The organism is Budvicia aquatica DSM 5075 = ATCC 35567, from assembly GCF_000427805.1.
Taxonomy (GTDB): Bacteria; Pseudomonadota; Gammaproteobacteria; order Enterobacterales; family Enterobacteriaceae; genus Budvicia; species Budvicia aquatica.
Genome location: NZ_ATYS01000042.1, coordinates 1 through 47334, shown reverse-complemented (window position 1 = coordinate 47334; position 47334 = coordinate 1). Strand labels below are relative to the sequence as shown.

43 protein-coding genes, 2 pseudogenes and 1 other annotated feature are annotated in these 47334 nt (G+C 45.5%); of the genes and pseudogenes, 14 read left to right on the top strand and 31 right to left on the bottom strand.

Annotated elements, in window-relative coordinates:
• Positions 1 to 287, top strand: a 287-nt coding sequence (locus tag YWE_RS31475) for a transposase (protein ID WP_029095393.1), incomplete at its 5' end; no start/stop codon positions are given.
• 91 nt (positions 288 to 378) lie between these two features.
• Here YWE_RS31475 and pdxY read toward each other — a convergent pair.
• From pdxY to YWE_RS29705, 8 genes are all read right to left on the bottom strand, one after another.
• Complete coding sequence (gene pdxY / locus YWE_RS0115650; RefSeq protein WP_029095392.1) at positions 379 to 1239, bottom strand: pyridoxal kinase PdxY; 861 nt, start codon at positions 1237 to 1239, stop codon at positions 379 to 381.
• A gap of 119 nt (positions 1240 to 1358) precedes the next feature.
• Positions 1359 to 2630, bottom strand: a complete 1272-nt coding sequence (gene tyrS, locus YWE_RS0115645; protein ID WP_029095391.1) for a tyrosine--tRNA ligase — start codon at positions 2628 to 2630, stop codon at positions 1359 to 1361.
• A gap of 119 nt (positions 2631 to 2749) precedes the next feature.
• Positions 2750 to 3403 carry a pyridoxamine 5'-phosphate oxidase gene (pdxH, locus tag YWE_RS0115640; protein WP_029095390.1) on the bottom strand — a complete coding sequence of 218 codons (654 nt, stop codon included), beginning with the start codon at positions 3401 to 3403 and terminating at the stop codon, positions 2750 to 2752.
• 99 nt (positions 3404 to 3502) lie between these two features.
• Entirely contained in the window at positions 3503 to 3814 is a 312-nt protein-coding gene (locus YWE_RS0115635) for an MliC family protein (RefSeq protein WP_029095389.1), read from the bottom strand.
• Between the two features lie 67 nt (positions 3815 to 3881).
• Entirely contained in the window at positions 3882 to 4985 is a 1104-nt protein-coding gene (anmK, locus tag YWE_RS0115630) for an anhydro-N-acetylmuramic acid kinase (protein ID WP_029095388.1), read from the bottom strand.
• A gap of 224 nt (positions 4986 to 5209) precedes the next feature.
• Positions 5210 to 5641, bottom strand: a complete 432-nt coding sequence (gene slyA / locus YWE_RS0115625) for a transcriptional regulator SlyA (RefSeq protein WP_029095387.1) — start codon at positions 5639 to 5641, stop codon at positions 5210 to 5212.
• Between the two features lie 363 nt (positions 5642 to 6004).
• Positions 6005 to 6526 carry a superoxide dismutase family protein gene (sodC, locus tag YWE_RS0115620; RefSeq protein WP_029095386.1) on the bottom strand — a complete coding sequence of 174 codons (522 nt, stop codon included), beginning with the start codon at positions 6524 to 6526 and terminating at the stop codon, positions 6005 to 6007.
• Positions 6527 to 6691: 165 nt separating this feature from the next.
• On the bottom strand, positions 6692 to 6931 hold the full coding sequence (locus tag YWE_RS29705; RefSeq protein WP_071605882.1) for a DUF1289 domain-containing protein: 240 nt from the start codon (positions 6929 to 6931) through the stop codon (positions 6692 to 6694).
• A gap of 299 nt (positions 6932 to 7230) precedes the next feature.
• On the opposite strand from YWE_RS29705, the gene gloA reads away from it, so the two are divergent.
• Together gloA and rnt are read left to right on the top strand one after the other, a co-directional pair.
• The gene (gene gloA / locus YWE_RS0115610) at positions 7231 to 7638 is read left to right on the top strand and encodes a lactoylglutathione lyase (RefSeq protein ID WP_029095384.1); all 408 of its coding nucleotides are present in this window, start codon (positions 7231 to 7233) and stop codon (positions 7636 to 7638) included.
• A 202-nt stretch (positions 7639 to 7840) separates the two neighbouring features.
• The gene (gene rnt / locus YWE_RS0115605) at positions 7841 to 8494 is read left to right on the top strand and encodes a ribonuclease T (RefSeq protein WP_029095383.1); all 654 of its coding nucleotides are present in this window, start codon (positions 7841 to 7843) and stop codon (positions 8492 to 8494) included.
• Between the two features lie 54 nt (positions 8495 to 8548).
• Here rnt and YWE_RS0115600 read toward each other — a convergent pair whose 3' ends face one another.
• The gene (locus YWE_RS0115600) at positions 8549 to 8887 is read right to left on the bottom strand and encodes a Grx4 family monothiol glutaredoxin (RefSeq protein WP_029095382.1); all 339 of its coding nucleotides are present in this window, start codon (positions 8885 to 8887) and stop codon (positions 8549 to 8551) included.
• Positions 8888 to 9299: 412 nt separating this feature from the next.
• Here YWE_RS0115600 and sodB point away from each other — a divergent pair, with 412 nt between their 5' ends.
• Positions 9300 to 9878, top strand: a complete 579-nt coding sequence (sodB, locus tag YWE_RS0115595; RefSeq protein ID WP_029095381.1) for a superoxide dismutase [Fe] — start codon at positions 9300 to 9302, stop codon at positions 9876 to 9878.
• Between the two features lie 69 nt (positions 9879 to 9947).
• Here the strand turns inward: sodB and YWE_RS0115590 are convergent, their stop codons facing one another.
• The 14 genes and pseudogenes from YWE_RS0115590 to yceD all read right to left on the bottom strand — a co-directional run bounded on the left by YWE_RS0115590 (position 9948) and on the right by yceD (position 21805).
• Complete coding sequence (locus tag YWE_RS0115590) at positions 9948 to 11072, bottom strand: AAA family ATPase (protein WP_029095380.1); 1125 nt, start codon at positions 11070 to 11072, stop codon at positions 9948 to 9950.
• A 2-nt stretch (positions 11073 to 11074) separates the two neighbouring features.
• Positions 11075 to 11782: pseudogene (locus tag YWE_RS29700) on the bottom strand (RNA ligase family protein).
• A 291-nt stretch (positions 11783 to 12073) separates the two neighbouring features.
• Positions 12074 to 12850, bottom strand: a complete 777-nt coding sequence (locus YWE_RS0115585; protein ID WP_029095379.1) for a metal-dependent hydrolase — start codon at positions 12848 to 12850, stop codon at positions 12074 to 12076.
• Positions 12851 to 12879: 29 nt separating this feature from the next.
• Positions 12880 to 13857, bottom strand: a complete 978-nt coding sequence (gene holB, locus YWE_RS0115580) for a DNA polymerase III subunit delta' (RefSeq protein ID WP_029095378.1) — start codon at positions 13855 to 13857, stop codon at positions 12880 to 12882.
• A complete protein-coding gene (tmk, locus tag YWE_RS0115575; RefSeq protein WP_029095377.1) occupies positions 13854 to 14486 on the bottom strand; it encodes a dTMP kinase in 633 nt (210 codons plus the stop codon). Before tmk ends, holB begins: the two co-directional genes overlap by 4 nt.
• A 1-nt stretch (position 14487) precedes the next feature.
• Positions 14488 to 15510, bottom strand: coding sequence for an endolytic transglycosylase MltG (gene mltG, locus YWE_RS0115570; protein WP_029095376.1), 1023 nt, complete (start codon positions 15508 to 15510; stop codon positions 14488 to 14490).
• Positions 15511 to 15649: 139 nt separating this feature from the next.
• Complete coding sequence (gene fabF / locus YWE_RS0115565; RefSeq protein ID WP_029095375.1) at positions 15650 to 16891, bottom strand: beta-ketoacyl-ACP synthase II; 1242 nt, start codon at positions 16889 to 16891, stop codon at positions 15650 to 15652.
• Between the two features lie 82 nt (positions 16892 to 16973).
• Positions 16974 to 17210 carry an acyl carrier protein gene (gene acpP, locus YWE_RS0115560; protein WP_029095374.1) on the bottom strand — a complete coding sequence of 79 codons (237 nt, stop codon included), beginning with the start codon at positions 17208 to 17210 and terminating at the stop codon, positions 16974 to 16976.
• A 152-nt stretch (positions 17211 to 17362) separates the two neighbouring features.
• Positions 17363 to 18097: a 3-oxoacyl-ACP reductase FabG gene (gene fabG / locus YWE_RS0115555; RefSeq protein ID WP_029095373.1), complete on the bottom strand. Its 735-nt coding sequence runs from the start codon at positions 18095 to 18097 to the stop codon at positions 17363 to 17365.
• 32 nt (positions 18098 to 18129) lie between these two features.
• Positions 18130 to 19059: an ACP S-malonyltransferase gene (gene fabD, locus YWE_RS0115550; RefSeq protein ID WP_029095372.1), complete on the bottom strand. Its 930-nt coding sequence runs from the start codon at positions 19057 to 19059 to the stop codon at positions 18130 to 18132.
• A 34-nt stretch (positions 19060 to 19093) separates the two neighbouring features.
• Positions 19094 to 20047: a beta-ketoacyl-ACP synthase III gene (locus tag YWE_RS0115545; protein ID WP_029095371.1), complete on the bottom strand. Its 954-nt coding sequence runs from the start codon at positions 20045 to 20047 to the stop codon at positions 19094 to 19096.
• A 6-nt stretch (positions 20048 to 20053) separates the two neighbouring features.
• On the bottom strand, positions 20054 to 21082 hold the full coding sequence (gene plsX, locus YWE_RS0115540) for a phosphate acyltransferase PlsX (RefSeq protein WP_029095370.1): 1029 nt from the start codon (positions 21080 to 21082) through the stop codon (positions 20054 to 20056).
• A 14-nt stretch (positions 21083 to 21096) separates the two neighbouring features.
• A complete protein-coding gene (gene rpmF, locus YWE_RS0115535) occupies positions 21097 to 21267 on the bottom strand; it encodes a 50S ribosomal protein L32 (protein ID WP_029095369.1) in 171 nt (56 codons plus the stop codon).
• Between the two features lie 16 nt (positions 21268 to 21283).
• Positions 21284 to 21805, bottom strand: coding sequence for a 23S rRNA accumulation protein YceD (gene yceD, locus YWE_RS0115530; RefSeq protein WP_029095368.1), 522 nt, complete (start codon positions 21803 to 21805; stop codon positions 21284 to 21286).
• A gap of 274 nt (positions 21806 to 22079) precedes the next feature.
• Here yceD and YWE_RS0115525 point away from each other — a divergent pair, with 274 nt between their 5' ends.
• On the top strand, positions 22080 to 22670 hold the full coding sequence (locus YWE_RS0115525; RefSeq protein WP_029095367.1) for a Maf family protein: 591 nt from the start codon (positions 22080 to 22082) through the stop codon (positions 22668 to 22670).
• Positions 22671 to 22716: 46 nt separating this feature from the next.
• Here the strand turns inward: YWE_RS0115525 and rluC are convergent, their stop codons facing one another.
• Positions 22717 to 23676 carry a 23S rRNA pseudouridine(955/2504/2580) synthase RluC gene (gene rluC / locus YWE_RS0115520; protein WP_029095366.1) on the bottom strand — a complete coding sequence of 320 codons (960 nt, stop codon included), beginning with the start codon at positions 23674 to 23676 and terminating at the stop codon, positions 22717 to 22719.
• Between the two features lie 728 nt (positions 23677 to 24404).
• Between rluC and rne the strand changes: the two genes are divergently transcribed.
• Positions 24405 to 27767, top strand: a complete 3363-nt coding sequence (gene rne, locus YWE_RS0115510) for a ribonuclease E (protein ID WP_029095365.1) — start codon at positions 24405 to 24407, stop codon at positions 27765 to 27767.
• A gap of 67 nt (positions 27768 to 27834) precedes the next feature.
• Here rne and YWE_RS0115505 read toward each other — a convergent pair whose 3' ends face one another.
• Together YWE_RS0115505 and dbpA are read right to left on the bottom strand one after the other, a co-directional pair.
• Positions 27835 to 28125 (bottom strand): putative quinol monooxygenase, encoded by a 291-nt coding sequence (locus tag YWE_RS0115505; protein WP_029095364.1) that lies wholly within the window; start codon positions 28123 to 28125, stop codon positions 27835 to 27837.
• A gap of 234 nt (positions 28126 to 28359) precedes the next feature.
• A complete protein-coding gene (gene dbpA / locus YWE_RS0115500) occupies positions 28360 to 29784 on the bottom strand; it encodes an ATP-dependent RNA helicase DbpA (protein ID WP_051323375.1) in 1425 nt (474 codons plus the stop codon).
• A gap of 259 nt (positions 29785 to 30043) precedes the next feature.
• Positions 30044 to 30146: a sequence feature (Trp leader region), on the top strand.
• A 58-nt stretch (positions 30147 to 30204) separates the two neighbouring features.
• Between dbpA and YWE_RS0115490 the strand changes: the two genes are divergently transcribed.
• From YWE_RS0115490 to trpA, 6 genes are all read left to right on the top strand, one after another.
• Positions 30205 to 31767: an anthranilate synthase component 1 gene (locus YWE_RS0115490; RefSeq protein WP_029095361.1), complete on the top strand. Its 1563-nt coding sequence runs from the start codon at positions 30205 to 30207 to the stop codon at positions 31765 to 31767.
• Positions 31767 to 32351: a glutamine amidotransferase-related protein gene (locus tag YWE_RS0115485; RefSeq protein WP_029095360.1), complete on the top strand. Its 585-nt coding sequence runs from the start codon at positions 31767 to 31769 to the stop codon at positions 32349 to 32351. The genes YWE_RS0115490 and YWE_RS0115485 overlap by 1 nt, the downstream gene beginning before the upstream one ends.
• A gap of 10 nt (positions 32352 to 32361) precedes the next feature.
• Positions 32362 to 33360, top strand: a complete 999-nt coding sequence (gene trpD / locus YWE_RS0115480) for an anthranilate phosphoribosyltransferase (RefSeq protein WP_029095359.1) — start codon at positions 32362 to 32364, stop codon at positions 33358 to 33360.
• Positions 33361 to 33363: 3 nt separating this feature from the next.
• Complete coding sequence (trpCF, locus tag YWE_RS0115475; protein WP_029095358.1) at positions 33364 to 34725, top strand: bifunctional indole-3-glycerol-phosphate synthase TrpC/phosphoribosylanthranilate isomerase TrpF; 1362 nt, start codon at positions 33364 to 33366, stop codon at positions 34723 to 34725.
• 81 nt (positions 34726 to 34806) lie between these two features.
• On the top strand, positions 34807 to 35997 hold the full coding sequence (trpB, locus tag YWE_RS0115470; RefSeq protein ID WP_029095357.1) for a tryptophan synthase subunit beta: 1191 nt from the start codon (positions 34807 to 34809) through the stop codon (positions 35995 to 35997).
• Positions 35997 to 36803: a tryptophan synthase subunit alpha gene (gene trpA / locus YWE_RS0115465; protein ID WP_029095356.1), complete on the top strand. Its 807-nt coding sequence runs from the start codon at positions 35997 to 35999 to the stop codon at positions 36801 to 36803. The genes trpB and trpA overlap by 1 nt, the downstream gene beginning before the upstream one ends.
• Positions 36804 to 37293: 490 nt before the next feature.
• On the opposite strand, the gene phoR is transcribed toward trpA, so the two are convergent.
• Positions 37294 to 38583 (bottom strand): phosphate regulon sensor histidine kinase PhoR, encoded by a 1290-nt coding sequence (phoR, locus tag YWE_RS0115460; RefSeq protein ID WP_029095355.1) that lies wholly within the window; start codon positions 38581 to 38583, stop codon positions 37294 to 37296.
• A 24-nt stretch (positions 38584 to 38607) separates the two neighbouring features.
• A complete protein-coding gene (gene phoB, locus YWE_RS0115455) occupies positions 38608 to 39297 on the bottom strand; it encodes a phosphate regulon transcriptional regulator PhoB (protein ID WP_029095354.1) in 690 nt (229 codons plus the stop codon).
• 371 nt (positions 39298 to 39668) lie between these two features.
• Here phoB and sbcD point away from each other — a divergent pair, with 371 nt between their 5' ends.
• Both sbcD and YWE_RS0115445 read left to right on the top strand, forming a co-directional pair.
• Entirely contained in the window at positions 39669 to 40940 is a 1272-nt protein-coding gene (gene sbcD, locus YWE_RS0115450; RefSeq protein WP_029095353.1) for an exonuclease subunit SbcD, read from the top strand.
• Entirely contained in the window at positions 40937 to 44632 is a 3696-nt protein-coding gene (locus YWE_RS0115445) for an AAA family ATPase (RefSeq protein ID WP_029095352.1), read from the top strand. The genes sbcD and YWE_RS0115445 overlap by 4 nt, the downstream gene beginning before the upstream one ends.
• Positions 44633 to 44739: 107 nt before the next feature.
• Here YWE_RS0115445 and YWE_RS31975 read toward each other — a convergent pair whose 3' ends face one another.
• The 3 genes and pseudogenes from YWE_RS31975 to YWE_RS0115430 all read right to left on the bottom strand — a co-directional run.
• Positions 44740 to 44913, bottom strand: a complete 174-nt coding sequence (locus tag YWE_RS31975; protein ID WP_428829273.1) for a transposase-like zinc-binding domain-containing protein — start codon at positions 44911 to 44913, stop codon at positions 44740 to 44742.
• 466 nt (positions 44914 to 45379) lie between these two features.
• The gene (locus YWE_RS27500) at positions 45380 to 46021 is read right to left on the bottom strand and encodes a helix-turn-helix domain-containing protein (RefSeq protein WP_051323374.1); all 642 of its coding nucleotides are present in this window, start codon (positions 46019 to 46021) and stop codon (positions 45380 to 45382) included.
• Positions 46022 to 47089: 1068 nt separating this feature from the next.
• Positions 47090 to 47334, bottom strand: a pseudogene (locus YWE_RS0115430) (IS4 family transposase); the annotation flags it as partial.

The following is a 47334-nucleotide window of genomic DNA, read 5'->3' as shown; positions in this document are numbered from 1 at the left end:
AGATATATGAACGGCGCAAGGAAACAGTAGAACGCAGCTTCGCGGATGCAAAACAACATCATGGTCACCGTTATGCCCGGTTCCGTGGACTAATGAAAGTGCAGATGCAGTGTCTTCTGGCGGCTGCAGCGCAGAATATGAAGAAGATAGCGCTGATGGTGGCGCTTTTTTGGCTTTATAAGCAGTCCTGGATGAGGTTACAACTGATAATGAAGCTATCAAGGGCTCTAAACAGACAAAATGAATGTAGGCAAAAAAATATCGCGATCGCGACCTTCGGTCGCTAGAAAGAACGAACCCCACGTAAAAACATGGGGTTCGTCAGCAATCTGAACGGGCCTTAAGGCCCGTTTTTCTTACGCAGAAAACATCAACAAACTACAGCTTTATCGCCTTGAAATGATGCTCTGGATTAACAATCTTATCCTGCGCTGCCACGATTTGTAGCTCGTACTCTCCGCGACGCTGAGTTTCGAGCATAATTTCATACACCGCCGCCGTGACGTGTTCTAATGCCTCAGGCAATGGCTTGTTAAGTAATAAATCGACTAACAGTAACCCACTGGTGATATCACCAACGCCGACAGGCTGACGTGGCCCAAAATCGACTAACGGCCGGCTAATATGCCAGGCTTCATCGAGAGTAACTAAAGCCATTTCAAACGCGTTAGCCTGATACCCTGCCCGGCTAAGATGTTTGACTAAAATGACTTTTGGCCCTTGTTTACACAAGTCACGGGCCGCGGTAATAACCTCATCTACCGTGGTCAGTGTTTTACCGGATAGTTGTTCTAATTCCAGTAAATTTGGCGCCATCATATCGCTAACCGGCAATGCTTCTTTACAGAAAAACTCTGCAACGCCCGGCGCAACAATACAGCCTTTTTCGGGATGTCCCATCACAGGATCGCAAAAATACCATGCAGATGGATTAGCCGCTTTTACCTGAGCAACCGCATCAAGAATATTTTTCCCTTGCTCAGGAGAACCGATATAGCCACTTAATACCGCATCACAGCGCACTAACTGATTAATCTCACCAATGCCGCGCACGATGTCAGTTAAGTGGCTGGCTGGCATAACACAGCCTTCCCATTGACGGTATTGAGTATGGTTTGAAAATTGAACGGTATTCAACGGCCAGACATTAACACCCATTCTGCGCATCGGAAATTCCGCAGCACTGTTCCCCGCATGACCATAAACCACGTGAGATTGAATGGATAAAATATTTTTCATTTTAGAATTATCCCTAGATATTAAAACGCCTTGGAGACATTGTGTCAGAAATAAGGAGAGTTACGCTATCTGTAAGCCAAAAAAATCGGCCGCTGCTGCGACCGAATTAATAGTGTAATTTATTTCCAAGAAATCAGGCAATAATGTTTTTTACCCCGACGTAACAGCGAGTAACGACCAAATAAACGATCGCTATCAGCAAAAACGTACTCAGGATTTGACTGCTTTTCACCGTTAATAGTAACAGCGTTAGAACCGATCATGGTTCTCGCCTGACCACGGGAAGGTACCAGTTCAGAATCAACCAACGCCTGCTGTAAATCAGCGCCTGACTCAAGTTCAATTGCTGGCATACCGTCTTGGGCCAACTGAGCAAAGTCATCTTCAGTGATATCATTAAGCTCACCGGAGAACAGGCTTTGAGTAATACGCTTAGCCGCGTCTAAACCGGCATCGCCATGAACTAAACGTGTAACGTTTTCAGCTAATACATACTGAGCTCGTGGTGCTTTACCGCTATTCTTGTCTTCTTCTTCCAGTGCATTAATCTCTTCAATGGACATAAATGTGAAGAACTTTAAGAAGCGGTAAACGTCAGCATCAGCAGTATTGATCCAGAACTGATAAAACTTATACGGGCTGGTTTTCTTCGGATCTAACCAAATTGCTCCGCCTTCAGTTTTACCAAACTTAGTGCCGTCAGACTTAGTGATTAGCGGAACCGTAAAACCGTAAACCTGATTCTGATGTAAACGACGGGTCAGATCGATACCGGATGTAATATTCCCCCACTGATCGGAGCCACCAATTTGTAGCTCAACGCCGTGTTCTTCATTTAAACACGCAAAATCATAAGCCTGTAGCAGGTTATATGAGAATTCCGTAAAGGAAATACCACTGTCATCGCGATTAAGGCGCTGCTTCACCGCTTCTTTATTGATCATCGCATTAACAGAGAAATGTTTACCTATATCACGTAAGAACGTCAGAACTTTCATTCCGCCAAACCAATCGTAATTATTGGCCATTCTGGCACTGTTGCTGCCACAGTCAAAATCAAGGAATGGAGAAACCTGCTGACGGATCTTTTCAACCCAGTCGCCAACCGTATCTTCCGTGTTCAGTTTACGTTCAGCCGCTTTAAAACTTGGGTCACCAATAAGCCCGGTTGCGCCACCAACCAAGGCGACAGGCTTATGACCTGCAAGCTGAAAACGCTTTAAGCATAATAACGGAACCAAATGGCCCAAATGCAAGCTGTCTGCGGTAGGATCGAAGCCGCAATACAGTGCAATTGGCCCTTGAGCCAATCTTTCTGATAGCCCGTCTTCATCCGTCACCTGGGCTACCAGCCCACGCTCTTGCAATTGTTTAATCAGGTTGTTCGCCATCGATACATAACTCCGTTGTTATAAATTGCGATATCTTTTCAATTGTAACTATCGCGATGATGTAAATCGTTTTTATTGGACTGGATAGAATAAACGTCACTTAAGCTAATGGCTAGGGATTAAGGCGCCAAACGGTCAATATTCCAGTTATTTTCTGTTCGCTGATAGATAAATCGGTCATGCAAGCGGTTTACCCCGCCTTGCCAAAATTCTATCGCGTCGATACTGACGCGAAATCCCCCCCAAAAGCTGGGTAACGGGACTTCACCCTGTAAAAATTTTTGTTTTAGCTCAAGGAATTTACTTTCAAGCACGCCGCGAGTTGAAATACGCGAAGATTGCTGGGAGACCCAGGCTGCAATCTGACTGTCTTTCGGACGAGAATGGAAGTATTTAACGACCTCCATTGATGACATCCGCTCCGCTTTACCGGAAACAATGACCTGACGATCAAAGACGTGCCATGGAAACAATAGGCTCACATTATTGTTATGACTGATGTGCTGAGCTTTCCTGCTACCAAGATTGGTATAAAAGACGAAGCCTTTCTCATCATAATGTTTTAATAAAACAATACGTTGATATGGTCGCCCCTGTTCATCAACAGTAGCAACAGACATCGCTGTAGGATCGGGGATTTGAGCATTACAGGCTTGCTTTAGCCAAAGTTCAAATAAGGCTAACGGATCTTCAGGTAAATCTTTCCGACGTAAACCGCCTTGAGTATATTCTCGCCGCAGGTCGGCAATATCACTGCTGGACTGATTTGGCATAACCAGAAAACCTATTGAAATCTAATTTTGCCTTATCTTGCACTTACTACGTCAGGATTTCAAACGCTCTGACGCAGTAAGTAGAGAAAAAATGATCTGTTAAGGGACTAATTTACAGTCATTAAGAATAATCGTAGTGCCACGTAGAATCATAGCGCTATCACCTTTAGACCAGAAGGTATAATAAGCATTGCTATATTGGGCTCCGGAGGCGGAAACCACTTGGCGAAGATGTTGTTCATTCCCGTCGATAATAACGCTAACCTGTTGTGCTTCTTTATCTAATCTAATATCTAGCGGTTGATTCCCACATTGGTAATATATCAAAGTTTCCGTCGTTGTTTTCTCTGTCTTAGCCGCATTACAACCGACTAATGTAACCAGCGCTAAACCTAACATTAGCTTTTTCATATTCACTCCTAACGTGGATTATCGTACGTTAAGTATAGCATACGGAATATTATCTCAGTATTTTCATTTAGGGAGAGTAAACAGCCCCAAGAACCGTAAGCTTGGAAGCTCCTGTTACAGAAGGTATATTCCCCGGCAGGCCAGCGATCGTTCTGGCGGCCAGCCAAGCAAAAGCAATCGCTTCCATATCATCACCACTAATACCGTAGCTATCCGTTAAGCCAACCAGGGTCTCAGGAAGTAATCGGGAAAGGCGTTCCATTAATAGTGGATTACGTCCCCCACCTCCGCAGACCAGCAATCGATCGCAACCACCGGCATCACGAATATGATTGGCAATACTCACGGCGGTGAGCTCAGCTAATGTGGCCTGAACATCCTGAGGAGCGATATGAGGGAACTCTTCAATAAATTGATTTATCCATTTCAAATTAAAGTGTTCCCGTCCGGTACTTTTAGGCGCGGCTAACTGAAAATAGGGATCGGATAGCATAGCTGACAGCAGTGGGAAATTGATATTTCCTTGGCGAGCCCATATAGCATCCCGATCAAAGCCTTGTTGCTGATGTTTTTGAATCCAGGCATCCATCAACATATTGCCGGGACCGGTATCAAATCCACTGACATCCGTCCCCGGGATTAACAATGACAAATTAGCAATTCCGCCAATATTCAATATCATCCGGCGTTCGTCAGGCACAGCAAGCAAGGCCTGGTGGAACGCAGGAACTAATGGCGCACCCTGCCCGCCAAACGCCATATCTTTTCGGCGAAAGTCGCCGACGGTTTTAATTTGGGTCATCGCGGCAACACGATTGTTGTCACCGAGCTGCATGGTAAACGGGTACTGTCCTTGCGGCTGATGCCAGACAGTCTGCCCATGGTTACCAATCGCTAGAATATCGGAAGGATTAATTTGATGTTGCTGCAATAAGCCCAGCACCGCCTCGGCAAACAATATACCTAAGCGAAGATCTAATTGGCCAATTTGAGAAAGTGTGGTTAGCTGCCCCTGACATACGGCAAGAATATCCTGCTTTATGTCAGAGGGCATAGGATGGGAATAACTTGCTTTTTGGATAACCGATGACGGGTTGATGTCAACCAAGGCGACATCAACACCATCTAAACTGGTTCCGGACATAACACCGATATATTGACCAGATATCATGATTAATGCCTTTCTATCTATGCTTATTGCTCTGAAAGAATCAGATAATTAGATAGGTATTAAATCAAAATCTAGGCCAATTGCCACAGAAAAACCGTACTGGCAATAAAGTCAGTGCTGATATCATCATATTTTTAGCCGTAACTCCCTACACGGAAAAAAGATTTTATCATTTAATATCAAATGTATATGCACATTCAAAAAACATTTATCTAATGACCAAACTATTTACTCACCATGGCAGCGATATTTTGTTCGAATGCTTTAATCACATTAATGAAAGTTTCCAGCTGATCTTCGCTGACACCCGCGAGGACACTCTCTTTCACACTTTCAACAACGTCATTGACTTCAATTAATACCGGCTTAGCTTCATCCGTCAGATTAATTTGCTTAGCACGACGATCGCATGGACAAGGATCTCTGCGCACTAACCCTCTGTGCTCTAATTGATCAAGGGTACGCACTAATGAAGGCTGCTCAATTCCAATCGCTTTGGCGAGCTGAATTTGAGATTGATTCGGTGGCAGCGTATTTAAATAGTAAAGCGTAATCCAATGCGTTTGCGTTAAACCAATAGGCTTAAGGCGAAGATCAATAATGCTGCGCCAGCTGCGGACCAATTTTGCTATATCTGCGCCTAACGTATATTCGATTTTAGAATTCATATAATAACCTAAGAATAAGTAAACTATGGATAATAGTGTGTGTGAAATAATTCAGATTCAATTATGACTTTTTTTTCTATAAAAATGCTAATAATTAAAACATTAAATTCTAATCAATAAGATATTAACCATCGCTAATGCCTACCAAGCTAACTTTTCACATGTGAAACAATTCATTTTCTACCTATTTTCAACGAGATAAACGCCTACATTAACATATTAATTAAATTGAAATTAATTATTATATTAATGTTAAATAATCATTTTTTAAAATAAAGTGCCACCTAAAAGAGGTGGCACTTGCACATCAATACGTCATAAAGAGTAATGTGTGTTAGAAATAATCAGATATTACTTAATGACACCACAGCCAGTTCTCGCACCACCACCGCCCAACGGCAGAGGATGATCTGAATGGTTATCACCACCAGCATGAACCATTAATGCATGGTTTTTAACTTGATCGATTGTTTTTAAACGGGGGGCCAATACTGGCGTTGTTGCGGTGCCATCTACTGCTACATAAATAGCAGGTAAGTCACCTAAATGACCGCTCGCGTAAGGGCCCAAATGCTTACCGGTATTTTCTGGATCAAAATGGCCACCGGCGGCTAATGCTGCACCCGCTTTACCATCTTTCGTTGCGGGCTCACAGCTGGCCTTTTCATGTACATGAAATCCATGAACGCCTGCAGGTAATTCTTTAAGATTTGGTGTGAACAGCAGACCATATTCAGTTTCACTGATGGTGATATTACCGATTGACTGACCGATTCCCTCAGCGGAAACACTATTAACAGGAACTTCAATTGTTGCAGCCTGAACACCAGCACAAGCAACCAGAGCTGCCAAAGCGGTTAAATAACGTTTCATTGTTCATCCTTTTTTAAAAGTGCTTACTCATTTAAGCGTGGTTATTATGCTGTAAATATAAAATAAATACAGTAATTGAAATAAAGGAAATTGAACATAGTCGATCGAGCGCACACAAAGTAACTATAAATAATTATCAACGAATATGTTGATAATCAAGCCGATTTAAAATAATGAGTCTTGCTGTGGGTCCGCTTGGTCTTTCTCTACCGCGCGTCTATTACGAATCAGTCGACGCTGGTGACATAGTCGGAGAACTTCTCGCTTCTGCATATCACTCATTTTCATCCACTGGAAACGCTCATCCCTGCTTCTTAGGCATCCGAGGCAATACCCTCGTATATCGCTTTGACAAACACCCCGACAAGGGGATGGAATATCAAAAAATTCAAGCTGCTGTGGCATGATAACACCCAAGATCCTAATCAGTTTAATCAAGCTCTGGCTGACATTGTTATTAATATGTAATAGATTGAAGCACAACAAAATGCAAGGCTTTATTCAACCTATTCTCATTTGCGATACGTTTTATTAATTCTACCTACTTCACTTTAAACAAGATAAACAGAAAACTTCAACCTGTTAGGAATATCAGGGTATACTTTCTCCACTTGCACAATGATGCGGTTTCGCCAACTTAGTGAAACATAAATTTAACACATTGACTTTAACCTTTCGACTTGACGAAAAAAGAGGATAACAACATGCGTTTACTTCATACCATGCTGCGCGTTGGCAACTTACAGCGCTCGATTGATTTCTATACTCAAGTACTCGGCATGCGCCTGCTCCGTAGCAGCGAAAACACTGAATATAAATACTCTTTGGCATTTGTTGGCTACAGCGATGAAAGCCAAGGGGCGGTAATTGAACTGACCTATAATTGGGGTGTTGATAGCTACGATATGGGGACGGCCTTCGGCCATATTGCACTGGGCGTCGATAACGTTGCGCAGACCTGTGAACAAATTCGTGCTGCCGGTGGAAAAATCACCAGAGAAGCTGGCCCGGTAAAAGGTGGAACGACAATTATTGCATTTGTTGAAGATCCTGACGGCTATAAAATTGAGCTAATTGAAAATAAAAATGCCTCCTCAGCGCTAGGCAACTAATTTATTTTTCCTGCCCTTCCCACGCGCCCTTGCTTGGGCGCGTCTGTAATTCTGTCTTAATGGCCGCCCTTATTTCAATCAGCGGCAGCGAATTTAAAGCTCTTTTCAACCTTCAGGTTGATGCAGACTGCAAGACTCGACAAAATTTGGCATAATAGCCGTCTGATTTTTTTCGAACAGTTTTAAGCATAGATAGGTAGACATGGCTGATAATAATACTCCAAACAGTTTAAGCGATCGCTTTCGTGGCTTTTATCCTGTAGTTATTGATGTAGAAACGGCAGGATTTGACGCAAAAACTAATGCCTTATTAGAAATAGCCGCCTTTACCTTAAAAATGAATGAACAAGGCTGGCTGATCAAAGACCATTCGCTACACTTCCATATTGAACCATTCGAAGGCTCAGTTTTGTCGCCGGATGCTTTAGCCTTCAACGGCATTGACCCGACTAACCCACTACGCGGTGCGGTCAGTGAATATGATGCCTTACACGCTATTTTTAAAATGGTACGTAAGGGAATTAAAGATCAAAACTGTAACCGAGCCATCGTTGTCGCCCACAATGCAGCTTTTGACCATGGTTTTCTTATGGCTGCGGCTGAACGTGCCGGATTAAAACGCAATCCGTTCCATCCTTTTGCAACCTTTGATACTGCCGCGCTTAGCGGATTAGTCTTGGGGCAAACCGTACTAGCCAAAGCCTGTCTGACCGGTGGAATTCCTTTTGATAGCTCTCAAGCCCACTCCGCACTATACGATACTGAGCGTACAACAGAGCTGTTCTGCGAGTTAGTCAATCGATGGAAAAAAATGGGCGGATGGCCGTTATCGCCAGCTCACCAGGTAAGAGATTAAAAAAATAGCCCCGATAGTATTAACTAGCGGGGCTATTTTTATTGTGCTTGTCGCTTACTCTGCGTCTGTCGCACCATATTTAAGCGCTGCTTCTTTCAGTAACGGTTGAAGTTCGCCGCGCTGATACATTTCTAAAATAATGTCACATCCGCCAATCAATTCACCATCAACCCACAGCTGCGGGAATGTCGGCCAGTTGGCATATTTTGGCAGCTCGGCACGAATATCCGGATTCTGTAAAATATCGACATAAGAAAAACGTTCACCACAGGCAGACAAAGCCTGTACCGCCTGAGCACTGAAACCACAGCTCGGTAACTTTGGTGAGCCTTTCATATACAGCAGGATTGGGTTTTCAGCGATTTGAAGCTGAATTTTTTCTATTGTTGTCATTGTATTGCTTCCTCAAGCATGCATTGCGCTCATTGTCTTACTATTGTAGCGGCTATATCGATAAGAAAAAATGCCATCTTTAGCAGGGTTTTATTGTAGCAGATAGAAACCAAATTAGGCTGCATAAGTTGTAATGTGAATACAATGTTCAATTTAGTGCAAAATCCTGTTGTCCACAGGATTTTTTTATTTTGCCTGATTCCCAGCTGTCAGGGGAATCACAGGCCATTGTGGCCATTAACATTTTAACCTTTTCCTATATCCCTCTTTTAATATAAAAAAAAGTTGATAAAATCATATCCTATAACAATGTAACAACAGTTTTTTTGCAAATGACTCATGATTCAGATAACTGCAACGTTTAGAGTTACAGAAATCAATGAGCGATTTATTTTTCTTGAGGAGCAATGCAATGTCTTTTGAATTACCAACCCTGCCTTATGCTAAAGACGGTTTAGAACCACACATCTCAGCTGAAACTTTAGAGTATCACTACGGTAAACACCATAATACCTACGTTGTTAACCTGAACAACTTAGTTAAGGGTACTGAGTTTGAAGGTAAATCTTTGGAAGAGATTATTCTTAAATCTTCCGGTGGAATTTTCAATAACGCAGCTCAAGTGTGGAACCATACTTTTTATTGGAACTGCTTAGCACCAAACGCCGGTGGCGAGCCTGCTGGTGCGGTTGCCGATGCGATTGTTAAACATTTCGGCTCATTTGCTGCATTCAAAGAGCAATTAACTGATTCCGCTATTAAAAACTTTGGCTCAGGCTGGACCTGGCTGGTTAAAAAAGCTGACGGCAAATTAGCTATCGTAAACACCTCTAACGCAGCTAATCCAATGACTGACGGTGATAAGCCGTTGTTAACCGTTGATGTGTGGGAACATGCTTATTACATCGATTACCGTAATGCCCGTCCTAAATATTTAGAGAATTTCTGGGCTCTGGTTAACTGGGAATTTGTGGCTAAAAACCTGGCTTAATCACCTCTAGTGACCTGCCTTATAGCAGCTAAAAAAACGCCGCGTGGTATCAGCCACACGGCGTTTTTGTTAATACGTAACCGATTCTTCAATATGATAGACCACGCTATGGGCTTCATCCTGAGTCGGAAGCTCAAGCTTACTTAGCATTCGATCCAGCACCTTCTCCGGTACCGCATATTCACGCCCGCTATTTTGAATACGCCATCGTGCGTAAGGCACTTCAATGTAAACAATCTTGACCCAAGCGTGATAGCTAACGAATAAATTAACCAATTGTTGGCGCATTTGACCGGTTATATTGGTGGCATTCCAGACAAAATCTTCACCCTTACGTAACTTTATTCTGGCCAGCTCTTTTGCCTGTTGAACCACCCGCCCGTTGCCCGTTTTATCATCTGGCTTTATCTTATATTCACGCCGTATATCATCCAGACTAATTACCGCCGTTGTCGGGTGAAAGCGTTGAATATAGCGATCCTTTCCCATCCCCGATAAGCCACATAGTAAGGTAACCTTACTTTTATAGTCATCATAAGGCTGATAGTCTAATGCTCCGCCTTCAGTTGAAAAATATTTAAACAGCGCTTCGCCTGAATTAAATACCCTAGCCTGTCGCCAGCATGACTGCTCGCGGCAATACAATTCAAACAGTTCAATCCGACTAAGCAGTTCCTGAGAATCCGAACATTCCCGGCCTAAAACGTCAGCTTTAGCCAGAACGGCCAACAGACCGGTATCTACCCGTAATGATGCTGAGAATAAGGCTTTTTGCGGATCTGGTTTTTCCATAATCCACAGAGGTAGCCCGTGATAACGAACCAATGCTGCTATCGACTCTCTGATGTCAAACGGGGCCGGAACTTGTTTAAACAACAGTTGCCGTACGGTTAACTCACCGCGCTTAGCATGGCCCGGAGAGGTAATTTTCCCATCCGGATCAACGCGGGTCGTGCTGCGTTTTTCTACGTCATGAAGTAATGCCGCAGCCCAAAGAATCTCTTGCTCTAAAGGCCCTAATCTTGCGTATTCAGGCAGGGCTATCAGCGCCTGTAATACCCGCTGGGTATGCTCGGCCACATCGCCTTCTGCATGATAAACAGGATCCTGTTCAACGCCCTGCATATCAGCAACCCATGAGTAGTTTTTTTCCAAAAAAGGCCAGGACTTATCATGACTTAATGTCCAGTTCATTGTTATTCTCCTGTCCCATTTCGCTCAAAACTAAGCGGTGCCCGTTGCCAGTTCCGCTTCCAGTGCACATCGGTTTGAACATGGTTATTACGTACGTATTTAAACACCTGATGAGAGAAATCAGATACCCGATATTCTCCACTATTCCTGCTGACAATCCCTTCCATCGAGCATGCCGTTTGTGAATGAATATCCCACGAATCAAACAGACTATTTTGCTTAGCCGCATCAATAATCAACTGGCTAAAATCTCGTTCATTATGACCTAACGGCCCCGGGACTATTTCCGGCACCCGAGGGAAGTCAAATAAAGCGGCGTAAAAGCCGACTTCTTCCCAGCTTAACCAAACGTCTTTACAGCGTACGGCAAATACAAAAAAATAATTTTCAAGCCGACGGTATTCAATTGAATGAATGGCATAGAGATTTTCACCAAAAATCTCGATATCACCTAAGTCGTCTTTAATCAGTTGCCAACGCTGGCGAATTTGCTGAGTCCATGCAGAACGGGTCGGCGCTGCATGAGATCGTGCAAATACCCCATGTTTGCTCAGGCAGTTATTCTCGCCATCCAGCTTTTCGGTATGAATTAACTGCCCGATTTTTGATATATCATTCCACCAGTGATGATTAATGCGATCGTCACTGGTTGTTCCCGGTGAAAACGGCTAATGAAACGTTCTTCCATACTTTGTTGATTGCATATCCATAATGCATCGATCCTTTACATGCCCCGTATTTTATTACCTGAAATTTAACGATCCCGGGCCAATATTGGTCTGAGTATGCAGTTAAATCCGGTAAAACAGGTGCAGAGAAATTACCCAGATGAGCATAGGTTATTGCGTAGAAGAGGATTAAACGCGGTGGTACTTTGAAGGCGGCCGCATATTAGCAGCATAAAAATATAAACGCTATTAATAATTGAGCACTAATGCGCCGGCGTCAGATCGCCGGCCCGCTACGTCGCCAGTAACAGGCCGCTAAAAACGCGCATTAAGTTACAGGGTAACTTTAAATAACTGACTAAAATTACGCGTGGTTATCTGAGCAAGTTCAGCGACATCAACCCTTTTGAGAACGGCCAAATATTCAGCGACGTCCCTGACATAGGCGGGTTGGTTCTCTTTTCCGCGATGCGGAACCGGGGCTAAATAAGGTGAATCAGTTTCTATTAACATGCGATCTAATGGCACATAGCGGGCAACTTCGCGCAGTGCATCGGCATTACGGAAAGTGACAATACCAGAAAATGAAATATAAAAACCAATATCAAGCAGCTGCTTAGCCGTATCACAATCTTCGGTGAAGCAGTGTAATACTCCGCCACACTCACTGGCCTTTTCTTCTCTCAGAATAGAAAGCGTATCTGTGCGGGCATCACGCGTATGAACAATTACCGGTTTATTCAGTTCTCTGCCGACCTGGATATGCTGACGAAAACAGGTCTGTTGAAGCGGGAGATTATCTTGCTGATAAAAATAATCCAGCCCGGTTTCACCTAAAGCGACGACCCGATTGTCCGAGGCAAGGTTCAACAACTCTTCCTGCTGGTAAACTTCATCTAAATTCAAAGGATGAACACCGCAGGAAAGATAGACTTCAGGATGACCGGCAACCATTTCTTTTAGGTTTTTAAATCCAGGCAATGTTGTCGATACGGCCAAACAGGCTGCGACATCCCGCTGTTTCGCCGCATCCAGAACGCTTTGTAAATCAGTATGCAGGCCTTGGTAGTCCAGCGCATCGAGGTGGCAATGGGAATCAACTAAATACATAGGGGAAATTAACTCATTTCAATTAAAGGTCAGGCTAACAGCAGATCGGTCTGATTCAGCATATTGGTCAATAATAGCTCCCGGTTTACCCCGGCAACGGTGAACAAATCATGGCGACAGCTCAACCACTTTTGGCTTATCTGATTAAATATAACGGCAGAACTTAAACCGGCCATATTCTGAATGGTACTAAAACAATCTTGATTAACAATGAAGCTGGTCGCGCCCTGCTGGTATTTTACAACATCCAACAAAACAGAGACCGCCCAATGGATGCGTTGTTCAACATTGTCATGATTTAATAGCGGGAACAATGATAGTAGATCGCGTTGTTGGAAAGCGACGCCTAAGCCCTGACAAACGGTTTCACGCTTTCCCCATACTTCAGAGGTTAATAGCTGTTGAGCCGCAACCGGGGCACCGTTACTTAAGCGCAGTGCCGTTCTAAAGCTACCCGGGTTACCTGAATTTTGCCGTTCCAGCCACTGTACGCTAAAGTCCTCATCCGGACAGGCTAATAACCAATGAAAGCAGCGGCTGCGCACGGTGGCCAGCAGCTGTGAAGGGTCGTGGCAGCCTAACAGGAAGTAAGTGTTCTTAGGTGGTTCCTCAAGGGTTTTTAGCAATGCATTGGCGGCCGCTTCACTGAGTTGCTCAGATTGAGGGATCCAAGCAACCTTTAACCCACCTTGTTGAGCGTGTGAATATAACGTTTCCGTTAACTGACGAATTTGATCGACCCCAAGAGAACTTTTTCCCTTCTCCGGGGTTATCACTAGCCAATCCGGATGGGTTCCGGCCTTCATCAAATTGCAGCTATGGCATACGCCACAGGTTTTCTCGCCATTGCGATTTTGGCACATTAGCCACCGCCCCAGCGCCTGTATTAACAGCTCATCGCCACAGCCCGGTACTGATTGTACTAACAATGCATGATGATCACGCTCAGCGGTATATTGCGCAACTAATTGCTTATACACTGGCGTTAACCACGGGTACCAAATCACTTATTACTCTCCAACCATTGTTTCATCGCCTGACGGATATCAGCGGTAACCAGTTCCAGAGGCTGTGATGCATCAATGGTGATAATTGAGCTATCACTGGCGGCAAGTTCAAGATAGCGAGCTCGGGTACGTTCAAAGAAGCTCAACGACTCCTTTTCTATCCGATCAAGTTCCCCTCGCTGTCTGGCACGTTGTAAACCAATTTCAGGCGGAAGATCTAAATACAGCGTCAGGTCAGGATAGAAATCACCGAGAACGGTATCCCTTAAGGTAGTCATCAGCTTATTATCAATACCCCGACCGCCGCCCTGATAGGCCTGAGAGGATAAGTCATGCCGATCGCCGACCACCCAAGAGCCTCGACCTAAAGCAGGCTTAATCACGTTATCAATTAATTGAATACGAGAAGCATACATCATAAGCACTTCAGCTTTATCGGTCAGCAATTCACCTTCAACGCCCTGTTTTACCAGTTCTCGCAGCTTTTCCGCCAGCGGCGTTCCGCCGGGTTCCCGGGTAAACACGATATTCTGAATTCCATTGGCATTTAGCGCTGCAACAACGGTATCGCGTGCCGTGGTTTTTCCAGCCCCTTCAAGCCCTTCAATAACAATGAATTTACCCTTCATACTATGACTTTCCTGCCCGTAAAATTTGAAGATAATTGCGTACGGCCTGATTATGACTTTGTAGATTAGTGGTAAATGTGTGTCCACCTTTTCCGTCAGCAACAAAATAGAGATAAGAGGTTTTGGCCGGATGTGCGGCAGCTTTCAATGAAGCAATGCCGGGCATCGCGATGGGCGTCGGCGGCAGCCCACCAATGACATAGGTATTGTAATCCGTTGGGGTGGTTAAATCTTTGCGCGTAATATTGCCATTATACTGTTCGCCCATGCCGTAAATTACCGTCGGGTCCGTCTGTAATTTCATGCCAATACGCATGCGGTTAACAAACACCGAGGCAACTTTATCTCTCTCTGAATCTAAAGCCGTCTCTTTTTCAATGATAGATGCCATGATCATCATCTCATACGGCGTTTTATAAGGGAGGTTTTCTTCTCTTCCCGCCCATATTTCATCAATTGTGGACTTCATTCGTTCATGAGCCCGCTTGAGCAGCGAAATATCGGTAGTACCGGCGGTATAGTTATAAGTATCCGGATATAACCAACCTTCAGGGTGCTGAGGATCGTTAATATTAAGTAGTTCTGCAATGTCCTTATCAGTTAAATCCTTAAGCGTATGATTGAGATAAGGCGCCTCTTTCAACAGCGGCAGCCAATCCTTCATCCGGGTCCCTTCAATAAAACGAATTGAAAACTGGGCCTCTTTACCGGAACTCAGTAACAGCAGTAAATCTTTAATACTCATTCCCGGCGCTAACTTATAGGTCCCGGCTTTAAATCCGGTTAATTCTGGCTTTATCTTCAGTAGCCAAGGGAATGGTTTTATATCTTCAACAATATGTTTTTCCGCCAGTAGCTGGGCTAATCCCGTACGTCCGGTACCTGCGGGTAAAGTAAAGTAGGTTTCTTGCTCAATACTGAGCGGCATATTGGCATAATTCTGTAGCCATTTATATCCAGCAAAAAGTCCGGCAGCTCCGGCCAGAATAAGTATTACAACGATCCCTATAATTTTTTTCTTCATTGCCTTGGCCATTATCATCGTGATGGATTCAGAAACGTTTGAACCTTAAATTGAGATTACCAGATTCTATAAGTAAAACGGCCCGGTGAATATACCGGGCCGTCTATTTGCGCATTATAGAATCTATTCGTTCAGGGCTTTAGATTTTACGGAACAGAACCGAACCGTTAGTGCCACCAAAACCAAATGAATTACATAATACATATTCCATACCGCTAACCTGACGAGCTTCGTGTGGAACGAAGTCCAGGTCACAACCTTCATCTGGGTTATCCAGATTAATGGTTGGCGGAATAGCCTGATCGCGTAACGCAAGAATCGAGAATATTGATTCCACAGCACCTGCAGCGCCCAACAAATGGCCTGTCATTGACTTAGTCGAACTCACCATAACCCGCTTAGCATCTTGTTTAAAGATGCTCTTCACAGCTGAAGCTTCCGCTTTATCACCTGCGTGCGTTGAGGTACCGTGAGCATTAACATAAGCAATTTGTGACGGGGTCACGTTAGCATCACGTAACGCATTCTCCATCGCCAGAGCTGCACCAGCTCCGTCTTCCGGAGGTGAAGTCATATGATAAGCATCGCTGCTCATACCAAAACCAACAACTTCAGCATAAATTTTTGCACCGCGCTTTTTAGCATGTTCATACTCTTCCAGTACCATTATGCCGGCACCATCACCAAGTACAAAACCATCGCGGTCTCTGTCCCATGGACGGCTTGCGCCCTGAGGATCATCATTTCGGGTAGAAAGTGCACGTGCAGCACCAAAACCACCAACACCTAACGGCGTACTGGCTTTTTCGGCTCCACCTGCCAACATAACATCCGCATCGTTATGGGCGATAATTCTTGCCGCATGACCAATGTTATGTACGCCTGAAGTACAGGCTGTTGCTATAGAAATACTCGGTCCTCTAAGTCCATAAATAATGGATAAGTGACCAGCAATCATATTCACAATAGTTGAAGGAACAAAGAATGGACTTACTTTACGAGGTCCGCCAGTGACTAATGCACTGTGGTTCTCTTCGATTAAGCCTAAACCACCGATCCCAGAACCGATAGCGGCACCCATACGCGGCGCATTTTCTGCTGTTACCTCAATACCGGAATCTTGCATTGCCTGTATACCGGCAGCAATACCATATTGAATGAAGGCATCCATTTTTCTCGCATCTTTGCGGGAAATGAATTCTTCAGAGTTAAAACCTTTAACTAAACCAGCAAAACGCGTAGCGTAAGCGCTAGTATCGAAATGGTCTATTAGGCTGATACCACTCTGCCCAGCAAGGAGAGCCTTCCATGTAGTCTCTACAGTGTTGCCGACAGGGGATAACATGCCCATACCAGTCACTACAACTCGACGCTTAGACACGCTGAATCCTCCAGAGGGGGATAATTTGAATTATGGAATGAGAAAAACTTAGGCGGTCGAATGACCGCCTAGATATGTTCGATTACGCGTTAGCAGCAGTGATATAATCAATCGCTGCTTGAACAGTAGTAATCTTCTCTGCTTCTTCGTCTGGAATCTCAGTATCAAACTCTTCTTCCAGAGCCATAACCAGTTCAACGGTGTCAAGAGAATCAGCACCCAGGTCTTCTACGAAAGAAGCGGCGTTTTTGACTTCTTCTTCTTTAACACCCAGTTGTTCAATAATGATTTTCTTAACACGTTCTTCGATAGTGCTCATACTCTTAAATTTCCTATCAAAACTCGCTAACGCGATGGTTTTCGTAGTTTATTCAATGTTGAAAAAGATGCAACCAAATATAGGCTGGTCGAACCACAATTTTAATCTTTTTGCCCAAAATTGGCTCAAATTGATTAAAATATTAGCGATTCTTAAAGCATGTACATGCCACCATTCACATTTAAGGTTTCACCCGTAATATATCCAGCTTCATCAGAGGCTAAAAATGCAGCAGCGCTGGCTATCTCTTTTGCTTCGCCCAAGCGGTTAGCAGGGACTGATGACAAAATGCCTGACCGTTGTTCGTCTGTCAATGCACGCGTCATATCGGTTTCAATAAAACCGGGCGCAATAACATTGACGGTAATACCTCTGGATGCAACTTCCCGCGCCAGCGACTTGCTAAAACCGATGATGCCAGCTTTAGCAGCAGCGTAGTTAGTCTGCCCTGCATTACCCATTGTACCAACAACTGAGCCAATAGTAATTATCCGTCCATGACGTTTTTTCATCATTGCACGCATAACTGCTTTTGATAGACGAAAAACCGACGTCAGATTTGTGTCAAGAATGTCTTGCCACTCATCATCTTTCATTCTCATTAGCAGATTATCGCGAGTGATACCTGCATTATTGATCAGAATGTCGATTTCGCCAAATTCAGCACGAATTGTATTAAGAGCAGTTTCAATAGATGCGGAATCGGTCACATTCAGTGCAATTCCTTTTCCATTTTTGCCCAAATACTCACTAATAGCTTCAGCCCCCTTGTCTGACGTCGCTGTACCAATCACAGTCGCGCCATCAGAAACGAGTCTTTCAGCTATCGCCCGGCCAATACCACGGCTTGCGCCAGTGACCAGAGCAATTTTTCCTTCTAATCTCATTCATTTCCCCTTTACGATTATTCTGTTCTGACTTACAGCTCAAGTGCACTTTGTAAGTTAGCAGGATCGTTAACTGGCGCAGCAGATAACGTATCGACAATTCGTTTGGTTAATCCGGTTAATACTTTACCCGGACCAACTTCTAATAAATAAGTCATATTTTCAGCCGCCATACGCTCTACAGTTTCAGTCCAGCGCACAGGATTATAAAGCTGGCGTACTAATGCATGACGAATAGCGTCTGCATCAGTTTCTGCTTTAACATCTACATTATTAATGACGGTAATCTGTGGTGCATTAAAGGTCACTAATTTTAAAGCTTCGGCTAACTTATCAGCAGCCGGCTTCATTAAAGCACAGTGCGAAGGCACGCTGACAGGTAGTGGTAACGCACGTTTAGCGCCAGCGGCTTTACAAGCAATGCCTGCTCGCTCTACGGCTTCTTTATTGCCCGCAATAACAACCTGCCCCGGTGAATTGAAATTCACCGGAGAAACAACCTGCCCTTGGGCAGACTCTTCACAGGCTTTAGCAATCGCATCGTTATCCAGACCAATAATGGCTGACATCGCGCCGGTCCCTTCCGGAACGGCTTCTTGCATCAGTTTGCCGCGAAGTTCAACCAGGCGAATCGCATCTTTAAAATCCAGTACGCCGGCACATACTAAAGCCGAATATTCACCTAGGCTGTGCCCGGCCAACATTGCCGGCATTTTACCACCCTGCTGCTGCCAAACCCGCCAAATAGCCACTGATGCGGCTAATAGTGCAGGCTGGGTTTGCCAGGTTTTATTTAATTCAGACTCTGGTCCTTGTTGAACCAAATTCCATAAGTCATAGCCTAAAGCGTCGGACGCTTCAGCAAAAGTCTGTTGCACGATGGGAAATGTCTCAGCAAGGCCAGACAACATACCTACCGTTTGAGATCCCTGTCCCGGGAATACTATTGCAAATTGACTCATAATCGTTTTTCCAAACCAGTGTTTTTAGTCAAAATTAGAACCGGATTAATGCCGAGCCCCAGGTAAATCCACCGCCAAAGGCTTCTAGAATAATAAGATGTCCGCGTTGAATACGTCCGTCTCTTACCGCTTCATCTAATGCAGAAGGAACGGATGCAGCTGATGTATTACCATGACGATCCAGAGTAATAACCACTTTCTCCATTCCCATTCCCAGCTTTTTAGCCGTTGCAGAAATAATGCGCAGATTTGCCTGGTGAGGAACTAACCAATCCAGTTCGGATTTATCAATATTATTAGCAGTCAGCGTTTCATCAACAATATGCGCTAACTCGGTTACCGCAACTTTAAAGACATCATTCCCTTTCATTGTCAGATAATCCGGTTTAGCAGGATCAACCCGATCGTGATTAGGCAATGTAAGCAGATCGCCATATCGGCCATCCGCATGAAGATGTGTTGAAATAATACCAGGTTCTTCTGATGCGCCTACAACAACGGCTCCGGCACCATCACCAAATAGGATAATAGTTCCGCGATCCTGTGGATCCAGCGTACGGCTAAGTGCGTCAGAACCAATGACCAGTGCTTTTGCCACTGCGCCATTTTTTACATACTGATCGGCAACGCTAATGGCGTAGGCAAATCCGGCACAGGCGGCAGCAATATCAAACGCTGCGGCATCTTTAATGCCTAAATGGTTCTGAACTTCACAGGCTGCGCTAGGAAAAGCGTTGCTTGATGAGGTAGTGGCAACAATAATCAGCCCTATTTCATCTTTATCAATGCCGGCCATCTCAATGGCTTTATCAGCCGCATGGCAAGCCATAGTGGCAACGGTTTCATCCGGTGCTGCAATATGACGCTGACGGATCCCTGTACGAGAAACAATCCAGTCGTCTGTCGTCTCTACCATCTGCTCTAGATCGGCATTGGTACGCACTTGTACGGGTAGGTAGCTACCTGTACCTAGAATTTTTGTATACATGAACGATCAGTCACTCTTAGGTAATACAGCCTGAAGACGAGCAGCAATTTGCGTAGGAACGTTTCGTTCCACGGCCTGAATGGCCTGCTCAATGGCTACGGTGAAAGCCTGTTGATTAGCCGCCCCGTGACTTTTAATCACGGTACTGCGTAATCCTAACAGACAGGCCCCATTATATCGATCGGGATTTAAATGTCCGAAACGTTTAGATAAACTCTTTTTAAACCAATATCCAATGAGCTTCATCCACCACGAACGTTTTCGTTTCCCTGACGACAATAATGAAAGAAATACTCGAACTACACCTTCCAATGTCTTTAACGTCACGTTACCGACAAAACCATCACATACTAACACATCCGTTTCGCCAGTCAGAAGATCGTTACCTTCTAAGTAGCCAATATAATTAATCTGCTGAGTATTTTTCAGTATAGCCGCTGCAGCCTGGATGTTATCAAGACCTTTCGTTTCTTCTTCGCCAATATTCAGCAATGCCACGCGGGGCCGGGGAATTTGCAATATCTCTTCAGCCATCACAGCCCCCATAACGGCGAACTGGACCAGCATTTCGCTATCGCATTCAACGTTAGCCCCTAAATCCAGCAACAGTGTTTTACCGCCATTCTGATTTGGCAACGCCGTCACCAATGCCGGGCGTTCAATACCATCCAGCGGTTTTAGCATTAATTTAGACAGCCCCATTAAAGCACCGGTATTTCCTGCGCTGACGCAGGCCTGAGCGAGGCCGTCTTTAACCTGATTTAATGCAATGCGCATAGACGTGCCGCGGCTGTTTCTGATAGCGTGAGACGGTTTAGCGTCGTTAGCCACCATAAATTCGGCAGGAATAACGGTAAGTCGATTAAGAATATCGGGATGGATATTAACTAGCAGAGGGGTTATAGCTGCAGGATCGCCAACAAGCTGGATATTTAAGGCTGGATTAGAAGCCAATGCCTGCAATGATGCAGGCACTGTAACGCAGGGACCGAAATCCCCGCCCATAGCATCTAACGCAATGGTTAGACAAGTCAAAGTATCGCCTATAATTACTTAGCGATTACCTTGCGGCCACGGTAGTAACCGTCAGCTGTGATGTGGTGACGCAGGTGGGTTTCACCTGAGACTTTATCCACAGATACTGCAGCAGTAGTCAATGCATCATGTGAACGACGCATGCCACGTCTTGAACGGGTACTTTTGTTTTGTTGTACGGCCATCGACCTTACTCCTCGGTTACTTTTGCTTTAAACTGGCTAATACGGCGAATGGATTTGGTTTCTCTGCCTCAGCGGGCAGTTGGCCAAATATCATGTCCGCGTCGGACACTTCACAGTGTTCATATTCATGAACCGGTGCTATAGGCAGAGAAAGGATAAGTTCATCCTCAATCAATGCCAGCAAATCGATTTCGCCAAAGTTATCGACTTCGATTGGCTCATAGCCTGCCGGTAAAGCTTCTGCCTGTTCATCATTTTTGACCGGGCAGAAACAATACGTTGCGTGAACGATGTACTCGAAGTTGTGATTACAGCGCTGGCACATCAGCGTTACTGGAACACTGGCCTTGCCTGTAATAACAACTAAACGCTGATTATCAATATTAAATGATACTTCAGCATCGATGTCACCATCCACACTCACTACTGATTCGGCTAATCGTACAACCTGGTCGGCTGAATATATTCCAGCGTAATCCAGACTTTTCTGAGCCGTACGAAGCGGATCAATAGTTAAGGGTAATTTTACCTTTTGCATAGGGCGCGCATATTAACGTTGTAATGGCCGAGAGTCAAAGAAAATGCTCGTAAATCACATGCATTTAAGATCTCAGCGCCTAAGATTGCGCATAGTTTAAGATAGCCGGTACTATTTCGCTATCGTTTTAACAACGATTTAGCCAATAATATGCAGATAGCCTAAGCGATAATGTAACTATTTATAAATAGTTACAACGAATAGTTAAAACGATTAGCAATGTATTGGCTTAACTTTATCCACTAGCCACCCTCTTTTATTATCAGGTGTCACCATGTCACAGTTAATCTTAGCATCCACCTCTTCCTACCGTCAGGCTTTGCTGGAAAAGCTGGGTATCCCTTTTATAGCCGTCGCTCCGCAAATTGAAGAACGCGCCAAAGATAATGAAACGGCAGAACAATTAGTTATCCGACTGGCAACAGAGAAAGCACTGGCCGTCGCCGTTAATTACCCGAACGGCCTAATTATCGGATCGGATCAGGTTTGTGTACTCGACAATCAGATCACCGGTAAACCACACAACAAAAGCAATGCCATGGTTCAGCTCAGTCAAGCCAGTGGCCAGCGCATTACCTTTTATACCGGGCTTTGCCTGTATAATGGAAAATCCGGGCAATCGGAGTCGCTGTGTGAAACGTTCGATGTTTATTTTCGCCATCTTACCGAGCAAGAGATAAGTGCTTATTTAGATAAAGAACAACCCTGGAACTGCGCGGGAAGTTTTAAATGTGAAGGATTGGGAATTGCTCTGTTTGACAAATTATCAGGTCGTGATCCCAATACGCTAGTCGGCTTACCGTTAATCTCATTAACCCGACTATTAATCAACGCCGGCATTAATCCACTGACGAATAAAATCTGACCGGCGGCGGATTAACTTAAAACTACCGGTCAGATTCTCTATCAATTTATTTTGATGCGCGTAATGCAGCAAGACAATAACGTAATGCGCCATCAAGCGGCGCTTCAACCCTCATTGTTTCACCAGAGTTCGGATGTTCAAAACGTAAAGCGGCTGCATGTAGAAATAGCCGATTGAGTTTAGTGCCTGATAGTGAACTATCAAACTCCCTATCACCATAGCGGTCGTCAAATGCAATCGGATGCCCGGCATGCAAAGTATGAACACGAATCTGGTGAGTTCGTCCGGTTACCGGACTGGCTTTAACCAATGTCGCATTAGCACTGTCAAAACGTTCCTCAACTTTGAAACGGGTTTCTGAAGGTTTACCTTCCGCATCAACACGAACGATACGCTCACCGCTTTGTAAAACGTTCTTTAACAATGGCGCCTGCACCACTTTACAATGTGATTGCCATTGACCACGCACTAAGGCCAGATAATCTTTCTGCATGGTCTTCAAACGAAGTTGCTCATGCAAGCTACGTAGTGCAGAACGCTTTTTAGCCACTAACAAAACGCCGGATGTTTCACGGTCTAAGCGGTGAACTAATTCTAAGAACTTAGCATCAGGCCTTAGCGCCCTAAGCCCTTCTATAACACCAAAGCTTAAACCGCTGCCTCCGTGAACAGCCGTACCTGATGGCTTATTCAACACCAGAATATAATCATCCTCATAAAGGATGCAGTTTTCTAGTGCAGCCACTTTATCTAATTTGGCTGAAACGGTAGATTCTTCACGTTCTGCGACTCGAACGGGGGGAATCCTAAGAATATCGCCGTCTTCCAGTTTATATTCAGGCTTGATGCGTTTTTTATTTACGCGAACCTCACCTTTGCGCAGGATACGGTAAATCATACTTTTAGGGACACCCTTTAAAAAGGTTCGCAAAAAGTTGTCAATACGCTGCCCTGCGGTATCAGCAGTGATGGTTATATTTTGTACGGATGGATTGCATGTTTTCATAATGCGGATTCTAGCACGATCATTTTTTGCTAAATATGCCTTATTAAATTGTTTTCATGTCTACACTTATAATAACTCTATTTAATCAATAAACAGAGTGACTCCCTTAATACTTTAAGTTGATGGGGCGTTGGCCGCATTTGTTTACTCGAGTCGCTTACCACAGTAAGCCCATCGGGATTCAGCCACTTGCCGCCTTCCCTCAACTCGAATTATTTTGGGCTATATACCCATTGTGGGCGTTGGCTAAATTTTTGGCATACAAATCTTATTAATACGTTATTTTAACACTGTTATTACATAATTAAACGTAAGAGTAAAAGTCACCTTGCCATAACGCGGCTGGCAGTTGATAATGTGGCTGATTTTCTGCCTTGAACCCGCCTAATGCGTGGTAACAGGCAAAAAATAAAATTTGCAGATCGCTCAGTCAGTGCAGCAATGGCGTAAGACACCATGAGATATCAAGCAATTAGCGAGCTACGGGTAGTGGCTTGGATGGTAAAAGGAACCCGATCTCTATCTAACTTTAGCGACGGACTTTCCCTGATAAAAAGTGCTGTTTTCACAAAGAAATACAGACTTACCGAGATAATGCGTCCCTGTGCAAACGACAACCGTGAGGTTGACGATTTTGCGATAAGACTCGGGGCCATCGGTCAACTCCGTCCATGAGTATCCTTACACGTAGACTCAATTGACAATGTAAAAAAATGAGTAAAGTTTAAATGAAAAGAATGTTGATTAACGCAACTCAGCAAGAAGAGTTGCGTGTAGCCTTAGTTGATGGGCAACGTCTGTACGATTTGGATATTGAAAGTCCAGGACATGAACAGAAAAAAGCTAATATTTACAAAGGCAAAATAACCCGAGTTGAACAAAGCCTTGAAGCGGCATTTGTTGACTACGGAGCAGACCGACACGGTTTCCTTCCTTTTAAAGAAATTTCCCGCGAATACTTTTCCTCTAATGGTTCTTCTCATGGTCGACCTAACATCAAAGATGTCTTGCATGTTGGCCAAGAAGTTATCGTTCAGGTTGATAAAGAAGAGCGTGGAAATAAAGGTGCAGCACTAACCACATTTATTAGTCTGGCCGGTAGTTATTTAGTTCTGATGCCAAACAACCCTCGCGCCGGTGGTATTTCCCGTCGTATTGAAGGTGATGACCGTCAGGAACTTAAAGAAGCCCTAGACTCCCTTGAAATTCCAAACGGTATGGGTCTGATTGTCCGTACCGCAGGCGTTGGTAAATCAGCAGAAGCCTTACAGTGGGACTTGTCCTTCCGTTTGAAGCACTGGGAAGCCATTAAGAAAGCCGCTGAGGGTCGCCCTGCTCCGTTCTTAATTCATCAGGAAAGCAACGTTATTGTTCGTGCCTTCCGTGATTATTTACGCCCTGATATTGGCGAAATCCTGATCGATAATATGAAAATTCTCGATCTGGCCAAAGAGCATATTGCCGCGCTGGGTCGTCCTGATTTCAGCAGCAAGATTAAGCCTTACACCGGTGAAATTCCGCTGTTCAGCCATTATCAAATCGAATCTCAGATTGAGTCAGCCTTCCAGCGTGAGGTTCGCCTCCCTTCCGGCGGATCGATCGTTATTGATACCACCGAGGCATTAACGGCTATCGATATCAACTCCGCGCGTTCTACCCGCGGTGGCGATATTGAAGAGACCGCCTTTAATACCAACCTCGAAGCCGCTGATGAAATTGCCCGTCAATTACGCCTGCGTGACTTAGGGGGTTTAATTGTTATCGACTTTATCGATATGACACCAATTCGTCATCAGCGTGAAGTTGAAAATCGCCTGCGTGATGCCGTTCGTCAAGACCGTGCGCGCATTCAAATCGGTCGTATCTCTCGTTTCGGCCTGTTAGAGATGTCCCGTCAACGCCTGAGCCCGTCATTAGGTGAGTCAAGCCATCACGTTTGCCCTCGCTGTAACGGTACCGGTACCGTACGTGACAACGAATCACTGGCACTGTCTATTCTTCGTCTGATTGAAGAAGAAGCATTAAAAGACAATACGAAAGAAGTCGATGCCATCGTGCCGGTTCAGGTCGCCTCTTACCTGCTGAATGAGAAGCGCGAATCTATCAACGCTATTGAGCGTCGTTCAGGTGGAAAAGTCCGCGTTGTCGTCGTCCCAAATGACCGCATGGAAACGCCGCATTACGAAGTTATCCGTAAAAAGCCTGGCGAAGAAAGCAACGTGCTGAGTTACTTACTTCCACAGTTACATGAAGCAGAGACTGAAAGTGAAGAGGAAACGCCTCACGAACGTAAAATGCCAGAGCAACCGGCATTAACCAGCTTTGCCATGTCATCTGAATCTGCACCGGTAGAAGAGAAAAAAGCGGCGGCTACACCAGTCGTTACCGCACCCGTTGCACCGGCCGGCCCGGGGCTGTTATCTCGTTTTGTTAGCGGACTGAAAAACCTGTTAGCTCCGGCAGAACCGGCTAAAGAGGTGGTTGAGAAACCGGCTGTTAACGAGAAAACTAACGCTCAACAGGATCGCCGCAATAACAACCGTCGTAATAACAATAACCGTAAAGATCGTAACAACGATCGTAACGGTGAACGTAATAACGAGCGTAATACTGAGCGCAACAGCGATCGTCAAAACCGCGATAATACGCAGGATTCTCGCCGTAATAATCGTCAGGCCCAGCCTCAGGTACAAGATGCTGCGCAAGATGCAACAGCGACTGCTACCCCAGCGGCTCGTGATGATAGCCGTCGTGAATCACGTGCTGACCGTCAGCGTCGTCGTAATGAAGACAAACGTCAGCAACAGGCTCAGGTTCAACAATCTGAACAAGTTGCCGAAACCGTTGCTGAAAGCGTAGCGACCGTTGCGGTTGCTGCGGTGGAAGAAGAAAAACCAACGGTAGCAGCACAACGTCGTCAGCGTCGTCAGTTAACGCATAAGGTTCGTGTAACCTCACAAACTGAATCTGCTGCTGAAGGCACCGTTGAAACGGCTGTAGTAACTCAGGTCGTTAACCTTGCGGTCGTTGAAGAAGTTAAATTACTGCCTCAGCCAGTTAACCTGACTGACAGTGATAGTCATGCGGTTCAACAAGTTGCTGCTTCTGATTCAGATAATGAGCAAAGCAATAACTACAATAACAATGACAACAACGGCATGCCACGCCGTTCTCGTCGTTCGCCACGCCATTTGCGCGTTAGCGGGCAGCGTCGTCGTCGTTACCGTGATGAAAAATACCCGACGGTTTCAGCAATGCCACTCACCTTCGCAATGGCATCTCCTGAACTGGCTTCAGGTAAAGTTTTCATTAACTACGCAACAATAGCCAGCGACCAGCCTAAGGTATTTGAACCAATTGAAGCATTGGAAGCGGCTAATATTGCTGAAGATAATGCCCGTCGCCAAAATCAACAGTCAGAGATTCAGGCGGTTGAAACAGTGAATGTGGTGGCCAGTATCGCAGCAGCGCCTGTCGTTGTTGAAGCACAGCCAACCGCAGACGTGGTTAGCGATGATGAGTTTAAAGAGTATGTCAATCCTGCAGCTGAAGCTATTCCGGCAGTTGAAGTGATTGATGAGCCAACTAGCGATTCAATCCCTAAACCAATGGTCAACGCACCGATCGCTGCGCCGGCACCAATAGTTGCTCCGGTATCGATTGTTGCTACCAGCGTTGCATCAGCGCCGGCATCATCTCCAGCCGCGGCACCAGCAGAGACGGCTACTGTAGCCGAAATACCTGCACCTGTGGTTGAGAGCGATGTTGAACAACACGCTGAAACGGTTACTCCGGTGATTGAAGATGTTGTCGTTGTGGCTGAAACGCCTGTTGCTCAGGTTGAAGCTGAAGTGGCTAATGTTATTGCCAGCTCTCCGGTATTTAAACCGGCCGCTGAAGTATCTGAATCACCGGCTGCAACCTTGCCTGAAGCGGCACCAGAAGCTCTGCCTGAGTCTATTCCAGAGGAAACTCCGGTGGTGACGCCAGCTCAAACCAATGAGTTCAGCGGTAAAGGTTCTGCCGGCGGTCATGCAGCAACTAATTTTGCTGCTGCTCCTGCGGCAAGACCGGCTCCGGTTGATGACTAGTTCATCGACTGTCTGATAATAAAAAACCCGCACTTAGCGGGTTTTTTTATGCCTGTCAGCCCAATAATCAATAAACCTTGGTCATTAAGTTAATCGCCAACGATTCGATTTTTCCTGCGGCAAACTGACCAAACGCAATAAAATGCTCGGACTGATTATGTACATCCACAATAGCCTGAGATGCCCAACGCTCAATAAAAATATAAACCAACGGGTTTTTGTTATCCTGATGAAGATCGTACTGCAGACACCCGTTTTCCGCCCTGCTGCTATCAACCAGTTTCTTTAACTCAACCATTAACGGTGCTTGGTAATCCGCCTTGATAGTTAATGTTGCAACGATAGTTATTTCACTCACAGATAATTCCTTATTGTATGCATCTGAATACCCGATGACATGGTATGAGAGCCGGACGCGAAATCATAGTAAAAATCGTAAAATGTATTGTTGAGGAGAATCATTCGGGGAATGGAGAATTGCCGTAACCTAAGTTAAGTTAAGTCTTAATCAGAACCCGAATCCCGTTTTACAACGGGATTCGATATCTTAGGCCGATAACATTTAGCAATGCTTCACTGAATCAGAGAGGCGTTATTTAATTAACCAAACGCGGTAATTTTTACCTTTGATTTTACCGTTACGTAAACGCTCAAGGGCGGTTTTCGCACTTTTACGACGAATAGCGACGTAAGCCTGAGTATCAAACAGCGCAATCTTACCGACTTCCGCGGCGGTCAATCCAGCATCCCCCGTCAGGGCACCTAAAATATCACCAGGTCGCATTTTAGCTTTACGGCCACCATCAATATTTAAAGTTAGCATATCGGAAACGATGGTAGTGACTTCAACGTTAGCCATAGATTTCGGATCTTTCCAGACCGGAGGTTCTGACAGGTAATCTTCAATCGCGTGAGCCCGCTGTAATTCATTTACGGTACAGAAGCTGATTGCCATCCCTTCCAACCCTGCCCGGCCAGTACGGCCAATGCGGTGAACATATACTTCAGGATCAAAAGGCAGTTCGAAGTTAATCACTAAAGGCAGCTCTTTAATATCTAAGCCACGGGCGGCCACATCGGTAGCGACCAAAATTCGACAGCTTTGGTTAGCAAACTGAACCAGTACGCGTTCGCGGTCCCTCTGCTCCAGATCGCCATGCAAAGCCAGTACGCTGTTACCCGCTTGACTCAACGTATCGGCGATCTCCTGACAGTCACGCTTAGTATTAGAGAAAATAACGCAGGACATCGGCTGGTAATGTGACAATAACTTTTGCAGCAGGCTAATGCGCTCGTTTTTACTCACTTCAAAAAACTGCTGTTCTATATGAACCCGATCGTCAGCCGTTTCAACGCTGATGCGTTCAGGAGAGCGCTGGACTCTCGCACTCATTTTTTCAATATCAGCAGGGTAAGTCGCGGAAAAAAGTAGCGTCTGGCGGCTTTCCTGCGTTTGGCTGATAATATCATTCACTTCATCAGAGAATCCCATATCCAGCATTCTGTCAGCTTCGTCCAGCACAAGAATACTGAGGTCATTCAGCGTCAAATTGCCTTTACGTAAATGATCCTGAATACGCCCAGGCGTACCAACAATAATATGAGCCGGATGAGCAAGAGAATCGACCTGTAACCCCATAGGCTGGCCGCCGCACAGCGTCAGAACTTTAATATTCTGCGTGAAGCGCGCAAGGCGGCGAATCTCTTTACTGACCTGATCGGCTAATTCCCGCGTCGGACACAGAATCAAAGCCTGAGTGCGAAACACATTAACCTGAATAGCGGCCAAAACGCCGATACCAAACGCAGCAGTCTTACCGCTACCGGTTTTAGCCTGAGCAACAACGTCTTTACCCTGCAAAATAAATGGCAATGACGCTGACTGGATCGGCGTCATTTGTGCATAACCTAGTTCATTCAGATTAGCGATTTGTTCTTCAGGTAACGGTAAATTAGCAAATGATAATGTTGTGCTCACGGGCGGGCTCTTTAGCAGAAAATGAATAGGCTGACGCATTGCGCCAAACGAGTTTTGAATAATACCAGATTTCCCCTGTACCAACGCGGATTAGTTTCAGCTTTACCCGCATTTATCCCCTTTAATTCTCAGGTTTCACTTTATATTTAAATTTTCTAAGATTTTTAAATTTTTCATGTCAAAACAGTTGACACCAATCCATTAAACTAGTTTACTAGTACGTAGATGCAACAAGCATGTGATTAGATTAATGCTCAACAAATAAGGTTATATCATGATGACTACAAAAATCGTTTTAATCAGTTGGTGGCGACTTCTCCCTTAGCGGGCGGTCTACTTGCACCAATTTGTCATCTGATAAAGCAAATAGCCAAAAGCCCGCACCCAGCGGGCTTTTTAATGCATGAAATTCATGCTGATAAAGAAACAGTAATATTGATAAGAATGGCGTAAATACACATGCAAACAGTAAAACCAACATTGCAGCTATTAACCGCAGAAACGCCTTACCGCAACGATCCTACGGCGATATTTTCTCAACTCTGCCACAATCGCCCTGCGACGCTGCTGCTTGAATCAGCAGAAGTCGACAGCAAGCAAAACTTAAAAAGTTTACTGGTTATTGACAGCGCACTGCGTATTTCCGCTGAAGGTCGTCAAGTGACCTTACGTGCGTTAACGCCAAACGGTAATTCATTGTTATCCCTGTTAGATAACCAATTACCTGCCGGCGTAGAAAACCATATTTCTGACCAACAGCGGCGGCTGGTTTATCCAACCATTGATTCCATGCAGGACGAAGATGCCCGCCTGAAATCAACCTCAGTATTTGACTCCCTGCGCCAATTGCTGGCGCTGGTAACGACTCCGGCAGACCAAAGTAATGCGATGCTGCTAGGTGGTCTGTTTGCCTATGACCTGGTTGCCGGCTTCGAAGATTTACCTGAATTAGCCAGTGACAGGCGCTGTCCTGACTTCTGTTTCTATCTGGCAGAGACATTATTAACCCTCGATCACCAGAATGGCATTTCCCGCTTACAGGCCAGCCTGTTTACACCGGATGATGCAGAACAACTGCGTTTACAACAGCGCTTAGCCGAGCTCCAGCATCAGTTAAGCTGCCCGGCATCGACCATCACCGCCCCGGTATTAGAAAACATGGCGCTTAACTGCGATCGCAGTGATGAAGAATATGGCAGGATTGTTCGTGAATTACAGCAGGCTATTCACCAAGGTGATATTTTTCAGGTTGTTCCTTCACGCCGTTTCACTTTGCCTTGCCCTTCACCGCTGGCAGCCTACCAAACGCTAAAAGAGAATAATCCAAGCCCTTATATGTTCTTTATGCAGGATGAAGCCTTCTCACTGTTTGGCGCATCGCCAGAGAGCGCACTGAAATATTCGGCTGATAACCGCCAAATCGAAATTTATCCTATCGCCGGAACTCGCCCGCGCGGACGCCATGCTGACGGCTCGTTAGATAAAGATTTAGATAGTCGCTTTGAACTTGATATGCGTACCGACCATAAAGAGCTGGCAGAACACATTATGCTGGTTGACCTGGCGCGCAACGATCTGGCCCGTATCTGTGAAGCCGGTAGTCGCTACGTTGCAGACCTGACTAAAGTAGACCGCTACTCTTTCGTTATGCATCTGGTTTCGCGCGTTGTCGGTACATTGAGAAGCGATCTTGATGCTCTCCATGCCTATCAGGCCTGTATGAATATGGGCACCCTCAGCGGAGCGCCTAAAGTCAAAGCCATGCAGCTAATTGCCCAGTATGAAGGCGTTCGTCGTGGTAGCTATGGCGGCGCCGTGGGTTACTTCACCGCTCATGGTGATTTAGATACCTGTATTGTTATCCGCTCCGCTTACGTTGAAGACGGCATCGCAACTATTCAGGCCGGTGCCGGCGTGGTCTTAGATTCTAATCCACAGGCAGAAGCCGATGAAACCCGCAATAAGGCCAGAGCCGTATTGCGGGCTATTGCTACTGCTCATCAGGCAAGGGAGATTTTCTGATGGCTGATATTCTACTGCTCGATAACATCGACTCCTTTACCTACAACCTGGTTGACCAACTGCGGGCCAGCGGACATAGCGTCACAGTTTATCGTAATACTCTGCCCGCAGAGCTAATCATTCGGCAGATTGAAGGCATGAATAAGCCCGTTCTGATGTTATCTCCGGGTCCGGGAAAACCGTCGGATGCAGGCTGTATGCCTGAACTTCTCACTACCCTATTAGGCAAATTACCGATTATCGGTATCTGTCTGGGTCACCAAGCCATTGTACAAGCCTATGGCGGAAATGTAGGTCAGGCCGGCGAAATCCTGCACGGAAAATCGTCGCCTATCACCCATGACGGATTAGGCATGTTTGAAGGTCTGCCATCACCTTTACCGGTTGCCCGCTACCATTCTCTGGTTGGTACCGACGTTCCGGCAGAGCTAACGGTTAACGCTCATTACAACCAAATGGTCATGGCCGTTCGCCACGATCGTCACCGCGTTTGCGGTTTTCAATTTCACCCGGAATCAATTTTGACTACTCAGGGCGCTCGGTTATTAAACCAGACATTGTCCTGGGCTTTGGCGGACCAATAAGGAATATATGATGCAATCGATTCTTAATAAATTATACCGTGCCGAATCATTGACTCAGCAGGAAAGCCAGACACTCTTCAGCAGCATTGCTCGCGGAGAGTTAGAGCCATCACAACTGGCTGCAGTGCTTATCAGCATGAAAGTGCGCGGAGAAACACCGGATGAAATCGCCGGAGCCGCAGCCGCATTTCTAGCTGATGCTCAGCCATTCCCGCGCCCTGAATATGATTTTGCTGATATTGTCGGTACCGGCGGAGACGGAACTAACAGTATCAATATTTCAACGGCCAGCGCTTTTGTCGCGGCCAGCTGTGGCATCAGCATCGCTAAACACGGTAACCGTAGCGTATCCAGCCGTTCAGGTTCATCTGACCTGCTGGCCGCCATGGGCATCAAATTAGATATGCCGGCAGAGCTTTCGCGTAAAGCGCTGGATGATTTAGGCGTTTGTTTCCTGTTTGCACCGCAATATCACACCGGATTCCGCCATGCGATGCCGGTACGCCAGCAGCTAAAAACACGCACGCTGTTTAACGTACTCGGCCCGCTGATTAATCCTGCTCGACCAAAGAAAGCGCTGATTGGCGTATACAGTCCTGAATTGGTTCGCCCGATAGCTGAAACCCTCAAAGTATTAGGCTATCAGCAAGCTGCCGTTGTTCACGGCGGCGGAATGGATGAAGTTGCTATCCATGCTCCGACTAAAGTGGCTGAACTGCGCGATGGTAAAATTGAATGTTATGAATTAACCAATAAAGATTTTGGTTTACAGCAACATTCACTGTCAGAACTTGAGGGCGGTTCGCCAGAAGAAAATCGTGACATTCTGTCGCGCCTGTTACAAGGTAAAGGCGAGCGGGCTCACGCTTCAGCGGTGGCAGCAAACGTGGCTTTACTGCTAAGACTATTCGGACAAGACGATCTGCGAATTAACGCCCAGCAGGCAATGGAAGTCATTCACAGCGGTGTCGCTTTTGATAGAGTAACGGCCTTGGCCGCAAGAGGATAAATGATGCAAGAAACCGTGTTAACGCGCATTGTTCGTGACAAACAAGTTTGGGTCACCGAGCGCAAGCAAAAACAGCCGCTGGAAAGCTTCCAACATAAAGTCGTTGCCAGTGAGCGCAGTTTTTATCAGGCACTGACCAGTGATAAAGCGGTATTTATTCTGGAATGCAAAAAAGCCTCGCCGTCAAAAGGATTGATTCGTCAAAATTTTGATCCTCGGGCTATTGCTGAAAGCTATCGTGACTTTGCCGCTGTGATTTCGGTATTGACCGATGAGAAATATTTTCAGGGTAACTTTGACTATTTAACGCTGGTCAGCAATCAGGTTCATCAGCCGGTACTGTGCAAAGATTTTATTATTGAGCCTTATCAGATTTATCTGGCCCGTTTCTACCATGCCGATGCGGTATTACTGATGTTATCGGTATTAAATGATGATGAATACATCGCTCTGGCTGAAGTGGCCCATTCGCTCAATATGGGCGTTCTGACTGAGGTTAGTAACGAAAGTGAACTGGAGCGGGCTATCGCCCTTCAGGCTCGCGTTGTTGGCATCAATAATCGCGATTTGCGGGATCTATCCATTGACCTTAATCGTACCCGCGCAATGGCACCTCGCCTGGCTGAGTCTACGATTGTGATCAGCGAGTCGGGTATTCACAGTTACAACCAAATTCGCGAACTAAGCCAATATGCTAACGGCTTCCTGATCGGCAGTGCCCTGATGTCTGAGCCTGATTTGGATCTTGCCGTTCGCCGGGTAACATTGGGTGATAATAAAGTCTGTGGCCTGACTCAGCCCGAAGACGCCGCAGTCGCCTATCGTGCCGGCGCAGTTTATGGTGGATTAATCTTTGTCGGCAAGTCGCCGCGTTATATTGACTTAGTTCAGGCCCAAAAAGTAATTGCCGGAGCTCCGCTGCGCTGGGTCGGGGTATTCAGCAATGCCCGCCGTGAGACCATTTGCCTGACGGCCGAAAAACTCCACCTGTCGGTTGTTCAACTGCACGGCAATGAAGATGCGGCCTATATTGCCGATCTTCGGGCTCATTTACCCAAAAGCTGCCAAATATGGAAAGCTCAGCGCATTGAGAATCAGCTACCGGAACTTAATGACACCAACGTTGATCGCTATTTATTAGACAACGGTGCCGGCGGCACCGGCCAAGCCTTCGACTGGCAAGTAATCAAAGATAAGCCGGTTGATAACCTGATGCTGGCCGGCGGATTGAACCCCGTCAATGTCGGGGTGGCAGCAGACTTAGGTTGTAGAGGTCTCGATTTTAACTCCGGCGTTGAAACGGCGCCCGGAATAAAAGACATAACCAAAATTAATGCCGTATTCAGCACATTACGTAACTATTAACTTAAAACTAATAACGACCTCTTAGTCCGCCAAACTGCATCAGGATTAAGAGGATAATATTGAAAGACAAGGGAATATAACATGACATTACTCAACCCCTATTTTGGTGAATTTGGTGGAATGTATGTACCACAAATTCTAATGCCTGCACTGAATCAGCTTGAAGAAGCCTTTGTCAGTGCCCAGCGAGATCCTTCCTTCCACCGCGAGTTTCAGGACTTACTGGTAAACTACGCAGGTCGACCTACGCCGCTAACGCTATGTCGTAACCTGACGGCCGGGACCAAAACTAAACTCTATCTTAAGCGTGAAGACCTGCTTCACGGTGGCGCACATAAAACCAATCAGGTTCTGGGTCAGGCGCTACTGGCTAAACGCATGGGAAAAACGGAAATCATCGCAGAAACCGGTGCCGGTCAGCACGGCGTAGCCTCGGCATTGGCATGTGCTCTGTTAGGGCTAAAATGCCGTATCTATATGGGTGCCAAAGATATCCAGCGCCAGTCACCAAACGTGTTCAGAATGCGCCTGATGGGAGCGGAAGTCATCGCCGTTCATAGCGGGTCATCCACGCTGAAAGATGCTTGTAATGAAGCGCTGCGCGACTGGTCTGCCAACTATGATAAAGCACATTATATGTTAGGCACCGCCGCTGGCCCGCATCCGTTCCCGACGATCGTACGTGAGTTTCAACGTATGATTGGCGAAGAAACCAAGTCTCAAATGAAAGAGCGCGAGGATTGCCTGCCGGATGCGGTTATTGCCTGCATTGGCGGTGGCTCAAATGCCATTGGCATGTTTGCTGATTTTATCGAAGAGCAGTCTGTCAGACTGATTGGCGTTGAGCCAGCCGGATTAGGCATTGAAAGCGGTCAGCACGGTGCGCCGCTGAAACACGGTCGGGTTGGTATCTATTTCGGCATGAAGTCGCCAATGATGCAAACCAGCGAAGGACAAATTGAAGAGTCTTACTCAATCTCCGCCGGTCTGGACTTCCCGTCAGTCGGGCCTCAGCACGCACACTTAAACAGTATTGGCCGTGCAGAATACGTTTCAATTACCGATGATGAAGCACTGGATGCATTCCAGCTATTATCTCGCAGAGAAGGCATTATCCCGGCGCTGGAATCATCTCATGCACTGGCCTATGCCCTAAAAATGATTGCCGCAGAACCGGAAAAAGAACAGATCCTTGTGGTTAATCTGTCAGGCCGCGGTGATAAAGACATTTTTACAGTTCACGATATTTTAAAAGAGCGGGGAGAAATCTAATGGATCGTTATCAACAGCTGTTTAAACGCCTTGAATCCAATAACGAAGGCGCTTTTGTTCCTTTTGTTACCTTAGGCGATCCGAACCCTGAACTCTCACTGCAAATTATCGATGCGCTGGTTGCTGGTGGTGCCGATGCGCTGGAGATTGGCATTCCATTCTCTGACCCGCTGGCAGACGGCCCGACCATTCAGGCGGCAACACTGCGCGCATTTGAAGCAGGAGTGACGCCGTCACTTTGTTTTGACTTGCTGGCAAAAATCCGTGAGAAACATCCGCAAATCCCTATCGGACTGTTGATGTATGCCAATCTGGTATTCTCCCGCGGTATTGATGAGTTTTACGCCCTGTGCGCCAAAGTGGGTGTCGATTCAGTGTTAATTGCCGACGTTCCCCTTGAAGAGTCAGCCCCTTACCGCCTTGCCGCTCAGCGCTACAATATTTCGCCAATCTTTATCTGCCCGCCAAATGCTGATGATGACTTGATTCGCCAAATAGCCTCCCACGGCCGCGGCTATACCTACCTGCTCTCCCGGGCGGGCGTAACCGGTGCAGAAAACCGTGCGGTTCAGTCACTGGAACACTTAGTCACCAAACTCCGTGACTATAACGCCGCACCGGCAATTCAGGGTTTTGGTATCTCTGATCCATCACAAGTTAAAGCGACATTAGACAGCGGTGCTGCCGGTGCAATTTCCGGTTCAGCTATTGTTAAAATTATCGAGCAAGGTTATCAGCAACCGAAAATTATGCTTGAAAAGTTGACTGAGTTTGTACGCAATATGAAGGCTGCGACTAAGAAATAAAATGGCCAGTGGTTGCCGGTAAAAAAACGACCCGTAGATTATCTATGGGTCGTTTTTTTGGTAATGATAAAACAAATTTGTCTTTGTCTTTGTCTTTGTCTTTGTCTTTGCAGTAATGTCGTCATCCCGTTGAAAAACCACTACTGTCCGGGATAAATACAACAATATGTTAGTTTTAAAAGGGTCAAACGCAGGGAGAGCTTTCCGTTGGGGTCGTAGCGGCGAAAGCCGCCGGAGCGCCCGTAGGAAAGGTAGGCCCGGAGCCCATTGAGCTTAAAAACATCGCCCCTCGGCCGCTAGAAAAAAATTATATTTCGACATTCTTTTTGCGGACGAAATTTACGATAAAACTGAATTGAATCATTTTGTCATCAATTGGTTGAAGTGGACTCTATTTATCCCGGATAGCAGTGGTTGAAAAACGGGATGACGTCTATGAGGGACTAAGGCTAACCGCTAACACATGAAAAACGAATAACCTCGAAAACCATCACTTACCAATCACCAACCCTTCCGGCAGTACAAAGCTAAACTCACTGCCCTTGCCCGGCTGGCTGGTAATATTAAGCTGGGTGTCATGGTGATTCAGTGCGTGCTTAACGATCGCCAACCCTAATCCGCTACCACCGGTTTTGCTGGAACGTGAAGCATCAACCCGATAGAAACGTTCAGTAAGATGAGCGATATGCTCTCTGTCGATCCCCTGACCATTATCACTCACGCTAAATAATGCACCTTTTGGCGTCCGTTTCCATACCACATTAATAGTTGCGCCTTCCGCAGTATGGTTAATAGCGTTATAAACCAAGTTAGACATGGCGCTATACAGCTGTTCCTGATTGCCCAGCACCTGAAGATTTGGATCAATATCAAAATGAATTTGTTGTTTACCTTCGCTTAATATCGACGCTTCCCGTGACAGAATGTCCATCTGGGCCGGTACATTTACCGTCTCATTGAGTAAATAACGCGGTGCGGCTTCAATACGAGACAAAATCAGCAACTGATTTACTAACTTGCTCATTCTTTCCGTCTGGCTTTGCATACTGAGCAAGGCTTTTTTCTGAATGTCAGGCTTAGTCTCTTCATCGCCCAGCATTTCAAGATATCCCTGAAGTACGGTTAACGGCGTCTTTAATTCGTGGCTAACGTTGGTGAAAAACTTACGACGCACCTCTTCCAACTGGCGAACCTGTGAAACGTCTCTGGCGGAGATCAACATCAGACCTTCATCGTAAGGGATGACCCGAAATTCAATATAACTACCGTTGTTAAACTGTAGCGTTAATGGCTCATTAAAAATTTTCTTATTAAAAAAGGCGGCGAACTGAGGATAACGAATAAGATTAAGCACCTGTTGACCATGATCTTCCGGCCAGCGGAACCCGAGCATTTGTTGTGCCAGACGATTACACCAGAAAATATTGCCGCTTTCAGTACTGAGCACCACCGCATCGGGTAACGACTCAGCACCGCTGCGAAAGCGTTTAATTAACGATGCCAACTCGCGACGACGCTGACGGTTACGCTGTTGCATCTGATAAAGGCCGTAAAACAGCGGTTCCCAGCTGCCGCGTCCGTCGGGTGGCATGATACTGCGATCAAGCCATAGCCAATGTGAAAGCTTAAGTAAGTTATAAAAATGCCACAGCAGCGCACAAAACACCGATATCAACAGTAACAGCGTCAAATGTCCGATGAAAAAACTTAATATCACCGCCGGCAGGCAGAATAACAATAACTCTGCGACTATTCGTTTCCATGATAAGCGTTCTAACACAAGGGAATTCCTAAGTTTTAGCGCTTAAAAACGCGTTGAAAAGCGATAACCAGAACCTCTGACCGTCTGCAGCATTTTATCATATCCGCTGCCTTCCAGCGTTTTACGCAATCGTCGGATAAATACGTCTACCGTCCGGTCCTCAACATAAACGTTGGTTCCCCAAACCTGATTAAGCAACTGCTCCCGACTATAAACGCGCTCCGGGTGACTCATAAAGAAATGCAGCAATTTATATTCAGTCGGGCCCATATCTAACGGGGCATCATTTGCCATAACCCGATGAGAGGAAGGATCCAAAACCAGTCCGTTAAAACTCAAAGACTCATGTTCTGTTACCGGAGAGCTACGGCGTAGCACCGCTTTGATGCGCGCAATAAGTTCTTTAGGCGAAAACGGCTTAGTCACATAATCATCAGCGCCGGATTCTAAACCGCTAACTCGATCGTCTTCTTCGCTGCGTGCCGTCAACATCACGACCGGAATATCACGAGTCAAATCATGTCGTTTAATATTTTTAATAAACTGAATGCCTGAACCGCCGGGCAGCATCCAGTCCAGCAAGATAAGATCGGGGAATGGCTCAGCTAACAGCGTTTGCGCTGAATGAATATCAGCGGCCTCAACGACATCAAAACCATTTTGTTCAAGTACAAGAGAAATCATTTCCCGGATAGGTGCTTCATCCTCAACCACCAATATACGTTTCATCATGCGGGCTCAGTTTTACCTGTACGTTTCGGAATGTTTATCGGTACAGCGACCTAAATCGTTACCGACGCGATTACCGCTGTCTCATTATAGTTCACGCACATTATGCGACAGATATATGACACTTTTATTACGTTATCAATTTTTTATACCCATCATACTTCAAGCTGCATCTTTGTTGAATTCGCTCACCCGAATCACTTACTTAAGTAAACGTATCGGAACTTGATCCCTTGCCGCCGCCATGCAGCTCGACTTATTTTGGCTATAGCGCAATTGAAAAACTAAGTTGATTGGTCCTGACAGGCTTACCTGAGTATAATTCTTTTTCAGGCAACTCGAAATGAGTCTGTCTTCCCTGACAGAGAGGAATCATGCGCATTATCCACACCTCCGACTGGCATCTTGGTCAATACTTTTTCACCAAAAGCCGGGCCGCGGAGCATCAGGCTTTTCTTAGCTGGCTGACCGGCCAGGTTGAACAATATCAGGTTGATGCCATTATCGTTGCCGGGGATATTTTTGATACGACTTCGCCTCCCAGCTATGCGCGCGAGCTGTATAACCAGTTTATTGTCAGATTACAAAAGACCGGCTGCCAGCTCGTTATTTTGGGCGGTAACCATGATTCAGTCGCTACCTTGAATGAGTCCCGAGAGCTTCTGAGTTATTTAAATACCCAAGTTATCGCCAGCGTATTAGAGCAGCCGCAGCAGCAAGTTATTGTATTGAATAACCGCCAGGGCGACGCCGCGGCCATACTCTGTGCGATTCCGTTTATTCGCACACGTGACGTTGTCACCAGTCAGGCGGGGCAATCTTCCGGCGAGAAACACCTTGCGCTACAACAGGCTATTGCCGATCACTACCAACAAATTTACCAACTGGCGCTAAATAAGCGACAGGAATACGCCCAACCTATTCCTATTATCGCCACCGGTCATCTGACGACCGTGGGTGCATCCACTACCGATTCAGTCAGGGATATCTATATTGGCACTTTAGATGCCTTCCCGGCGCAGGCTTTTCCCCCTGCCGACTACATTGCACTCGGCCATATTCACCGCCCGCAAATCGTCGCAAAGTCAGAACATATTCGTTATTCAGGCTCTCCGATTGCCCTGAGCTTTGATGAAGCCGGGCAACAGAAAAGCGTAGTCTTGGTTGAGTTTCAACAGGCTAATCTGCAATCTATCACCCTGCTGACCGTACCCGAATTTCAGCCTATGCGGCTGATTAAAGGTGATATTGCTCAGATAGAGGCCGAGCTGGCTGCCTTTAGTGACTATTCGGCAGAAAGACCGATATGGTTGGATATTGAAGTCATTTCCCAACATTACCTCAACGACGTTCAGCGCCATATCCAGCAGTTGGTTGAACCTTTACCGGTTGAAGTGGTGCTATTGCGGCGAAGCAAAGATCTGACCCGCCAGTCAATTCAGCGACAGGCCCGTGAAACGCTATCTGAATTAACGGTTAATGAAGTATTTGAGCGTCGCTTAGCGCTGGATGAGCCACAAACAGATGACCAACAGCAACGACAACAGCGGATAAAACATCTGTTTCTTAATCTGGCAGACAGCTTGACGGATAACCAAAACAAAACCGCACAACAAGATGATAAAACCGGAGGCTTATTAAAATGAGAATTCTTAGTCTTCGTTTAAAAAATATCAACTCGCTGAAAGGCGAATGGAAAATCGATTTTACTCAAGAACCGTTCTGCGATAACGGCCTGTTTGCCATTACCGGTGCCACCGGTGCAGGTAAAACCACCTTACTGGATGCGGTTTGTCTGGCGCTCTACCATAAAACCCCCCGTCTGAACGTTTCGCCAACCCATAATGAACTGATGACCCATCACACGGCAGAGTCACTGGCTGAGGTGGAGTTTGAGGTTAAGGGTACCGGCTACCGGGCATTCTGGAGCCAACGGCGGGCTAAGGGCAGCGCTGATGGCAATTTGCAAACGCCAAAAGTTGAATTAGCCTATTTAAGCGACGGTAAAATTATTACCGACAAAGTCAGAGATAAACTCGATCTGATCGCTCAAATTACCGGTCTGGACTTCAGTCGCTTCACCAAATCGATGATGCTTTCTCAGGGAGAGTTTGCCGCATTTCTCAATGCGGAACCCAACGAGCGGGCCGAACTGTTGGAAGAACTTACCGGTACCGAAATATACGGTTTAGTGTCGGAACGGGTATTTCAGGCACATAAAGAGGCGAAAGCGGAGCTCGACGGACTGTATGCACATCTCGGCGGCGTACAGCTTTTAACGGAAAGCGATAAATCTGCACTGACACAACAGGCTGAACAGCTACTGATTGCAGAAACGGAACTTAGCCAGCAAATAACCCGCCTGCAGGCCGACAAGCAATGGCTAGACAAACGCGCCGAATATACTCAGTTGGTGGAACATCAGCAACAGCAGTTCGTCGCGGCCCAACAGCAGTTACATCTGCAACAAGGTCCGCTGGATAAGCTGCAACAGAGCAAACCGGCGGAAAAACTCCGCCCGGCCTATACGGAACTGCTCAGGTTACGCAAAGAAAACGCGGATATCGCCCGTGAGCTTGAGCAAATCGCAGCCGCTGAAACCACGCTGACTCTGGAAGTTAAAAAGCAGGCAGATGCACATCAGTCCGCTATTCAACAGCGGGATGAGCAATTCAAGATCGATGAGAAAACCGAAACGCTGATAACCAAACAGGTTATTCCTCTAGACCTACAGATTGCTCGCCAACAGCAAGACCTGCATCGCCTGACAACCGAAGGAAATGCTGTTCAGCAACAGCTCAATGCGCAGCGCCAAATCTGCCAACAGTCCGCTAAGCAACGCGCAGAATTAATCGCTAAACAGACCGCGCTGGCCGATTACTTTAACCGTCATCCAACCCATCACGCTTTAGGTGAAAATCTGCCGCTCTGGCAACAACAGCTCACTCAGCTAAGCCAGCAACGCCCGGAAATTCAGGCATTAGAGGACCAAATTCAGCAAAAAAACCTGACGTTGAAACAGCTGACTCAACAGCTTACGCAGGCAAGCGAAAATCAGGCAAAGGCTGATGCTGATATTGGTACTCTTCAGCGAACATTTAGCCAAATAGATAACCAACACTCTCATCGCCTTAACAAGCAAGACTTAGCCGGACTTAAGCGCCAGCGCGATAGCTTTATTTATCACCGGGATGACCATCAAGCTTTAGCCCTGCTATATGAGCGTTATCAGGAGGCCGATAAAAAGCAGCGTTGCCAGTTAAAACAGCAGGCTGAGCTCTCAACCAGCCTTGAACAACTTAATGCTGAGCTGGTGGTTAAGCGTAAACTGTATGTAGACAAGAAGCAGCATCTGACCGACTTAAGAAAACTGTATGAACAAGAAAAGCTTATTGTGCGGTTTGAGCAAGAACGCGCCCTATTACAGCCAGATACCCCCTGTCCGCTCTGTGGTTCATCTCATCATCCTCTGTTAACTGAGTATCAGGCGGTCAAACCTTCACAGACTGAATTACGTTTAAAGCAGCTTGAATCTGAAACTCAACAAATTCACGACCAGGGCACAGATCTGGGCAGCCGAATAAAACTGATTACCGAACAAAATGCTCAGCGACAGCAAGAGATTGAGCTGGGGCAACGTCAGCTGACTCAGCTAACTGAACAATGGTTACAACTCTGCCAGCGGCTGGTACTTGAGCTAGATATTAATGATAACCAGCAGATAGTTAACTATTTTGAGACTTACCGTACTCAAGAGCAGCAGGTTAACCAACAGGTTGTTGAGCTGGAACAGTCGGAACAAAAATGGCTACAGGCTAAAGAACAGCTCGCTAAACGGCAATTAGCTATCACCGAGGCAGCCCAACAGCTAACGCTGTTAAAGCAAAATATCAGCCACCAACAGGCTAATATCCTACAGCTTGAACAAGCGCTTAAAGCTCGTCAGCAAGACCATCAGTCATTAATCTCACGATTAGAGTCTGCACTGGTTCTTCAAGGATTCGCTCTGCCAGAGCCCGAACAGTACCAAAGCTGGCTTAATGACAGAAAACAAGAGTGGAGCCAATGGCAAAAACACTTGGCAGACCAGCGCCTTATTGAACAACAGATTTCAGCGTTGAATGCCGCAGTTGCTGGCGAACAGGCTCGCCTGGATAGCTATCAGGCACAAGAAAAAGAACATCAGGTTCAATACCAGCACGCCAAAGATGAGCTTGAAAAATTAACGTTACAGCGTCACCAATTGTTTGGCGAACAACAGGTTGAACAGGTACAACAGCACATTCAACAACAGCACCGGTTATTGGAACAAAATATAGCCAATAGCCAAATCGTTTGGCAGCAGGCCAATGACCGCTTGAGCGCTTTGAGCGGCCAGCATTCAACCTTAAAGCAGCAATCGCAGGTTAAGCAACTGGCTTTATTAAACGGTGAGAATGACTTTATACAGGCTTTGCAAACGACAACATTCCGTGATGAAACCGACTTCACCCTCGCCCTGCTCTCTGAAGAGCAGCGCCAGCAACTGATTGAGTTAAAAGATCGGCTGAACGCTGCTTTAATTCGGGCTCAAACCCTTCTGGCCGAAGCTCAAAATACTCTGCAACGGCATCTGGCCCATCCGCCGGAAAAACTGTTACCGGATACCCCGACAGATATGTTAGTCCAGCGTCTTAATACCCTGAGTTTAGAGCTCAAGGCTAACGGTATACGTCAGGGGGAAATTCGCCAGCAGCTAGAAAGCGATCGGCTAAATCTGCAAAACCAGCAGGCCTTGATAGAAAAGATTGCTCAGCATCAACAGGAGGTTGACGACCTTGCCTATCTCAATAATCTGATTGGTTCCAGCGACGGGGCTAAATTCCGTAAATTTGCTCAAGGCCTTACGCTGGATCACTTGGTCTATCTGGCCAACGGTCAGTTAACCCGACTTCATGGCCGCTATCTGTTGCAGCGTAAAGAGAGTGAAACCCTCGAACTCCAAGTCGTCGATACCTGGCAGGCCGATAATATTCGTGATACCCGAACCCTGTCGGGCGGTGAAAGTTTTCTGGTCAGTCTGGCACTAGCATTGGCACTGTCTGATTTAGTCAGCCATAAAACCAGTATTGATTCGCTGTTTTTAGATGAAGGCTTCGGCACGCTGGATGCTGAAACCTTAGATATCGCGCTGGATGCTCTAGATAACCTAAATGCCAGCGGTAAAACCATTGGCGTTATCAGCCATATCGACGCCATGAAAGAGCGAATTCCGGTACAGATACAGGTTAAGAAAATTAACGGGCTGGGAGTCAGTAAACTGGATGGGCGCTATAAGGTAAGTTCTGCCGAAAAGTAGAATTAGCCAGGTAAAACAGATCACCACCATGAGATGATTATTTAATCTTACTGATGGTGGTGATCCTGGATGATAAATGACAATATTCCATTATCTACTTCTTTTTACTAATTACTCTTGGCCAATTCTTGCGAGTTTTCTACATAGCAACGATAGATATATCGTTTTTGAAAAGTTTTATGACAATGCAGGCATATATAACGCTGTATTTTTGAACGAGCCATCCCGTGTTTTCGAACGTCATCGTTACCACAATGAAGACAAATCGGCTTTATATTCATAACACTCACTCTGTTTGATAATTGAAAATAAAATAACCTCAGCGAAGGTGAATAACATCAACCTTAACTGCATGAAAACAAATCATGTTTTATCATCCCATTATTATATTTATTTAAATAAAACATACAATGAGTTGAACCATCACCCCAACCTACAAAATAATTATTAATATCCAAAATTAGACACTAAATTAATGGTTTATTCCCTTTATGTTAATTATTCAATCAGCTATTGCTGAAGAAAAATATATCAGTTATTCATTTAATATAAATATCAAAAATAAAAGGCCGTTTTTTATTATCCAAAAATGTATAGAAAAAAATTTAACAAACGTCAACTGACGGCTCACTAACCCATGAAATTATTTAATAACAGATGGATAAAATCAATACCCTCCCTATTAAATCTATTTTTCATGGTTAGGTGTATCGATAGACTCTCCATCGTTATGTGATATACGACAGCCTAAATATATTGAGAATGCTGATCACCTTTAAAAACAGATTCTGTATCCATATCCACTAGCTTCCCTCTGCTAATCGCAATGTAATTAGAATCAACTAACTCATGAATAACCTTATGCACAGCGCTGCGTGATATATGATTTCTGGATAGAATAAAACTGTACACAGACGTTTTACTCCTTTCCTCAACCGGCATCCCCCAGATATAACCAAGGTGTTGCACCACGATCTCATTAACGCTCTTTTTCGACGTCATCTGTTCTCTGTGGTAATAAAGATTCGAAATATACCCCAAGATATCAGAAGAAAACTTCCACAATCCTTTGTTATCAAAAAGTTTTTCAGCATTACCTTTATCAATCCCCCAAACTATGCTCTCTTCCTCACAGCGCAGATAATGATAGCGGTACTGATTTCTCAGCTGCGTTAAGCCGAAAACAAAAGGAGATTCAACGCTGATAGTCAATACGTTATCGCTTAGCCTAAAAATGGATATCGTCCCAGCCTCAAGATAATAGATAGCATCCTTAAAAGAGTTAAAGTCAAGGCGCTGATTTTTCTTTAAATGAAGAGAAAAGGAGTCTGACGAAGACATGACTTCCTCGCCAATGTTTTTTATCGACTCTATTGGTTTTGCGATCATATCTCACCGATTCTTTGGAGTTAATTTATTCATTAATCACTTAAAACGCACACAAAAAAGCCACATAGTCTAAACGATGTAATATTTATTAATATTGTGAAATTTTTTGATATATATAATCTATTGGTTAATATTTTGAAATGGTTTATTACCCCTTCATATTTAAGCACTCAAATTACTTTAAACCCATATCTAATCATGATGTATTTATTATATTCCAATTGCGTTGCTACACAACAAAATCATTAGCCAAAAATCGGTTATCAAAAGCATTCAATGTCCATTATTAGATACTTGAGCTCCCCTTAGTGGCTAACAATTATTCTTTATAACAAAAATAATGAATTTATTTGTTACGGTGACATCGTTTCATCATTTATTTTTTACATGCTAATTACAATTACCGCTAACTCTTTACTTTATCTGGTTGATTTATATCCCGCCAGGTGAAAAATAAATTTTTACTATTATCTAAAAATAGACATATAAAAAATTATTCAAACTTAATCCTTGATACTTGAGTTAGCGTTTCTTTACTAAGAAACCTGTCAACCTACGTAGACTTCACCCTCTTTTTATCTTCTACCGATAACCCGATTAATCTTTATATTGCTCGAGAAACAACGATTACAGCGGCGCAATAACAACGCCCGAATATTAAAATCGTCAGTTCATTGGCAAACGAGGCCCACTCCTTAGGCTAAGAGTTAACTTGTGAGCGAAAACCTGGATCCCCGTTTTCACGAGAATAACGAGAGTGGTCACCCGTTGAAAGCAGGGTCCAGTCCTTAAGCCGAGAGTTAGCCTGTGAGTAAAAACCTATATCCCCGTTTTCATGGGGATGACGAGAGTGGTCACCCGTTGAAAACGGGGTCCAGTCCTTAAGCCGAGAGTTAGCCTGTGAGTAAAAACCTGGATCCCCGTTTTCACGGGGATGACGAGAGTGATCATCCGTTGAAACTAGGGCCCAGTCCTTAAGCCGAGAGTTAGCCTGTGAGTAAAAACCTGGATCCCCGTTTTCACGCGGATGACGAGAGTCGTCACCCCGTTGAAAAACCTGTCTCTTGATCAGATCTCCTGATCAAGAGACTTCGCCAGCCTGTAGCCTTCAACTATATCCTGAAGTTTGAACCNCCCCTCCCATATCACTATCCAGCCAGCCCGTCCCGTGCGTTTGCTATCATGCCAGTGACCCATTTTAGCCAACGACAGATACGCCCATTTCAGGTTCGGTGCCTTTTTCGGCAACTCTTTTCCTTCCTGTTTGACCCACAGTAACTTCCATTCGATTGGACTCAACACCTGCTCACACG

Coding starts and splice junctions, on each gene's coding strand:
- dbpA (WP_051323375.1), bottom strand. CDS start 29,784: ATGCGTCAGCCTATTCATTTTCTGCTAAAGAGCCCGCCCGTGAGCACA.
- YWE_RS0115490 (WP_029095361.1), top strand. CDS start 30,205: ATGCAAACAGTAAAACCAACATTGCAGCTATTAACCGCAGAAACGCCT.
- trpA (WP_029095356.1), top strand. CDS start 35,997: ATGGATCGTTATCAACAGCTGTTTAAACGCCTTGAATCCAATAACGAA.
- YWE_RS0115485 (WP_029095360.1), top strand. CDS start 31,767: ATGGCTGATATTCTACTGCTCGATAACATCGACTCCTTTACCTACAAC.
- YWE_RS0115600 (WP_029095382.1), bottom strand. CDS start 8,887: ATGACAACAATAGAAAAAATTCAGCTTCAAATCGCTGAAAACCCAATC.
- YWE_RS0115525 (WP_029095367.1), top strand. CDS start 22,080: ATGTCACAGTTAATCTTAGCATCCACCTCTTCCTACCGTCAGGCTTTG.
- trpCF (WP_029095358.1), top strand. CDS start 33,364: ATGCAAGAAACCGTGTTAACGCGCATTGTTCGTGACAAACAAGTTTGG.
- YWE_RS0115585 (WP_029095379.1), bottom strand. CDS start 12,850: ATGTATTTAGTTGATTCCCATTGCCACCTCGATGCGCTGGACTACCAA.
- sodB (WP_029095381.1), top strand. CDS start 9,300: ATGTCTTTTGAATTACCAACCCTGCCTTATGCTAAAGACGGTTTAGAA.
- trpB (WP_029095357.1), top strand. CDS start 34,807: ATGACATTACTCAACCCCTATTTTGGTGAATTTGGTGGAATGTATGTA.
- trpD (WP_029095359.1), top strand. CDS start 32,362: ATGCAATCGATTCTTAATAAATTATACCGTGCCGAATCATTGACTCAG.
- YWE_RS27500 (WP_051323374.1), bottom strand. CDS start 46,021: ATGATCGCAAAACCAATAGAGTCGATAAAAAACATTGGCGAGGAAGTC.
- fabG (WP_029095373.1), bottom strand. CDS start 18,097: ATGAGATTAGAAGGAAAAATTGCTCTGGTCACTGGCGCAAGCCGTGGT.
- gloA (WP_029095384.1), top strand. CDS start 7,231: ATGCGTTTACTTCATACCATGCTGCGCGTTGGCAACTTACAGCGCTCG.
- YWE_RS0115635 (WP_029095389.1), bottom strand. CDS start 3,814: ATGAAAAAGCTAATGTTAGGTTTAGCGCTGGTTACATTAGTCGGTTGT.
- YWE_RS29705 (WP_071605882.1), bottom strand. CDS start 6,931: ATGCCACAGCAGCTTGAATTTTTTGATATTCCATCCCCTTGTCGGGGT.
- yceD (WP_029095368.1), bottom strand. CDS start 21,805: ATGCAAAAGGTAAAATTACCCTTAACTATTGATCCGCTTCGTACGGCT.
- YWE_RS0115445 (WP_029095352.1), top strand. CDS start 40,937: ATGAGAATTCTTAGTCTTCGTTTAAAAAATATCAACTCGCTGAAAGGC.
- sodC (WP_029095386.1), bottom strand. CDS start 6,526: ATGAAACGTTATTTAACCGCTTTGGCAGCTCTGGTTGCTTGTGCTGGT.
- rne (WP_029095365.1), top strand. CDS start 24,405: ATGAAAAGAATGTTGATTAACGCAACTCAGCAAGAAGAGTTGCGTGTA.
- sbcD (WP_029095353.1), top strand. CDS start 39,669: ATGCGCATTATCCACACCTCCGACTGGCATCTTGGTCAATACTTTTTC.
- rnt (WP_029095383.1), top strand. CDS start 7,841: ATGGCTGATAATAATACTCCAAACAGTTTAAGCGATCGCTTTCGTGGC.
- tyrS (WP_029095391.1), bottom strand. CDS start 2,630: ATGGCGAACAACCTGATTAAACAATTGCAAGAGCGTGGGCTGGTAGCC.
- rluC (WP_029095366.1), bottom strand. CDS start 23,676: ATGAAAACATGCAATCCATCCGTACAAAATATAACCATCACTGCTGAT.
- phoB (WP_029095354.1), bottom strand. CDS start 39,297: ATGATGAAACGTATATTGGTGGTTGAGGATGAAGCACCTATCCGGGAA.
- mltG (WP_029095376.1), bottom strand. CDS start 15,510: ATGAAGAAAAAAATTATAGGGATCGTTGTAATACTTATTCTGGCCGGA.
- fabD (WP_029095372.1), bottom strand. CDS start 19,059: ATGAGTCAATTTGCAATAGTATTCCCGGGACAGGGATCTCAAACGGTA.
- acpP (WP_029095374.1), bottom strand. CDS start 17,210: ATGAGCACTATCGAAGAACGTGTTAAGAAAATCATTATTGAACAACTG.
- pdxH (WP_029095390.1), bottom strand. CDS start 3,403: ATGCCAAATCAGTCCAGCAGTGATATTGCCGACCTGCGGCGAGAATAT.
- rpmF (WP_029095369.1), bottom strand. CDS start 21,267: ATGGCCGTACAACAAAACAAAAGTACCCGTTCAAGACGTGGCATGCGT.
- pdxY (WP_029095392.1), bottom strand. CDS start 1,239: ATGAAAAATATTTTATCCATTCAATCTCACGTGGTTTATGGTCATGCG.
- tmk (WP_029095377.1), bottom strand. CDS start 14,486: ATGAAGGGTAAATTCATTGTTATTGAAGGGCTTGAAGGGGCTGGAAAA.
- anmK (WP_029095388.1), bottom strand. CDS start 4,985: ATGATATCTGGTCAATATATCGGTGTTATGTCCGGAACCAGTTTAGAT.
- YWE_RS0115590 (WP_029095380.1), bottom strand. CDS start 11,072: ATGAACTGGACATTAAGTCATGATAAGTCCTGGCCTTTTTTGGAAAAA.
- YWE_RS31975 (WP_428829273.1), bottom strand. CDS start 44,913: ATGAATATAAAGCCGATTTGTCTTCATTGTGGTAACGATGACGTTCGA.
- YWE_RS0115545 (WP_029095371.1), bottom strand. CDS start 20,047: ATGTATACAAAAATTCTAGGTACAGGTAGCTACCTACCCGTACAAGTG.